The organism is Acinetobacter sp. YH12063 (genome assembly GCF_013419715.1).
GTDB classification, from domain to species: Bacteria; Pseudomonadota; Gammaproteobacteria; order Pseudomonadales; family Moraxellaceae; genus Acinetobacter; species Acinetobacter amyesii.
The window spans coordinates 57,672-115,342 of record NZ_VOZO01000011.1 but is presented as its reverse complement, the minus strand read 5'-3'; the positions used below and the strand labels follow the sequence as shown (position 1 = coordinate 115,342).

Here is a 57,671-nt window from a genome sequence, read left to right as displayed (position 1 = left end):
TTCACAGAGGTACGACGTTCTTCGTCCATGATACCGATTTTCAAAGTCTTCGCAGGCAAACCAAGCGCTTGTTCAGCACGCTCAAATAATTCAACTGCAAATGCAACTTCTTCTGGACCGTGCATTTTTGGCTTAACGATGTACATAGAACCTTTACGAGAGTTCTTGTTTTCGTTTTCGCCTTTAATGTCTGCAAACGTCAATAACGGTGTGATCAATGCATCCATAATACCTTCGTAGATTTCAGCACCATCTACAAGGATCGCAGGGTTTGTCATCAAATGACCCACGTTACGAAGTAACATCAATGAACGACCGTGAAGTGTAGTTTCACCACCGATCAAGTTTTTGTGCGTACGGTCTTTATTTAATGTACGAGTAACGGTTTTACCATTTTTCTCGATAGATTCAGAAAGCGTACCTTTCATTAAGCCTAACCAGTTACGGTAGCCTTCAACTTTCTCTTCAGCATCAACTGCTGCAATTGAGTCTTCCAAGTCTTGAATGGTCGTTACCGCAGCTTCAAGAACTAAGTCTTTCACGCCAGCAGCATCTGTTGAACCAATTGGGCTCGTCGCATCAACTTCAATGATTACATGTAAACCATTGTTTAAAAGTACGATTTCAGTTGGTGCAGCTTCGTCACCATTAAAACCAACAAACTGAGCTTCTTTCGCTAAAGTTGCAGTTGAGCCATCTTTTAGGCTTACAACTAACTTTTTGCCTTCTACCGCATATTTAGTTGCATCTGCATGCGAACCATTAGCTAGCGGGAAAGTCTCATTTAAGAAGTTTTTAGCAAATTCGATAACTTTTGCGCCACGAGCTGGGTTATAGCCCTTACCTTTTTCCGCGCCGTCTTCTTCAGAGATCACGTCAAAACCGTAAAGAGCATCGTAGAGTGAACCCCAACGTGCGTTCGCAGCGTTTAAGCAGTAACGTGCATTACGCACAGGCACTACTAATTGCGCACCAGCCAATAATGCGATTTCTTCGTCTACATTTTCTGTGCTGATTTGGAAATCTTCTACTTCTGGTAATAAGTAGCCAATTTCAGTAAGGAAAGCTTTGTAAGCTTCGAGTTCAAATTTGTTGTTGCGGTGCCATTCATCAATTTTCGCTTGAATGTCGTCACGCTTAGCCAATAGTGCTTTGTTCTTTGGGCTAAGATCGACAACGACTTGTTCAAAGTTTTTCCAGTAAGTTTCACTGTCTAAACCTGAACCCGGTAGTGCTTCATTTTCGATGAAATCGTAAAGTTCTTTAGCAATCGCTAACTTGCCTTTTTGAATACGTGCAGTCATTGTCTTTCCTGATATTGCTATTTTTTATAACAAGAGATTCTAGTATACCCATTTATACTTTGCTGAATAGTACTATCACATTCCTAAATAATGATCATTTTCTATGTAATGAAATACCCTCATCATTCAACATAATAAAGATCAGAAATACGACGTCATCATCAGCCTGAATACCTTTTTACAGTGTATAAAGTTTTTGAAATGTCGAAATTAGACTTAAGTGCAGAATTTTGTTCTAAAACTGAACAAATAGACCTAAGCGTCAAACAAACTCACTCGATTAAGCCATGAAATGCTGCCAATGTCGATGCTACAACTTCAACCAATCAGTTTAAATTTAACGCTTTTATCGATGAATTATTAAACAGCCATACTTCTTATTTAATGATGCTTTTATCTTCCGACCTCGCTTTTAAAGTCGATTGTTCGATCTATACTTTTTCTTATCTATGCATGTAATCTAAAACTAAAAATCAAAAAAAGAACGCCATCAAGACGTTCTTTTTTCATTCCAACAGAAACGCTTAATTTTCTGCTGTAGATTCTGGTGCATTGATTTGACGGTGAGAGGTATGTAGATAATCATCAGATTGCATTTCCAATAAGCGCGAACGTGTACGCTCAATTTCAAATGCCAATTTTTCACCTTGATATAATTCAATAATCGTATCTTCTGAAGTAAGCAACAACTTCACACCACGGTCATAAAACTCATCAACTAGATAGATAAAACGACGAGTCCCTTCAGACAAATAATCCGTCATGTGCGGCACATTACTCACCAAGACCGTATTATAAATATTGGCAATTTCAATAAAGTCCGCTGGGCTACGTGGTTTTAGGCAAAGTTCAGAATATTCACACCACAGTACATCTTCCGTATGACCAATGGTTTCCACAATACGCTGATTAATAATAATTGGCTCTTGTGAAACCGTTTGGGTTTGCGTTAATGCTGTAAAACGCTGTGCCATCCACAACTTATGTTCATGTGTTAAAGGCGACTTAAACAACTGCGCTTGTTTCAATACACGTAAACGATAGTCTACGCCTGAGTCTACATTTAAAATCACACAGTTCTTTTTCACCATTTCGATGGTTGGGATAAAACGGTCACGATGGATCCCGTTTTTATATAAACCATCTGGTGCGATGTTAGATGTTGCAACAAGGGTGATCCCACGCGTAAATAATTTTTGGAATAGATCACTCAAAATCATTGCATCCGTGACATTGGATACAAAGAATTCATCAAAGCAAATCACGACTGCTTCTTTATAAATTTGGTCGGCAACAAGGTCGAGTGGATTACGCTGACCTGAAAGCTTATTTAATTCACGGTGTACGTACTGCATAAAGTGATGGAAATGCATACGTGTTTTGCGTCGAAATGGCACAGAATCATAAAACTGATCCATCAGCCACGTTTTACCACGTCCTACACCGCCCCACATATACACCCCTTTCGGTGCAGTTTGACGACGGAAACGACGAAACGCTTTTTTAGAAGCCTTAAAACGTTGGATTAATTCTTGCCAAACTCGATCCAACTCATGCACCGCTTGCGCCTGTTCCTGATCTGGTAAAAACTGACCAGATGCTAAGGCTTGAGCATAACGCTCAGCCGGTGAAATCGGAGTAAATGCGGTGTTGTGTGGTGACTGAAAATCTGACATATCATTAAATACTTTTTTGGGCTAAATGAATTATAACGAAGAATAAACTCGAAGATATAACACTTTGGCAGTAAAGCGCATTGGCTATTTATTATATTGTCTCGGACTATGCCCAAACCAACGTTTAAACGCATGATTAAACGCCGCAGGTTCTGAATAGCCCAGCAATTCTGCAATCATTTCAATTGAATATTCATTATATTCAATCATACGGAGTGCTTTATCTTTAATAATATCTTCACGAATTTGCTTATAACTGGTATTTAACTGTTGCAGTTGATGACGCAAAGTTCTTTCAGGCAAGTTCAACGCTTGAGCAGTTGCTGCCATACTTGGCATCGCACCACTTTGTAATTCCAAATAATCTTGCACACGTTGAACCAATGATGGCGCATCTTCATCGGCGCTTAAACGTTCTAACTCCGCAATACATTTCGACTCATATAATCGAAAAGTAATAATATCTGCGGAAGGGATCCGAATATCTAAAACATCTTCATCGAACCAAAATGCCGCAAATGGCGCACCAAATCGAACTTGAGAGCCATAATAATCAGTAAACATTTTTAATTTTTCAGGATCTTTGGGTTCAGCAAATGGCAAATCAATTTGAACTTGCGGTGTAGATAGCCCCATCATTTTGTACAGATCACGGATGAATTTATACGTTCCAGAAATTTCCGACTGCGCCAATAATGCACCCAGTGGTGCATACACATCTTGCGGTTGATAACATAAGGCCACTTTATGCTGACTGATTTGCAAACTCAAACGCCCAGTTAGATGCGTCAACTGTTGAAAGCGAATTCCCTGATTTAAAGCTTGGCGTAAAGTATCACTGGTGACCAATAACATCAGCAACGGGCCATAACCCGCCAACGTATAATGCTGACCAATAAATAAACCTTGCTCAGGTTCTACATCTTTACCAATGACTTTCAGTACATCCCACTCCAAACTCGGATGAATCACCGAAGTAGGATCGAGTGCATCGACACGCAGCCCGATAGTTTGCAAACGTTGATCGACATCTACGCCTGCTTTACGCATTCCTTGTACTAAATACATCAGGCTTAGAATAGATCGTTTCATAAATCGTAAAATGACATTAAATTTCTTCTTTTTTACTACAAATTTGCAATTATGAACATTGCCGTTTCGATCAATTTTTCTGTCACCTCAATCATATTGTTCTGATCATGAACTCAAGTATGCTTAGCCTGTAATCTCGCTTGGAATTAAAAAAATGATGCAGGAAGCGCAAACAAAAACAATGCAAACCTCTAAAGCCAATTCGGAAATTCATACGCAAATCGCTATCATCGGCGGTGGTTTTGGTGGTATTGCTATGGCAATACGGCTTTTCCAACAAGGCAATCAAGATTTCCTGATTCTCGAAAAAGCCAATGATTTTGGTGGAACTTGGCGTGAGAACCGCTACCCTGGCGCTGCGTGTGATGTGCAATCACATATGTATTCGCTTTCTTTTGCACCCAAAACAGATTGGTCAAAACGTTATGCCGAAGCACCTGAAATATTTGACTATATCCAACAGGTCACCCGTGAATATAATTTAAAACAATTCTGTCGCTTTAACAGTGAAGTACTTTCAAGCCAATACAATGAATCAACCTGCGACTGGCATTTAGAACTCAAAGATGGCGTTAAAATTACCGCTCAATACGTGATTTTTGCATCTGGCCCGCTACATGTCCCGCAAATTCCACACATTCCGGGCATTGAAAAATTTAAAGGCAAAGTGTTTCATTCTTCTCAATGGGATCATCAATATCCATTAGAAGGTAAAAAAGTCGCATCTATTGGTACAGGCGGCAGTGCCATCCAATACATTCCTGAAATCGCACCACAAACAAAACAACTGTATGTTTTTCAACGTACCGCGGCTTGGGTCATTCCACGAGATGAACGCAATTATCATGGTTTAGAAAAATCATTATTTAAAAAATATGATTGGTTTCGAAAAATTCACCGCGCTCGCCTGTATTGGACCAACGAATCACGTGTCGTGCCAATTGTTAAACCAACTACCATGAAATATGCGCAAAAACTGGCAGAACTGTATATTAAGTATCAAGTGAAAGATGCTGAACTTGCCAAGAAACTAACGCCAAACTACATCATGGGTTGTAAACGCATTTTAATTTCTAATAAATACTTTCCAACCTTTAATCGACCTAATGTGGAATTGGTCAGTGATGCAATACAAGAAATCACTGAAAATGCCATTATTACCAAAGATGGAAAATCCCGTGAAATCGATTGTCTGATCTATGGTACAGGCTTTATTACCGATCCAAGAATTTATTTAAAATCATTTGAATGTATTGGTGAAAATGCTCAAGAACTCAAACAAGTTTGGCAAGCTGGCGCAGAAAGTTTTTATGGCATTTGCACCAAAGGCTTTCCAAATCTATTCCAATTATTAGGCCCCAATACTGTGCTTGCCCATAATTCAGTGGTATTTATGATTGAGGCACAAGTCGATTACATCTTACAAATGATGCAATTGGTTTCAAAATCTAATGTTCAAGCCATCGCTGTTAAAGATCAGGTGCAAGATCAATTTAACACTCATGTACAAGACATGCTTGATGGCACGGTATGGCAATCAGGCTGCGTAAGCTGGTATCAACAAAATGGCGGTAAAAATTTTGCACTGTGGCCAACTTATACATGGAAATATTGGCTGGCTACTCGAAAAATAAATCCAGCCGATTTTCGACTCCTCAGTAAAACAAAATCTAGTCATGCAGCTTAAGTAATAACAGTTCATAATAGGCAGGTATTCATTATCTGCCTATTTTTGTATGCAATCTTTCTGGTTGATTTTCCAGCTCTTGGCCTGTTTAGGGCTTGGTTTTATACTTGCACGTCGCCTACCCACTTGGCTTGAAAAAATCGCCTTTAAACTCCTGCCTTACTTTACTTATATTTTGTTATTTGCGATTGCGATCGAATTTTCTGAAACATTACACACCATTTCAGCACCTCTGCAAATCCTCTCTTCATCAGTACTTATTGCACTATTGACCTCAGTGGGTGCTTTTATTTGCTGCTATATTTTATTTAAGCTTTTAGGCTATAAACCCAGTCATGGCAAAGTGTCCATGCAGTTAGTAACAAGCTCACTCATCAATATTAGCTATGCTTTTATTGCATTGGGTTTAGGTTATGCTTTTGCTGAAATGGTAGCACATTTTAGTCTTCAGCCACATATTAGTACTTGGGATCTACTTTTAGTCTTCATGTTTCTGATTGGGCTTGATCTCGCCTACTCACCGCTCGATCGTTCTTGGTTAAATTGGAAAATTCTACTTGTTCCACTCGGTTGTATCGTCGGTTCACTTTTGGGCGCTTTTGCTGCTGCCTATCTATTGCCACAAATCAGCTTGAAAGATTTGATTATGCTGTCACAAGGCTATGGTTTCTATTCGATGACAGGTATCGTCGTAACTGAATTAAAAAATGCGCATCTAGGTAGTATTGCGTTGATGAATGATTTATTCAGAGAAATCTTTGCGATTGTGTTTATGTATATTATTGGCTGGCGTTACCCACGCTCTGCAATTTCATCTGCGGGCGCAACAGCCATGGACGTCACACTACCGATGGTCAAACAAGCTTGTGGTAATGATTTTATTCCACATGCTATGGTCAGCGGCTTTATCCTTTCTGTACTTGCACCTATATTGGTGAGTATATTGGCGGCTATCTAACCCCCTCACCTAAATCCTCTCCCAAAGGGAGAGGACTTTCTCTCTCCCTTTGGGAGAGAGTTAGAGAGAGGGTAAATATTAAAGTGTCGCCAAAATATCTTTTAAAGTTTGACGCATATTGTCCGATTTAGTAATTGGACGGCCAATCACCAAATGTGTAGAACCATCAAGCATAGCTTGTTTAGGTGTCACAATTCGTTTTTGATCATCAGCAGCAGAACCTGCAGGACGGATACCCGGTGTCACTAAAGCAAACTCTGCACCCAAAGTTTCACGCAGCATTTTCGCTTCTTGAGCTGAACACACCACACCATCTAAGCCACTTTCTTTCGTTAAAGTCGCAAGACGTTTCACGTGTTCAAATGGTTCAACATCCAAACCTAAATCAGCAAGATCTTCACGGCCCATCGAGGTTAATACCGTTACTGCAATCAGCTGAGTGTTATAGTTACCCGTCTTTAAACGCTCAACACAGGTTTCCATCATTTTACGACCACCTGAAGCATGAACATTCACCATCCACACACCCATATCCGCAGCTGCACAAACTGCTTGCGCTGTAGTGTTTGGAATATCGTGGAATTTTAGATCTAGAAATACTTCAAAACCTTTATCATGCAATGCCTTAACGACACTTGGACCCTCATGGGTAAATAACTCTTTACCAACCTTAACTCGACATAATGCAGGATCTAACTGCTCTGCAATTGTAAGTGCGTCATATTGGCTTTTAGCATCTAGTGCAACGATGATACTCAAGAGACTTACCCTTCATTTTGACAAAATTAGTGCATTATAGATGGATTCAACTTGATCAGAAAGTCATAAAACTCATGTTATTTGAAATGATTAATTTGAATTGAGTTATCTCATTATTTTATTTGAGATAAGCGTTTTATTTTTTCAGCCCATAAAAAAACACCCCGATGATCCACCGGAGTGTTAAATATAAAATTTAAATCTACTCATAAAAGTAGTTAATTTACTTCTAAAACCCAATTATAACGGGTTAGAAGGACGCTCATTCGCATCAATATCTAAAACTGTCTTTTCATGACGCGTATGTGCAGCCGCTTCAGCAGCAGCCAGTTGAGCAGTTTGAATTTGCTCTTTGCGTAGGCGGTCAATATCTTTACGTAGACGTTTAATTTCCCAGTTATTTTGAAATACTCGAAATACTTGCACTGCCAATAAAAGACCTAACACCAAACCTAAAGACAAGGTTAATAGCAATAAAAGCCCTAAACGCATTGCAGGCACTTGTGTAAATAACAAATCGACTGAAAGTTCAGTTCCGTTTTGCAGAACCAAAGCCAATGAGTATCCAAATAGAACCAGTAAAATTACGACCAATACGTAACGCATAAACACCCCTAACAATGTTTTGAATTAGTTTGCAGATTCGTTTACCGCATCACGTAAAGCTTTACCAGGTTTAAAGTGCGGTACAGCTTTTGCTGCAACTTCTACTGATTTACCTGTTTTTGGGTTACGACCCACACGTGGTTCACGGTGATGTAATGCAAAACTACCAAAACCACGGATTTCAATTCGGTTGTCTGTAGATAACGCTTCGATCATTTGATCGATCATTATCTTAACGGCCTCTTCCACTAAGGGTTCAGCTAAGTGTGGGTTTTTAAGAGAAATACGCTCTATTAAGTCAGACTTATTAAGTGCTTCAGTAGTCATCTGCGACCTCTTTAATTATCAAGCTACCTAGGATCAGTTTCCTGATAATAACCTGTTTAAATACAAAACGGTAGCGTAATAATCACTTACTACGCTACCGTTACAGTAATTGTGTAAAATATATTAATTAATTTACATTAATAATACAATTCAAACACTTACTTAGTGGTTCATTTGAGCTTTGATCAAATCACCAATAGTCTTAGGACCATTGTCTGAAGATGCTGTAGCTGTCTTGTTCAAGTTAGCTACTGCTTCTTTTTCTTCAGCTTCGTCTTTCGCTTTGATAGACAAGTTGATAGAACGTGATTTGCGGTCTACATTGATGATTTTAGCTTCAACTTCTTGACCAACTTCAAGGAACTTAGTTGCATCTTCAACGCGGTCGCGGTTGATTTCAGATGCTTTAAGAGTCGCTTCAACTTCGTCAGCTAACTTAACAGTAGCGCCTTTAGCGTCAACTGCAGTTACAGTACCTTTAACAAGCGCACCGCGTTCGTTAGCAGCTAAGAAATCGTTGAACGGATCGCTGTTCATTTGTTTGATGCCAAGGCTGATACGGTTGCCTTCAGCGTCTACTGAAAGGATAACCGCTTCAACTGTGTCACCTTTCTTGTAACGACGGATAGCTTCTTCGCCTTGTTCGTTCCAAGAAATGTCAGACAAGTGAACTAGACCATCGATACCGCCTGGTAAACCGATGAAGATACCGAAGTCAGTGATTGACTTGATCGTACCTGAAACTTTTTCACCTTTGTCGTGTTCTTTAGCAAACTCTTCCCATGGGTTAGCACGAGTTTGTTTGATACCAAGAGAAATACGACGACGCTCTTCATCAACTTCAAGAACCATAACGTCAACTTCGTCACCGATCTGAACAACTTTAGATGGGTGGATGTTTTTGTTAGTGTGGTCCATTTCTGAAACGTGTACTAAACCTTCAACGCCTTCAGCGATTTCAGCGAAGCAACCATAGTCAGTTAAGTTAGTTACACGAGCTTTAACGATAGAACCTTTAGGGTAACGGTTCATGATCGCTAACCATGGATCTTCGCCTAATTGTTTAAGGCCTAAAGATACGCGGTTACGTTCGCGGTCGAATTTAAGTACTTTAACAGTAACTTCTTGACCAACTTCAACAACTTCTGAAGGGTGCTTGATACGTTTCCAAGCCATGTCAGTGATGTGAAGAAGACCATCAATACCGCCAAGGTCAACGAACGCGCCGTAGTCAGTAAGATTTTTAATAGTACCAGTAACTGTTTGACCTTCTTCAAGCTGAGCAAGAAGAGCTTCACGGTCAGCTGAAGATTCAGCTTCCATAACAGCACGACGAGATACAACAACGTTGTTACGTTTAGCATCTAGTTTGATTACTTTAAATTCTAACTCTTTACCTTCTAAGTGAGTAGTATCACGAATAGGACGAGTATCAACTAAAGAACCTGGAAGGAACGCACGAACTGGACCGATGTCAACAGTGAAACCGCCTTTAACCTTACCAGAGATAACACCAGTAACGATTTCGCCGTCTTCAAAGATTTTTTCAAGTTTAGTCCAAGTTTCAGCACGTTTAGCTTTTTCACGTGATAAAACTGTTTGACCCATACCGTTGTCAAGAGCTTCAACAACTACGTCAACAGTGTCGCCAACTTGAACTTCAAGTTCACGTTGTTCATTTAAGAATTCAGCGCGGTCAACAATACCTTCTGATTTAAGGCCAGTGTCAACTGTTACCCAGTCAGAGTCGATATTTACTACAACGCCTTGGATGACAGCACCCTTTTCAACGTTGAGGTTTAATTCGCTTTCTTCAAAGAGGGCTGCAAAAGATTCGGTCATGATATACCTAGTAAAGTCAGCGGTCTTGGATCAGACAAGGCCGGTTTAATTAAGCGTCTACATAGTCCGTATAAGACTGATCAAGCTATGCTTCTGCTGAAAATTCTTTAGTTTGCTAATTGCTGATCGATGTAATTCGTCATCAGCGTGAATACTTCATCAATACTCAAAGTTGAACTATCAATGAAATAAGCATCTGGCGCAGGCTTGAGTGGAGCGACTGTGCGTTCCATATCTCGCTTATCACGCGCTTCGATATTTGCTAAAATGTCGTTTATTTTAACATCCACGCCCATAGCCTGCAACTGATTTACACGGCGCTCTGCACGGGACTGAGCAGAAGCCGTTAAATAAATCTTGGCTTGAGCATTGGGAAAAATCGTAGTTGCCATGTCACGGCCATCTGCAACCAAACCAGGTGCTTGGGCAAAGGCATGCTGACGTTCTAAAAGCGCAGTTCTAAGTGCAGGAATTGCAGCAACTTTTGAGGCAAACTCTCCGACTCTCTCAGTACGGATAACTTTTGAGACATCTTCACCATCTAAAAGCACCGAAACACCTGCTTCATTTGTCACAAATTGTATGTCTAAATTTGTTGCAATTTTTACGCATTCATCGAGCTTTGAGTCTAATGCATCAATTAAGTCTTGCTTATGCAATGACAATCCCAACAGACGATATAACGCACCTGAGTCGAGTAAGTGGAACTGATAATGTGCCGCAATTTTTGCTGCCAATGTTCCTTTACCTGAGCCACTTGGGCCATCAATTGTAATGATTTGAACTGTCATTGCTCTTCCATTTTTGTTTATACGGTTTTTGCAAGTTTTGAAAAACCAATTTTAATCGCTGACTTCAGTTGCGCAAGGATTAATTGACTAACGAATGGCGCACGCGCCTGTAATTCAATCGTATAAGTGACTAAAGTACGCGCAGCATCGATCGCTTCGAATTGAATCACACCCAAATGATGTTTCACCAATGGGTTTTTAATAATCTTATATTCAATGCGTTGGTTTGGCTCAAGTAAGGTAATTTGCTCTTGTAACGGCTTCACTGGCCCAAAGCCCATTCGGCGCACTGAACCCACACCATCAGGACGCTCAGGATCTGCTGAATCTTTGACACGCACCACTTGAATCGGTGCAAAAGCCACGTTATAGGTCGAATGTTTTGAAAGTAAGTCAAAAACCTGCTCGACTGGTGCATTAAATTCTTTTTTTACTTGGATCGATTTCATGGTGTACCCTATTTTATTTGACAATATTAATTGTCAGTAGAGTTTACTTGATTTTTTAAATGAAGTTCAGTCAAAGTGGCTTTTTCCTGTAACTTCATCAGTCGTTTTTGTTCACGACGCATTTTAAAAAAATCACTTAATTGTTGGGAGCATTGCGCTTGCAGGCAACCATGCTCAAACTCAAAGATATGGTTATAGTAGCCTGAATTTAACAATTGACGCGAACTCACTAAAGAACCTGCTTTAGGCTCAGTCGTCGCAAATACCACTCGTTTTATTCTTGAATGTACCAAAGCGCCCACACACATTGTGCATGGTTCCAAAGTTACATATAAGGTTGCATCGTCAGGTAAACGGTAATTATCGATATTTAAACAAGCTTGACGCAAAGCTTGTACTTCCGCATGGGCAGTGGGATCTTTCAGAGAAATCGGCGCATTAAACCCTGCACCTATGACTTGATTTTGACTCACAATGACTGCGCCTACAGGAATTTCTTGCAATTCGGCAGCTTGTGCAGCCTGCTCAAAAGCAAGCTGCATCCAATGTTCATCACTATATAAGTTTGGTTCAGACATCAATTAATTAAATTACACCATACTGTCTTAACAGCGCATTCCAACTGTCAATATTGGTTACAGGAGGCTCATCAGCCAGAATTCCTTTGAGGGAAAGATCTGTACCTTTTTTCCATTCTGGAGATAAGTCTTTATCGACTAGACGGGCGCGCACACCTTCCACAAAGTCTGCATGACGAATTTTCCAATCCGAAATTTGGGTTTCCAGTTCAAACACTTCATTCCAAGAATGCACTTGCTTGCCCCACTGCCACAATAACCATGTTAATGCTGCTGTTGCAGGTGAACCTTTTTGTAGATTTTCACTGGCTTGACGTAACCAATCACTACGCGCATCACTTAAACCTATAATTGATTCATAGTCATGTTCAAAATTATGCCCACGGCACACACTTTGAATCACATCTAACGAGTTTTGTAATGGCCCCGGCCCCACAGGACGATGCATACTATTTAAAGTGTCATCAATGGCACGAAAATCGCCTGCTGGATAATGATCCCAATCAATATTGATGACAGTTTCAAGTACGTTATCACGCTGTGCATCACAAATATGCGTTGCCCAGCCGATACCATAAGCACCGGCTGCAGTCATAATCGAGCCTGTAAGTCCCGTAAATAAACCAATGGCGCCACGATCAGCCAAGAAACGTGTCGCACCGACATCTGGATACAAACCGATATTAATTTCAGGCATTGCTAAACGTGAATAAGGTGTCACCAAACGGAAAGGTGCAGCCATAAACAGACCTAAACCACCACCCATGACATAACCTTCACCCCAAACCAAAATCGGCTTTGCATAATTATGCAGCAGCAAATCTAGGGCATATTCTTGTTCAAAAAATTTATTCGCCGTTTCAACTTCATCATTGACCACCAATTGTCGCAATTTGCGTACATCGCCACCTGCACAAAATGCTTTCGGCGTAGTGGAATCTAACCAAATCGCTTTTACAGCATCATCGTGTTGAAAGTCCTGAAAGACTTCAAGCAACGCTGTACAGATTGATTCATCTAATGCATGAAGCGATTTTGGGCGATTCAAGCGAACAATGCGCCAGCCCTTTTTCGCTTCTTCAACAATCAGATCTGGGTGATAATTTTTTGAAACGGGAGAATAAGTCATGCGTCCAGCTGCCAGTCTATTGGCTCAATGCCATTTTGTTTAAGATAATTATTACTTTTTGAAAACACCTTACAACCAAAAAAACCACCGCGGTTTGCAGCCAAAGGTGATGGATGCGCGGCTTTTAGCACCAAGTGCTTATTTTGGTCAATGCGTTGTCCCTTACGCTGTGCATATGCCCCCCATAAAATAAAGACAATATGCTCACGTTGCTCATTTAAAACATCAATCACATGGTCTGTAAAATCTTCCCAGCCACGTTTTTGATGTGAAGTTGGTTGCCCAGCCTCAACAGTCAGTACCGCATTTAAAAGCAAAACACCTTGTTCTGCCCAGCGTGTTAAGTCCCCATGTTTTGACACAGGCACCCCAAGGTCGGTATTTAACTCATGGAAAATATTACGTAAAGAAGGTGGTAATGCAACCCCCTTTTGTACTGAAAAACTCAAGCCATGTGCCTGATTTGGCCCATGATACGGGTCTTGACCTAAAATCACCACCTTTACATTCGCCATAGGCGTCGTGTTTAGGGCATTAAAGATCAGCGGATTCGGTGGATAAATCACTTTATCCTGTTTGATTTGTTGTAGCAGAAAGTCTTTTAACTCATCCATGCGGGGGCTAAGCAAAAACTCACTTAGGGCATATTTCCAGCTAGGCTCAAGCTGCACTTTAGCGAGTTTTGCTTGTTGCTCTTCTGTTAAAGACATCACTGTTAACCAATCCTAATAAAACCAAATATTTACTTAAATTCTAACTTGTAAATCAACTGCAGGGTTTAAAAATTTTTGACCCTGTTTTAATTTTTCATACATTTGAGTATCGTTCCATTCCGACTGAACCTGTTCGGAGAAGACGATTTGATCTAACTGCAACAACCCCATTTGTGCGTTGTCGATATCTTCTAAGAAGCTTTGCGCATAGCCTGTGTCTGTCTCATGCACGATCACAGAATACACCTCAACATCACCCTCACCATTTTGAGTTTCTGTTGATTTTAGAACTTGTTGTGCTAAATAAAAGAAGATTCGTGAAAACTGTTCTGCTGAGGGCGATACGGGTAGTTCAACCCAACGTGCACTGAACTGTTTGCAGGCACGAATGTACTCAGCATCATCGTGTTGCCAAAAACAAATTGCGTGATCAAAACTGTCAAATAAGTCTTTAATTACCCCTTTGAGCAAACCGAAATCGTAAACCATTTGCCCATGGTCAAGTTTCGACGCTTTGAGTAATAGTTCGACTTTATAACTGTGTCCATGAATGGAACGTTTGCAACGGTCTGACGTGCAATTACGCACGATATGCGCGTTTTCAAACTTAAATAACTTACGAATTAACATGTGTCGTAATGCAATCAAATAATCTATGGGTTCTTAGAGATTATAATGCAAAAGTCTAACAAGAGGCATTAATTTTGCTATTCAGCACAATTGGGAAAAGGCATCATGAAAATTTAGCGACCTTTAAGACCTAAAATGGTGCCATACTGCGAAAAGCCACATATACATCTTTATCTTTTCGCACTAACTCACTGGTAAATTGACGCTTTCTTTCATTTAAAATAATTTCAATTTGCGCTTTAAAATAGTTCGACTGCACACCCAATTGTGAATTTAAAACTTCCCTATTTTCTGTGCTCACCTGTGCAAATGGCTCCATTGCCCATAAATCATTGATATTTTCGAAATGTTCAAATTTGGCAGCTTTTTGTTGCAAAGCTTGCTCAACTGCATTGACATCTAAACGATCATCCATAGTCGCTAACAAAAATGCAGGAGCGGTATTAATGTTTACCGTTGTTTCATGCGAGGGCAAGCTACTCACATAGGGCGCAATCAGTTTATATTGAGCACCTTCAAAACCACGGACTGATTTCAGTTCTTCCACACTATGAAATTTTGCATTTGGCGGTAGTGCAGCATTATTTAAACCACGATAGTACGCCAGCTCTGCTCCCATCGGGCCAGAGGTCTCATCATCTTCATCTTGCCAATCAATCACGGCTTGACTTAATTCTGCGGGTAAACCAACACGCTGCAATATTTTTTCAAACCATAACTTTGCTTTGTCATTTACCACACCCTCTTCTGAAACCAAGCTATTGAGGTTAAATTTTCCAGATTCGTCTTGGAGCACACCTGCAACAGTTCCACCTTCCACTGGAAAGGCTGGCATAGGCTGAGCCCAATTTTCTTGGAGGTGATCCACCTGCCCTGCATTTTCGGCATCATTTACCAAAAGTTCAGCAAAAAATGCTTCGGCACTTTTCGCATATAACAACGACTGATTTTGGCGCATCACGTAGGCGGTGTTTTCAGAAGTATTGGCTTGTTGTTTTGCGATGGCTGCTGCAACAATAGTAGCCAAAGCTACCATCATCAGGATAGTTAACAAGGCGATGCCGCGTTGCTGTTTCATAAGCAACTCCAAACTTCAAATAACCCTACCTGACCGTTAACCATTTTTATTTTTATCCAATAAAAAATCAGTATTTAACAAACTGAATAACCATTCGTAGTTTGTCCCATCAACTGTGAGCTGCATCCTGATACCCCGCGGTAACAGTTGTATGGTTTTTTCATTATTCAAATCAGCGGCAGCATCTGGCCAATTCTCTAACTCATTTGGATTGAGTACCGTGATTTTAAATTGTTCAACATTATCCAGTAATACACTCGAATCTGGTTGATCATGCCCCGTTTGGTTGAGATTTTTAAATTTTAGCCGATACAATTTTTTTTCATCAGTTTTGTATTGATATTCCACTCGCTCATCAGGTGCAATGCCCTGATTTAATGGGTCAGTGACACCAGTCTTACTGAAATTAAATCGGCCATTTTGCAACACCAACGCTGGTTGAATATCTCCATTAATATTGGCAGTTAAAGGCACAGCTTGTACCGTGTCTCTGAGTATTTGCTGATGGGCATCTTGCAACTGACTCAGCCTTGCCTCATGGGTTGCGTTTCGTTCCTTCACTTTCGAGACATAATCAAAAACCTTCCAGCCCAAAGCAGACAGCACTGCGAAAATAGCAATCGCAACCAAAAGCTCAACTAAGGTAAATCCTGCTTGACTCTTCATTCCTTGCTGCACAAGCACAGGCATATCTTGAGATGTACTATTTTTTCTAGTTATTATTTTCATCCAACGGAGCCTTATAGTTAAAGAACACCAAACTGCTAATCCCTGCTTCTACATCCCCAGTTTCAGCATTCATCAAACTCACTTGGATATCAATCCGTTGTACATTTGGACTAATGGTGGCTTGAGCTTTTTTGTCAATTTGCCATTGTTCGCCTTGTTCAGTGACTTGTTTTGATGCAGTACCCGTCATCCATTCACGATTGATTTCCATCTTAGCGATTTCATTCAGCGCAACGAATTGTGCTTTATTTCTTAAAATTGCGTGTGCTGTCGACTGTGTATATTGCATCGCAACATTAGACAAAGCCATTGCCGCAGTCGCAAAAATCGCCAATGCCACCATGACTTCAAGTAGCGTAAATCCTTTAGCCCGCATTGACTTTCCCTAAATGATCGAGTTCGATTTCATTACCAATGGGACGTTCTTCAAAATAAAACTGTATACGCACAGGCTTTACCTCACCATTACCCAACCAAATCAACTTGGGTGCATTGGTATTTAACAAATCATCATTATTAGCATTTTCATACTGTTGATCTAAAGGCTGAATCGTAAAAGAGACATTTTCAGGTAATACTCGGGTTTCAAAATCTTTATAGTTTTGCCATTTATTGTTCTGATTTAAAATACTATTTTCTACACGTTTTTGTTCTGGTAAATATTCTTGTACCGCATAGCTTTGCGTGTTGACATCTGTTCCAGCTTTTTGCTGTAAGGCCAATATCAAAGCTTGATCATTTGCATCACGTAATATTCGTTTCAGATCCATTACAAACACTTCACGTGCCTGCATGGCTTTGCGTTGATCTGTTCCACCGATATTTAAAAGCACCAATGAGGCCATAATGCCCATAATCACAATCACCACCATCAATTCTACGAGGGTGAATCCACGAACCGATGATGGTGATGCACTTTTCATAAGCAGCCTTTAAGCGAATTGAGCAACCGCATGCACTTGTTTTGGTAAGGCCAAGGCTTGATCAATATAAGCAACCCGCAAGGTGTCTCTTGAACCCAAATAACGCTGATAAAAACTAGAGTTCAAAATTGCTGCAGCACCATGTGTAAGTGACCAAATCGAAGCAAGATAATCACGTACTGGCATGCTACTTTGAATCGACTCCAAATAACGCTCAGTCATACGAATGATCAATCGTAGGCGTTGTTTGCGCACTTGATATAGTTCACTAAACAAGTGCTGAATACCCACACCCGTTGTCGATAAACGCTCTTCAATTTGGTGAAACAACACTGTACGTTCTGGGTGATGTAAATGATGCAACATAAAGAAAGCAAGGTGTTCAGGAAAAGCTTTATCGGTGTCTTTAATCATTTCCAATAACATGCGTTCATTACGAATAATGAGTAACATATATAGTTCATCTTTACTTTGGAAGTGTTTATATAACGTCCCTTTTGCCAAGTCGAGTTCTGCCGCTAGCGCATCTAGTGTCATCCCTGCTTCGCCATTTTCCAATAGCAGCTGCTCTGCCACTTGAAAAATTAATGCTTCTCTTGCTCTAAACTGAGCTTGACGATCCATCTTCACCCTATACTCTCTTACTCTTATATCAATTCAAATTATTTACTTAAGATTGAGGAGATTTTCAAAGTTTTGCATTGTAATGAAAGCCATCTCTTCAATTGACTTATCATATACATCACTTAAGGCTTTGGCTACATAGGGAACGTATTTTGGTTCATTAGACTTTCCTCTATAAGGCATCGGTGCAAGGTATGGGCTATCTGTTTCAATCAGCACGCGATCCAATGGCACTTGCTTGGCCACATCACGCAAATCTTGCGCATTTTTAAAAGAAACAATGCCTGAAAATGACACGTAATAACCACAATCTAAGACAGCTTTTGCCGTTTCCCAATCTTCAGTAAAACAATGCAAAATACCGTGAGTGGATTTCTCTGCACGGATAATATCCACCGTATCATGCTTTGCAGAACGGGTATGAACAACCACTGGTTTTTTTACAGCTTGTGATGCGTGAATATGGCGGGCAAAGCATTCTTTTTGCTCTGCAATAAAGTCTGTACTATGAAAATAGTCCAGCCCTGTTTCACCAATCGCCCAAACCTTTTCAGGTTGTGCTAATTCAATGAGATATTCTTCTGTTGCCCGAGCCATCGTTGCAGGATCTTCACATGGGTGAACCCCAACGGAATAACCCACATCAGCATGACGTGATGCAATTTTTGAAAGTTCGATATGGTCATCTAGATCAACCGAGATACTCATAAATTTTGAGACCCCGGCTTGACGAGCCTGATCCAATGCAAGATCTAAATTACCCTCATAAGGGCTTAAGTCAAGCATGGTTAAATGGCAATGGGTATCTACAAACACAATATGTACCTACAAGTCTTCACTGTTGTAACTACATAGTGTAACTTCTACGCCCCTCAGATTTAAGCCCTGCAAGTAAACGTTCTGCTTCTGTTTTGAAATAAACGCCTTTTTCGCCGCTTAATTGAATTCCAAAGCCTTGTGGTTTAATGCCATTTTGCTTTTGCGAAATCCAAATCACTTTCCCTGTCAAAGGAATTTTTATACTTTGTTCAGGCAAAGTCGCCAATAAGAAAACCTCATCACCCATTTTCACAGCTTGCTTTGATGGTACAAATAAACCGCCACCAACGACATAAGGCATGTAGCTCGCAAAAAGTGTTTCCACATCTGGAATATTAGCGTGAACGATCCCGCCCATACGTGGTTGCATGATGTTTCCCCTTAATTAAACATTCATCAGTTTGATGCAAAGCTCATCTACGACCAGATTCCCCTGTACGTTCTGCTCGATGAACCGCTTAGACTGCTGTAATTCTGTATAAATCCCAAAGAGTGTTTCGAGTGAATATTGCTCTGCCAACACCCCAAAATCCAAATCTATATTTTTTATGGATTGATTTAGCTTGACACAAATTATATCGGACAACAAGTATTCAAACATTTGACTAAAATCACTAAAACTCAGTGCTTTATTCCACTTGGTCGCAATTGCCATCGGCATGTTTTTTTGTGTCACAAGTTTTTGCCAATCTTGTAGAAACTCTTGGCGCATATTTAGCCATTCGCTACTTGCCAATGAAATCGCTTGTAATGGCATTTGACTGGCTAAGTTCATGAGAACTTTGCGCTGGGTTTCACCACTATCAGGCAAATGCTGCTGTAAATATTGCTGTGATTGTTCGGGTTCAATACGATCCAATGCATAGTGCTGCATTCGACTACGAATGGTTGCCGGCAATTTCAAATAATGCTCTGCCAACAACATAATCACAATGCGTTCGCCAGGCTCTTCCAGTGTTTTCAGCAACGCATTCGATGACGCAATGTTTAATGCTTCAGCGGGCTCAATCAACACAACTCGCCAACCATCTACGGTTTGCTGTACAAAGGGCAATAAATCACGAATTTTTTCGATTTTAATTTTGGCATTTTGCTTTTTATTGTCTTCATCTGTGCTGATGTGGACAAAATTTGGATGTGTATCTGACTTTAACCACTGGCAACTCCCACACTCACCACATGGCTCAGTTCGCTCATCACGTTTTTGACACAGCACCCAAGCAAGAAATTGTTTTGCAAATGCCTCTTTACCACAGCCTTTTTTGCCATACAAAAGCACGCCATGTCCCAGTTGTGGAAAACGGCTGGTTAATGTATTCCATGTATTTTGCTGCCAAGGGTACACTTGCGCCACAATGTCATTTTGCATAAATCGTTAAACCTTATTCGAAGTTTGAAACATCCATTTGGTTCAAACGATCAAGGTCAGCTTGAGTATCTACGCCCGGTGGTAGGTTCGCTTCTGCCACAGCAATGGCAATACGGTGACCATTTTCCAAAACGCGTAATTGTTCAAGGCTTTCTAATTTTTCTAGTACACCCATATCCCAAGTGACATATTCTTGAAGGAGTTTTACGCGGTATGCATAAAGTCCTAAATGACGAAAAGCTTGATCATGCAAGGTTTTTTCAGCTTGCTTTGCACCGTCTCGGTCATAAGGAATAGTCGCACGACTGAAATAAAGCGCTTGATTGTGCTTTGACATCACCACTTTGACAATGCTGTCACGTTGAAATTCTTCTAGACTATGAATCGGCTCGCAGAGTGTCGACATCGAACATGTCGGCTGATCTACAAGTAATTGTGCAACTTGTTTTACCAATTGAGCGGGAAGCAAAGGTTCATCACCTTGCACATTGACAATAATGTCATCACTTGCCCAACCTTTGATACGCGCAACTTCACTTAAACGATCTGTCCCAGATGGATGCTCTGCAGAGGTCAATACCACATCAACCCCTTCCGCACGACACACTGCGGCAATACGTTCATCATCTGTAGCAACACAAAGATCATCGAATCCTGCAACTTTTTTGGCTTGATCGACCACACGTAAAATCATCGGACGGCCATGAATTTCAAGCAATGGCTTACCTGGTAAACGTGAACTTGAAAAACGTGCAGGAATAACAATATGTTTCATAAATTAAATGCCTTCGGGAAGTTTCAGACCCAGTTGTTTCAACTGTGCATGCAAAGTTTCATAACACGCAGGTGACAACACTGCATCTACAGGAACAACCCATATTTCTCTTTTAAAATCTGGATTATTTTTGAGGATCGCTAAAATTTTAACTGCATCTTTTTCAGTAGTAATGATGGGATTGGCATCTTCAAACTGCAAATCACTCAGTTCATATTCATAATGATCTGGGAATTCATGACATTGAAATTGATGAATCCCCATGTTTTCTAGGGTTTTATAAAATCGTTGCGGAAAACCGATACCCACTACGGCATAAAAATCTTTATTTGCATCAAATGTCGTCACAAGATCTTTATTGAGCAAATAAGGCTGCGCCGCTTCTAGGTGCATATTCAGTGGAGAACTTGGATCTGCTGAATGCTCAATGACCGTTCCACTGGCAAGGCGCTTTTTCGGTTCACGCAAATAACCTTCGGGTAATAATTTTTCATTGCCTAAACCACGGTTATTATCCAGTACGATCCACTCCAACTGGCGTTGAAGCGCCCAATGCTGCAAACCATCATCACAGATAATCAAATCCAATTCATGCTTAGATAGCAGCAACTCAATACTTTGTTGGCGATTTGGACCGACCGCCATCGGCACACCTGTAGACTGAACGATTAAGCTCGGTTCATCACCCACGATTTCAGCCGTCGAATCTAAATCCACATAGGCCGGAAATGGTCCTTGACCACCATAGCCACGACTGATCACACCAACACGCAGCTTTAAGCTATTTAAATAACTAACCAAGTGAATGAGCAAAGGGGTTTTACCACTTCCACCGACTGTGATGTTACCAATGACCATGACTGGAATGGGCGCTTTATAGCTTTGCTTTATACCTGATTGATAGAGTTTTTTATTGAGTAAAAAGCCGCCACGATAAAGCCATGACAAAGGTCTAAACACAACGAGCCACTTTGCCTGTTCATTCCAAGCATCCTGAATCAATTGTGTAAAAGACATGACTTAATTTTCCTCAAAATTACGCTGATGAAGTTGGTAATATGCACCACGTTGTGCCATCAATTCCGTATGCGAACCTTGTTCAATAATACGCCCTTTATCCATCACCACAATACAGTCTGCATTTTCAATGGTCGATAAACGATGCGCAATCACGATCGTAGTACGATCTTGCATCGCAGCGTCAAATGCTTGCTGAATGAAAAATTCAGATTCGTTATCTAGCGCACTGGTCGCTTCATCTAAAATTAAGATCGGTGCATTTTTCAAAATGGCACGCGCAATCGCAATCCGTTGACGTTGACCACCAGACAGGTTTAAACCCTGCGCACCCAATGGCGTGTCATAACCTTTTGGTAAATCCATAATAAAATCATGTGCAAATGCAGCTTTAGCAGCAGCAATGACTTGTTCATCTGTTGCATGTTCGAGCTGACCATAAGCAATATTTTCACGCACAGTACGGTTAAACAAAACCACTTGCTGATTGACCATCGAAATCTGAGTACGCAAGCTATTAAGTTCTATGTCGTGAATATCATGCTGATCAAGCAACAATTGTCCTGATGACACCTCTTGGTAACGTACCAACAGATTAACCAGTGAGGTTTTACCTGCACCCGAACGTCCAACCAATGCAACGGTTTGTCCTGCATTGACTTTTAAATTGAAGTCATGAATCGCATGGTGACCATCGGCATAGATCAAGTTGACATTTTTAAATTCGATTTCGCCTTTTAAAGCAGGCTTCAGCGTGCCGTTATTCACCTCTTCTGGCATATCGAGCAATTCAAAAACTGAATAAGCTGCAGCCATGCCTCGTTGCAGTTTTTCATTGACATCCGTTAAGGTTTTAATCGGCTTACTCAACATACCTGCGGCAGTGATATAGGCAACAAACTCACCTGCTGATGTATCTTGTAAAATCTCAGGGCGTAGCGCGATATACATCACGATACTGAGCGCGATCGACATAATCAACTGAACAATTGGGCTATTGAGTTGTTGCACCACAACCATTTTTAAGCCGCGGCGTAAGTTCTCCATTGAGCTTTCATAAAAACGTTTTTGTTCATAATCTTGCCCTGCAAAGCCCTTAACCACTAGGTTGCCTTGCACTGTCTCTTGCACCACATGGTTAACATCACCCATGGTACTTTGCACTTGCATGGATAATTTACGCATGCGCTTGGATGCTTTACGGATAATCAGACCAATAATTGGGCCAAAAATCAAAATACATAGAGTTAAACGCCAGTTGGTATAGAGCAAATAACCCAATAATGCGATGGTAATCAGACCCTGTTGTACAATCGTTTTCAGTGACTCAGATGATGCTGCCGTCAACTGTTCAACGTTATACATAATTTTTGCAGTGATATGACCGCTCGAATTATCTAAATAATATTGCGAAGGCAAACGCATGAGTTTTGCGAACACTTGCTGACGAATATTAAAGATTAAGTTTCGAGAAATCACTGCGGTAAAATATCCCCCCATGAACAAACCGAGTCCACGGAAGAACATCAATAAAACCACCAAGAGTGGAAATAAGGTTGTAAAGCTTTGATCTTTGTTTTGAATGGCTTCAATAATGCGTTCCAATAATTTTGCGACAGAAACTTCTGTCGCAGCATTAATACCGAAACCAAGCAAAACCAGCAGGCCGATTCCCCAAAAAGGTTTTAAATAACTTAATAGGCGTAAATAGACCTTAAAATCGTGCTTCACTAATAACCTCGAGTTGGAACTTTAGTACTGATGTTGACATTCACAAATCCAAGTTGACCTGCAACATCCATCACCCGAATCACATCTTGATGTGTTGCTTTTGCATCTGCGGCAATCACAAACATTAAATCACGACGATCATTGGCTGTCTGTTTAATTGCAGTATTCAAATCAGAAACTTCTTTACTGGCCAATGACTGACCATTGACAGAATAATGTCCCGATGAATCCACCACAACTTCAATCTTTTGATCATAGTTTTTAGGTGGAACACCCTGTGCATCTGGCAAAGTCAGGTTCATTCGACTCATCTGGTTAAAGGTGGTCGAGAGCAACAAGAACACCAAAATGAACATCAAACAGTCAATCATCGGTGTGAGGTTGATATGAATATCTTCAACCTGACGACGTTTAAATTTCATGCGCAGTCTCCACTCAGCTGGCTTTCTGAATGTCCTGACTTTCTACTTCAGGTGTTTTTTTATAAAACAAAGCGGCATGAAATAACGTCGACTGCTGTTCTAACTCAGCCACATATTCCTGAACCAAACGTTGGAAATAGCGATGTGCAAATAATGCAGGTACAGCAATTAACATACCGGCAGCAGTGGTAATCAAGGCTTTAGAAATACCCGGCATCATCAACACTGGATCACTATTGGTGCCTATATCAATCATTAAGAATGCTTCAATAATACCGATCACCGTACCCAACAAACCTAGTAAAGGTGCAACAGCGCTTAAAGTGCCCAAAAAGTTGATATTTTTTTCTAAATAACCAATTTCTTGTGACGCTGTGACTTCCATTTGCGCACGTGCATATTGCTCGTTTTGATCTTTACTAGCGTAACCTGCGCCCAATACACGACCCAATGTACTTTGTTGTAAAGTTGGACTTTGCTTTAGCTGCTGCACCACATCTTTCACCGATGTGTTTACATTCATCATCAAGTCTTTTGGTAACACCATTGATTTCTTTAAACGAATAAAGCGCTCAATGGTAATGGCTACCGTAAAGATCGAACAAATGACGAGCGGGATCATTAACCACCCGCCCGCTTTGACTAATTCCCACATTTGATTTTCCCCAATAAATCGAATTTAAAAATTATTCAGCTAGACAAATATTTAAAATGCCATCTAGCTCTTCAAGAGTATGGTAGCTAATCACCAGCTTGCCTTTCCCTTGTTTATTATGATCAATTTTCACGTCTGCACTGAAACGATCAGAGAGACGTTGTGTCAGTTGTTGAATGTCTGATGAAACACTTGGTTTAGCTTTTTGTTGTTTTGGTGCATTCAAATCACGAACAAATTGTTCGGTTTGACGTACAGACATACTTTTTTCAATCACCATTTCAGCAACTTTAAGCTGATCTTTGGCTTTTAACGTCAAGATCGCACGTGCATGCCCCATATCGAGCAAACCTTGCTGCATAAAGTCTTTGACTTGATCCGCTAAAGACAAGAGGCGTAGCAAGTTACTAATCGTGGTACGTGCTTTACCGACCGTGTCAGCAATCTCTTGATGACTTAAACCAAATTCGTCATGGAAGCGTTGCAAAGCCATTGCTTGATCGATTGGGTTCAAATCTTGACGTTGAATGTTTTCAATCAATGCCAAAGCAATGGCAACTTGGTCACTTAACTCACGAACAATGGCTGGAACTTCGGTTAAACCTGCAAGCTGAGCCGCACGCCAACGACGCTCACCTGCAATAATTTCGTAGGGATGCTTTTCATCTTCGACAGGACGAATCACGATTGGTTGCATGACACCATGCTTTTCAATCGATGCAGCAAGTTCTTGTAAATCTTGTTCTTTAATGAAACGACGCGGTTGATACTCACCACGTTTCAATAAATGCACATCAATTTGTTTTAACTGTCCATGATCTAAAGCTTTTGCTTCGAGCTGTAGTTTTTCTTTTTGAATTGAGCCGAGTAAGGCATCCAGACCACGACCTTTAGCCAGTCCGCGTTTTTTTACGGTCATGCTTTAGTTCCTTTTTTTACTTTGGTTTTTTTTAACATCTCAGCTGCCAAGTTCAAATAAGCAACTGCACCCTTCGAGCTTTTTTCAAAATAAATCACTGGCAAACCGTGCGCAGGCGCTTCAGCCAAACGAATATTACGCGGAATAACCGTGTCATAAAGTTTCTGACCGAAGTATTGTTCAAGCTCAGCAGACACATCACGTGTTAAGGCATTACGCGCATCGTACATAGTACGCAGCACACCCACGATCTCTAGATCTGGGTTCAATGCTTGCTGAATACGGTCAATGGTTTGGGTTAAATCAGCCAAACCTTCCAAGGCATAATATTCACACTGCATTGGAATCAGCACAGCACGTACCGCTGCAAGTGCATTGACAGTGATCAAACTTAAACTTGGTGCACAATCGACAATAATATAGTCGAAGTCTTTTTCGACGCTTGCCAATGCTTCACGTAAAATAAACTCACGACCGTCTTGATCTGCAATTGCAAGCTCAACGCCAGCTAAGTCACGGTTTGCACCTAAAACCTTATAGCCCACTTCCGCTTTATAAATAGCGGTTTCAATCGGCACTTCACCAAGTAAGACATCCGTGACTGAATACAACAAATCATTTTTTTGAATGCCCGAACCCATCGTGGCATTGCCTTGTGAATCCATGTCCACAAGTAAAACTCGTTTTTTTAATATGGCTAGAGATGCAGCCAAGTTCACAGCCGTTGTGGTTTTACCTACGCCACCCTTTTGGTTTGCAATCGCAATAATTTGAGCCATGGTAACCCCAGTCCTTTGAAAATTTTAAATACGTTTAAGAAAAATTAAATGACGCTGCTCATCAAGTCGTGGAACTTTTAATGCAACGATATCAATCTTGAAATCACTTTTTAGTGTTTCAACTTCTTCTTCAGGAATTAAGCCTTTCATCGACGCGATAATACTTTGCGCATGCATATACGGTTTAGACGCATCCACAAAATCCGTTAACGATGCAAAAGCACGACTGGTGATCACATCAAACTGCCCCAGTTCATTAATGCTGTCTTCATTTTCGACACGTGTTTGTACCGCAATGACATTTTTTAGTTTTAAGTCAGCAATAAATTGTTTTAAGAATCGAATTTTTTTACCGTTGGCATCTAAAAGCACACATTCACGTTCAGGCTGACACAATGCAATGATCATGCCCGGCATGCCACCACCCGTACCGATATCCAATAAACGACCTGCAGGCAAATCATTTAGGATACTTAAGCTATCCAATAAATGCTTAACCAACATTTCTTTAGGATCACGAATAGCAGTCAAGTTATACGCTTTGTTCCACAGCACTAGGGCATCTTGGTATTTCAGCAATAGATTTAATGCTTCTTCACTCAAATCTAAGCCAAGCTTTTGACTACCTTGCTTTAAGTCTTGAAAAAAAGGATGCATAAAGAAGACATCTCAATAAAAATTAACTGAAGTATACCGATTTCTAAGCCGTGGAACAGTAGCTAACGCTTAGCGAATATGCACTTAATCGTACATGCCTTGGCGAATCTGTAGATCTAGATCACTTAAACGCGCAGGTGTGCCAACATCAACCCACGCAGTTTGCATTTTCTCTGCAGAAATTTTTCCATCCAACATGGCTTGTCTCAATAATGGTGCGAGCGGACGCTTACCCGCTTCCAATCCATCAAACATGTTTGGATGTATAACTGCGATCCCGCTATAGGTGAGTGCCTCGCCTGTATGTTCTTGCTCAAAGGTATAACTACGCCCTGCATCCAAGATAAAATCACCCTTTGGATGTTGCGTTGGGTTAGTCACATAGACCAAGTGTGCCAAGTCATCTTTTAGCTCAACATTGAGCAAGGCTGAAAAATCATAGGTCGTCCAAACGTCACCATTGACTAAAATAAACGGTTCTGTCCCAAGCAAAGGTAAAGCATTTATAATGCCACCGGCTGTTTCCAAACCTTCCGCTTCACGTGTCCAGCGAATATCTACACCAAACTGCGAACCATCACCCAAAGCACCAATCAGGATATCTGCAAGCCATGCAGAATTGATGATGATTTCAGTTACGCCAATTTTTTTTAGCTTTTCTATATGCCAAACAATCAGCGGCTTTCCACCCACTTCAAGCAAAGGCTTTGGCTTATACAATGTTAAAGGGCGCATCCGATTTCCGAGACCCGCCGCTAAAATCATAGCTTTCATTATGCAACAACCTCATAAGTGCCGTATTTGGCTTCAAATTTCGGCAATACTTTAGCCTGAATAAATTGCATAAAAGGTTGTAATTCTGCATACGGTTTACTTTCTTCAAGTAAATACCACATCACACGCGGCAAATCTTTGAGATAACCCGATTTACCATCACGCTCAAATAAGCGCACAAAAATACCTAAAATTTTGATATGACGTTGAATCGCCATGAGGTCTGCGTCTTGTTTGAATTGCTCAAAGCTACGACCTTCTTTTGCCGATGCAGGTAGCAAATCATAGAATGTTTTAAACCATGCATAAACGCGATCTGCATTCCACTGCACATAAGCATCACGTGTGATTGAGATCAAATCATAAGTATCCGCACCAATCACAGCATCTTGGAAATCAATCACGCCCTGATCTTGCTCACCGTCAAGTACCATCAAATTACGGCTATGAAAATCACGATGCACAATCACTTGAGGCTGAGCCAATGCAGCATTAGCTAAGATAGCAAAGGTACGTTTAATGAGTGCCGATTCTTCTGCAGTTGGCTGCACTTGCAGAGATGGCAACAACCAATCGGTTAACAGCTCCATTTCAGAAATCAGCTTTTCATAGGCATATGCAGGAAAATGAGCAGCACCATCAATTGACTGTAATTGAATCAACTGTTTAAAACTTTGAGCATAATGTGCGTCTACGGTTTGATCATTCAACAACGTAGACAATAAAACATCACCAAAATCTTCTAACAATAAGAAGCCTTGATCAAGGTCTTTGGCCACGATATGTGGTACACGCACGCCATGTGCATCAAAAAATTCATCAATCGACACAAAAGGACCACAATCTTCTTTTTCTGGTGGTGCATCCATGAGCATAAATGTTTTATTATTCAATTTGATTCGTGCATAACGACGGAAGCTTGCATCGCCTGCTAAGAAGTTAATTTCAAATTGATCTGAACCGAGTACAGATGAAATCCATGTTTGTATCAATTGTTCACGTTGTGTATTCATTTGCGATAAATTCTAATACAGGCTGAGTTTTTAAAGTGCTAAGTGTAGCTACTTATCAACTTTTTCTCTATGATGCGACAATAATTAATTGCGATTAAGCATACCTGGTTAATGAGACAAATGAAGCATCAGTTTAAATTTAATCCTTTAGCGACTGCGATCTTAACCCTTCTATGTGGTAGCTCGTTACCAAGCTATGCAGCACCTGTTTCAAACCCGTCCACGGATGACGATACAGAACAACTCAAACAAAGCATTTCAGAAGCTTATCCGGGGCAGCAGTTCTTCGAACAATATTATGTCGATAAGTCTGCACCTGAAACACAGATTCGCAACACCAATCAGTTAAGTTCAGCGTTTTGTACAGGCACATGGATTACCCCTGTTGCCCCAACAACAAAAGCGGTCGCACCCGAAGATGCAACTTCAACCATTACCGCAGACTATGGTCATTTTGACCCGAATGGCGACTCCATTCTTGAAGGTAATGTTCTGATCGACCAAGAAGGTCGTCAAATTCGTGCCGATCAAATCAAAATTGATAAAACCCAAACCTATGCCAATGCTTCTGGCCGCGTGCAAATGGCACAGTCTGGGCTGATCTCTCAAAGTGACTCAATTGATTACGATTTAAAAACCCAACAGGGTGATTTAAATAACAGTTTCTTTATTGCTGAACAGCAGCATGCGCATGGTCGTGCTGAAAAAATTTCGCGTACTTCAACCGAAACCCTTGAATTAGAAAATGCGGTTTATACCACCTGTCCACCCGATGAAAAACCAACGTGGAAAATTCAAGCAGACAAAATTAAGCTGAATCAAGAAACCGGTCGTGGCGAAACCAAGGGGACAACACTTTATGTAAAAGATGTTCCTGTAATGGCTGTACCCTACTTCAACTTCCCGATTGATGACCGTCGTACCACAGGTATTTTGACCCCAAGCTTTGGCTTTACCAATGACGGCGGTATTGAGCTTGCAGTACCGATTTATCTGAACCTTGCACCAAACTATGATGCTACGGTAACGCCGCGTTATATCGCAGACCGCGGTGCAATGATGGAAGGTGAATTCCGTTATTTAACTAAAAACTTTGGTTCAGGGATGGTTTGGGGTGGTTATTTACCATCCGACCAAAAGTATGATGATCAGGATCGTAAAGACTTACATTTCCTCCATAACTGGAAAATTAACGATCAATTCACGACAAATTTAGAATACAATTATGCATCTGATAAAGACTATTTCTCAGATCTCAATAATAATCCAAACTCAAAAACTGACCTGAACTTACGCCGTGCATGGGAACTCAATTATAAAAATGGTATCCCTGGCCTAAAAGCACAGCTTAAAGTGGAAGACTTCCAAACACTGGATAAAACTGTCAGTGATGAAGACCGTCCATATGCGCGCTTGCCACAATTCCTACTGAACTACAAGACTGGTAATCCGCTCGGCTTACAGTACGAATTTAACAATGATACGGCTTACTTCAAAAAGAACTTACGTAGTAATAATATTCCAAACAATACTGGCGATTCGCCAATGTATGAGCCAAGCGGCGCCCGTATTTATAACGACTTTAGTGTGCGTTATAACTATCGTACTCCTTGGTCATTTGTGATTCCTGAAGCAACGATTCGTAATGTCAACACGATTTACGATCAAGACACCGTTAATGCACAAAACATTAGTTCATCAAATGAAAGTAAGTCGGTCGTTGTACCGCAATTTACTTTAGATGCGGGTCTTGTGATGGAGCGCGAAGGTCGTTATCTACAAACCTTAACGCCACGCTTCTTCTATGCGTATTCTCCATACAAAAACCAAGACACTAACCCGAACTTTGACTCAACCACAGCGTCAATTAACTATGACCAGTTATTTAGCCCGCGTCGCTTCTATGGTAATGACCGTTTAGAAGACAACAACTTCGCATCTCTAGGCTTGAGCTATAGTTTATTTGATGATGTTGGTCTTGAGCGTTTAAAAGCTAGCGTTGGTCAAAGTTTCTATTTTGAAGACCGCCGCGTCACGCTAAACAACGTCTCTGATAAATTTGATACCGAACGCCATACTGGCCCTGTCGTGAGCATTTCTAGCCAACTATCTGACAGCATCAGTGTCAATGCCAATTCTGCATGGATGGCGAATGGTGATAATGCTCAGCGCGATATTCAAATGTATTACACAGGAAATAAAGGCAATTTATACAATGTCGGTTATTTCTATCGTAAAGACATTCCGAACCGCCAAGACAGCTATGACCAAGCAGTAGCATCGTTTATTCAACCTATACACAATAACTGGCGTATTATCGGTCATGCACAATATGACCTCGACAACAGTATTGCGCGTGAATATTTACTTGGTGTGAACTACGAGTCATGCTGCTGGGGTGTTTCAGTTTATGGTCGTTCGTACTATAACGATTTAGATGATGTAACATCTTCAGATGTTAAACCAAAACGTGCCATTATGGCGGAGTTCACCCTAAAAGGTTTAGGTGGCTTCAACAATAAATTAACCTCTTTGCTTGAAAACCGAGTGTTGGGTTTTAACAATATTAATCAATCTTGGACAGAACGTTAATGAAGACAAAACAGTTAAAACAAATTTTTAAAGCGTCAGCCTTGGCACTTTGCCTATTGACTTCTGTATCTGTATTTGCTGCTGCGCAACCTAAAGATGAAATTGTAGCTGTCGTTGACAATAGCGTGATTCTACGTAGTGATCTTGATCAAAGCATTGCCGAAATTACTCACCAACTTCAAGCAAAAAAACAAACCATCCCACCGACCGAATACTTGCAGCAACAAGCTTTAGAACAGCTGATTACGCGCCAAGCACAGCTTGAACAAGTGAAACGCTATAACGTCAAAGCGGATGAAAAATCACTCAATGAAGCCGTACTTAAAGTTGCGAAAGATGCCGGCTCTCCAAGCTTAGAAGCGTTTCAGCAAAAATTAGATGCTGTTGCACCAAATACCTATGCAGGTTTACGTGCACGTATCGCTGAAGACATCGCGTTACAACGCCTACGCCAACAGTTGGTCACTTCTCGTATTCAAATCAGTGACCAAGATGTGAAAAACTTCTTAAGTTCACCACAAGGTCAAGCTGCGCTAGGTAATCAAGTCCACGTCTTACATGTACGCGTTGCTAGCAGTGATAATGCCGTTAAAATCGCTGAAGACATTCGCAAAGAACTGGCAGCAAGTAACGATGTTAAAGCGATTACCAACAAATACAGCACCAAAGACATTAAAGTTGACGGTGCAGATATGGGCTTCCGCAACTTATCTGATATTCCAGATGAACTTGCTGCACGTGTAGCACCTTTGCAAGTCGGTCAAACCACTGAACTGATTTCAGTACGTGATGGCGTTCATGTTTTAAAATTGGTTGACCGTAAAGGTGGCGAACAAAAAGCCATTGTTCCACAATACCAAACTCGCCATATCTTGATTCAACCTTCTGAAGTGGTGAGTCCTGAAAACGCAAAACAAATGATAGACAGCTTGTATAACCGCCTGCAAAAAGGTGAAGATTTTGCTGTCTTGGCTTCAACATTCTCGAATGACACCGGTTCTGCTGCCAATGGTGGTAGTTTAGGTTGGGTTAGCCCAGGTGTTATGGTTCCAGAATTTGAAGCGATGATGAAATCAACAGCGAAAGGTGAAATCAGCAAACCTTTCCAATCTCAGTTTGGTTGGCACATCCTGCAAGTAACAGATACACGTCAACAAGACATGACACATGAAGTACAAGAACGTATGGCACGTCAGATTTTAGGTGAGCGTCAATTTGACACTGAACTGGACAGCTGGTTACGTGAAATACGCAACAATGCCTATGTTGAAATTAAAGACCCTGCTCTAGATCGTAAAAAGAAATAAGTGAATAAACAAAAAACCAGCTTCGGCTGGTTTTTTATGTCGATTCTTATCATTATTCAGCGTTGTAGTAATTATTAGTTGTAGTAATTATTAAAAAACCAGTATTTAAACCATCTACTCTTTTTATAGGCAAAAAAAACCTCCCATTTGGGAGGTTTTTTTAACTCAATTAACGATTGTTGTTTTCGTCGTCTTGAGCATCTTCAAATTTAGTTTCGCCATCAAAACCAGCATTTTGACCGCCGAAGCCACTTTGACCGCCGAAGCCACCTTGACCACCGAAGCCACCTTGACCACCGAAGCCACCTTGACCACCAAAGCCACTTTGACCACCGAAGCCACCTTGACCACCGAAGCCACCTTGACCACCGAAGCCACCTTGACCACCGAAGCCACCTTGTTGGCCGCCGAAGCCGCCTTGTTGACCACCGAAGCCAGCAGCGCCTTGAGCACCAGCAGGAGCACCAGCAGGACGTGGGTTACGTGCTGGAACAACAGTTGAAATAGCGTGTTTGTAAACCATTTGGCTTACAGTATTTTTTAATAAAACAACGTATTGGTCGAAAGATTCAATATGACCTTGCAATTTAATACCGTTTACAAGGAAGATCGACACTGGAATACGTTCTTTACGGAGAGAATTTAAGAACGGATCTTGTAAAGTTTGACCTTTAGACATGTTATAACTCCAAAAAATAATAAAAATCAGCGCAAAAGCTACCTTTACTTTTCAATTAAAAATTATCAAAAAGGTAGTCTGTAAATTTTGCTTTATCCGTAGCACTTTCGCAAGTCTTCTTGAGCCTGCTGCGCAGTTAAATATGTAGTAAATTTATGCGTTTCTTGCAAAGATCTTAACCAAGTATATTGACGTTTTGCAAGTTGTCGTGTTGCAAAAAGTGCCTTATCCTCCATTTCACGCTGTTTTTCGCTACTTTGATCACTATTTTTCAAAAAATCTAAAGCTTGACGATATCCAACTGAGCGCATAGAGGGTAAATTTTCATCTAAATCGTATTTTTCAATGAGAGCTTTCACTTCATTTAAAAATCCAATTTCCCACATTGTTTTTAGACGTTGAGCTATACGCTCATGTAATTCTAATCGGTCGGGCAATAATGCGTAATTATGAAAATTGTAACGGTATGGTACGTTTTTAGGTTGCTCAGCTTGTAACTGCGTAATGGGTTTACCTGTTAATTTAAAAACTTCGAGCGCACGGATAATTCGTTGCTTATCACTCGGTTTAAATTTTTCACCTGCCAATGGGTCTACATTGCACAGTTCTGCATATACAGCATCCCAACCTTGCGACTCAGCTTTGGCTTCAATTTCAGCACGTACAGCATAGTCTGCACTTGGTAAGTTTGAAGACAACCCTTCCAATAAAGCTTTGTAATACAACATCGTACCACCGACTAAAATCGGTGTTTTACCTCGGGCATGCATATCATCAATCAGCACACACGCATCTTCCACAAAGTTCGCTGCCGAATACACTTCTAGCGGACTGATAATATCAATCAAATGATGTGGATATTTCTCCAACTCAGCTTTACTAGGCTTGGCCGTACCAATATCCATATCCTGAAAAACCAAAGCAGAATCGACTGAAATTAATTCGAATCCACCTTGCTCGTATAACTCACATGCCAAGGCGGTTTTACCGCTTGCAGTTGGTCCCATTAAGTTGATGACCGGCAATTGATTTGACATGTAAAACTACTCTCCCCGAGCAAAAAGTTTATCTAGCTGTGACAATGGAAACGCACGCCACGTCGGACGTCCATGGTTACATTGGCTGGCAAATTCAGTTTGTTCCATCTGACGCAGTAATGCATTCATTTCAGATAGACTTAAAATACGGTGTGCGCGTACAGCGCCGTGACAGGCCATGCCTGCCAATATTTGATCACGCTTTTGTAGTAACCCTGCAACCTGATCAGTTGGGTCTAAATCATTTAATAAATCTGGAATCAGCGCATCAAAGTCTGCTTTATGCAAAATGGCAGGAACACCTCGGACAATAACTTGCTCATCGCCATATTGGTCTATTTCTAAACCTAGGCGTGCCAATTGTTCTTTGAGCTCATCGACGCGCATCGCTTGCATCCGACTGATACTGACGACTTTAGGAATCAGCAATTGCTGTGATGTCCAAAACTCAGGTTTATCCCAAGCCGTTTTCATTTGTTGTAAAACAATGCGCTCATGCGCCGCATGCATATCAACAATGATTAAACCTTCGGTGTTTTGGGCCAAAATATAAATACCATGCAATTGCGCAATGGCAATCCCCAAAGGATGCTCATCGACTTTCTGCTGAATATGTTCAGCCAAAGAAGTATCAGGATCATTTGTAGACTCAGTTTGACGTAAAGGCGCTAAATAACTTTGCAATGCATTATTGAGCTGTCTGGAACCCGCTAAATTTGACTGATATCCAGTGCTATTGTTCGACGCATTTGAATATTGCTGTGTATAAGCTTCCAGACCTGTTGGCGCATGATTTGAACCATATTGCACCGTTGCTGGCGAACTAAAGTCAGTAAGTCCACCAGCAGTCTCTGGACTGACAAAATTTGTGCCTTGTTCTACAACTGGCTGAGGTTGATGTAAAGAAAATTGTTCCTGATGACGCGGCTGCGGAATAATATTTTCGTGTGCCTGCCCATCAAGTTTCATTGCAGAGGACAATTCGGCGCTCGCGGTTTGAAATTGCGCTAATGTCGATTTGGCAAAATGGCGGACAAACTCATGTACTTCACGTTGATTTAGAAAACGTATTTCATGCTTCGTCGGATGCACATTCACATCGATATTTTCAGGATCGACTTCCATAAACAACAAATAAGCGGCATGTTGATGCCCATGCAAAATACCGTCATAAGCCATGCGAAGTGCATGTGAAACGGTCTTGTCTTTTACGATACGTCCATTCACATAGACATATTGCATATCGGCTTGCGCACGTGCATCTGAAGGATGACCCAACCAACCACTGAGACGCATATTGACGCTATCAGCATCTATCCAGTACGCATTTTCAGTAAATTGACGGCCTAGTAACTGCTGCACCCGCTGAAAACGCAACGCACCACTATCTGCAATAGGCAAGTTCAGCTTAATGCTATTGTTATGCTCAAGGACAAAACGTATATCAAAATGGGTCAGTGCCAAACGACGGACAATTTCCTCAATGTGTCCAAACTCAGTCCCCGGTTTTTTGAGAAACTTACGCCGTGCAGGCACATTAAAAAATAAATCTTGCACACGAATGGTGGTGCCTTGCGTCGCTGCCACAGGCTGAATTTCTTGCGAATCAAATGCAGTGCCATTTACTTCGACCTGATAGCCTACACCGTCATCATTTTGGCTACTGGTCAATGTCAAACGAGACACCGCAGCGATCGAAGCCAAGGCTTCCCCACGAAAACCTAGACTTACAATGGCATGCAAATCTTCAGCAGTTTGGATTTTACTTGTGGCATGGCGCATGACCGCCAAAGGTAGATCTTCAGGGTGGATGCCCCGACCATTGTCTATTATTTCAATCAGTGTACTGCCGCCTTGTTCAATACGAACAATCAGCTCAGTCGCCCCTGCATCAATGGAATTTTCCAGTAATTCTTTGACCACAGAAGCAGGACGTTCAATCACTTCCCCTGCGGCAATTTGGTTGGCTAAGGCAGGATCAAGCGTTCGAATGCGGCGGGCACTGATTTCATTCAGCATGGTTAAATTTTTGCTCCAAAGCGTTTTGCAAAGTTTCTGAAGAAGAGCTTAAAGTCGCTGTACGGGTGCTTTCATCCGCAGACTTTTCAATATTAATAATTAAATCAGCCGCAGGGATTTCGTCGCCCCCTTTAGATGGCCATTCAAATAAAAATAGGGCGTTCGGCGTTTCTAAATAATCACGGATACCCATAAGTTCAAGCTCATAGGGGTCGTTGAGACGATATAAATCAAAATGAAAAATATCTTGTCCTTGAATATTGTAAGGTTCAACTAATGTATAGGTTGGACTTTTTACCGCACCTTGATGACCCAAGTGTTGTAAAAAATAACGTGTTAACGTGGTCTTTCCTGCACCCAAGTCACCAATTAAATACGCTACACCCGTCGTAAAATGCGTCGCCAGTACGGTAGCTAAGTTTTGGGTATCGACTTCACTATTAAGTTCCAGACTGAATGAATACTGCATATTACTCACAACATGTACATAAGAATTAAATATGATAGCATCGCACTGGCTAAAATGGATATGTTCACACTACAGATTGAGCATTTTTCATGATGTGTTCTCTGCTTTATTTGCTCAGTTTTTAGATCTTTCTTCATGCACAGTTTTGAATTTACTCCCCCAATGATCAATGGTGTTAGTGCCAGCAAAGTCTTCCTTGACGGTCAACACACACAAGCCTCAACGGTCTACGCATATTTATGTGAGCAATTTCCTCATATCCAAGCAGTGGAGTGGCAACAACGATTTAAAGATGGATTGGTCTATGCCGCAAATGGTGACGTTTTAACGATAGACAGTCCTTTTGAAGCCAATCGTCATGTTTATTATTATCGATTCTTAGCGCATGAAATCCATGTTCCCTTTGAACATCAAATATTGTTTGAAAATGATCATTTCATTGTGGTCGATAAACCGCATTTTCTCACCATGAGTCCGACCGGTCAGTATGTACAAGAAACCTTGTTGGTTCGACTCAAAAAACAAACGCAGCTTGAACAGCTAACGCCGATTCATCGTTTAGACCGTGAAACTGCCGGCGTGGTGCTCTTCTCCAAATGTGTCGAAAGCCGTGGGCTATATCAACAGATGTTTGCCAAGCGGCAAGTTCAAAAAACCTATCATGCCATTGCAACTTATCGAGATGAATTAAATTTCCCTATCACAACTCGCTATCGTATGGAAAAAGGTCAGCCTTTTTATACAATGCAACTGGTAGATGGTGAGCCAAATAGTGAAACATACATTAAGCTCCTCCAGCAGCATGGAAACCATGCAAAGTATGAATTAAAGCCCCATACCGGCAAGCAACACCAACTTCGTGTACATTTAAATGCTTTGGGCATTCCAATTCAAAATGATCCCTTTTATCCAGTAGTACAACATAAGGCAGAGGACGATTTCAGCCAACCTTTACAACTACTTGCGAAACAGCTTGAGTTTATCGATCCTGTGACAGACCAGGCTTTTCAATTCAGTTCTGCCTATGAATTGACACTGTAAATCGATTGTCATTACATTAAATTGATAAAATACTGCCAAACTTTCTTGAATTTATAACAGTTTTGATTAGAATAAATGCGAAAAGTTAAGTATTTAAAAGCTTTCTAAGAATATGAGAAAAACTGAAGTCTACCAAATCCGTCTCGATTCACAGGAAAAGAAACAGGCCTTTGCCGTGTTTAAACAATTAGGCATTACACCTGCACAGGCTGTACGACTATTCTTTAAACAAGTTGTTTTAACCAAATCGATCCCCTTCTCTATTGAAAACCAAAATATCAATATTGAACAATTGATTAAGTTACGTAAATTAAAACAACAAGAAGCCCAAGCTATTTCAACCATTGAAATTAGCCCTGCTGAATTAGAAATTTTAAATAATGATCCATTATTAGATGATGATCATCTCGACTTGTTTGAAGAGCTCAATGCAATTTTGGGTGAAGGTGACAAAACTTAACACTGTCGCATTTATAAACAATTTATAAATCAACCAATTTCGAAAATTCGATATGCTTCATGCAAGACTGATAAAAATAGCATGGAGTATAGAAAAAAATGATCGTTCGACGCGCAACAGAAGCAGACCTTCATCCACTTGCTGTTTTATTTGATGAATATCGCCAATTTTATGGCACCTCTTCTAATCTTGATATTTCATATAAATTTCTAAGACAACGTTTTGAAAATAATGAAAGCGTAATTTTTATTTGCTTAAAAGATGATGTGATTACTGGGTTTATCTTACTATATTTGGGCTTTTCATCTGTGGCTTGTTCAACCTACTATATTTTAGATGATGTCTATGTCAGCCCTATATATCGTCGTCAAGGTTCAGCCAAACAATTGATCGATACTGCGGTTCTCTTTGCTCAACATGAAGGCGCGCTTCGAATCAGCCTCGAAACTCAAAAAAATAACTATCACTCACATCAGCTCTATGAATCGATGGGCTTCATTAAAGACGATGAATTTCAAACTTATCATTACTTTATTCGCTAATGCATTGCTCAGCATTAAAATACATCATCAACGCATATTAGAAACGAATCTTTCGATCAGTAGATAGCAGACATATTAAAGGGCTTTAATACCGCACATTCATCCTTCAAATGATGACGTATCAAAGCCCTGTACCTATTACTGTGAATTTAGATTTTCACGAAATTTCGATTGTTCAATTTGCGCTGCATTCAAATAGATCCATTCACCCCCAGCAATATCTTCAAGCTTTAATTGTCCTATTTGAGCACGATGTAATGTTTCAACTTTATTGCCGACAGCCGCCAACATCCGCTTCACTTGATGATATACCCCTTGATGGACAGTCATTTGCAATTGATGTGAAGCCAATAGCTGTACATCGGTTGCAGCGAAGATGCCTTTTTCGTTTCGAAGCTCCACGCCTTGTTCTAATTGTTGTATTTGCTCAGGTGTCACAGGATCTGCGGTATGCATCGAATACACTTTGGCAACATGCTTTTTAGGGTGTGTAAGCGCTTGTAGATATTGACCATCATCCGTGAGCAGCAACAGTCCAGTGGTGTCTTGATCCAGTCGCCCGACGCATTGCAGACCACGATTTAACAGCACATCATCAAATAATTCAAAAACACTAAAATGATGGGTTGCCTGATGCGAACATTCATAACCTTGAGGTTTATTTAACGCGATATAAACATGCTCACGATAGGTATAGTCCTGTCCATGCACACTGTAAGTTAAATCATTCAAGTCCAGCTTTTGCTTTGGATTATCTACAATCTCACCGTGTATTTCGACCGCACCATTTTTTATCAACTGTTGGCAATATTTACGCGAACCAAAACCTTGTGATTGCAGCATTTTTTCCAAAAACATAGAACAACCTAATAAACACCATATATTGCTATTTTATACTGAACAGTGACTCAACTTGCAGGAAAAATAGCGGAAATGATCTTGAACGCCAGTTTTTAATGTTTCTGCGCTACACTATTGATTATTTATTGAAGTTTCTCACGAATATCCTATGTCTCAGTTGGATTTAAATCTGATCGTGTTATTGGTGTTATTGGCTTGTGGCATCTTTAGCCACAATACAGCGATCACCATAGCAGCAGGTGTCTTGATTATTTTCCGCATCACGCCTTTGAGTGAATTTTTCCCCTATCTGCAACAATATGGCTTAAACATTGGCATTATTATTTTAACCATTGGCGTACTCACACCGATCGCTAGCGGGAAAATACCCGGCGATTCAATTTTAAAATCCTTTTTAAGTTGGAAATCCCTCGTCGCAATCGCCATTGGCGTCTTTGTCGCATGGTTAGGCGGTCGCGGTGTCAAACTGATGTCCAATCAGCCAGATGTGGTTGCTGGACTGTTGATTGGGACAGTCGCAGGTGTTGCGATGCTGCGCGGTGTACCTGTCGGCCCACTCATTGCAGCAGGCATCTTGTCTTTACTGATTGGGATTAAGCAATAAGGCCGTTGCTGACATAGCGGTTTAACAAAATGTTAATTTGAGCCATGCTGCATTTGAAATAAACGTCGACTAAGCATGATTCCAACGAATGACAACGCTGACATCAAGATACCCGCCCAAAACCACGCTCCAGTCTGTGAAACTACGGTGGCAATCACCGGAGGCAGAACAAATTGTGAAATGGCAGAACATTGTAAAATCATGCCGATCGTCGTACTAATTGCCGCAGGATAAGGTGCAAAATGCAGTGCTTGCGCAAAGACCGTTGCAGCAACTAAGCCACCAAATAGCGAAAAACTGAACACTGTTAAATATTGCAATAAAAACGGTAACGCGTCTTTAAAGAGATAAAATCCTAAGGAGCAAATGATCAAGACGGCAAAACCCAGTTGGACTAAAGTTTTAGCTTGAAAACCACGCTGTAATAGCAGTCCACACCCCCATGTACCCACAGCATTGGCAACGGCAACGCTGGCTGTTAAAGCACCTGCCAGTTCTGCTGAAATTTGGTTTTGTGCATAAATCATCGGTAAGAATCCCACCAATGCAAACCACTGCCCTGCATATGTCCCAAAAATGAGCGCCAAAAGCCATGCTGCTGGATGTTTAAGAGTATCCCGAATGAGACCAATAACAGGTGTTGTATTAAGCGCCGCTTTAGGCTGAGGAATAAACATGGCGATACAGAGCAGTAATGCAGCAGTGATCATAGCAAAACTGAGCCAAACTATGCTCCATCCATATTGAGCAATTAGAAATGGCGCGACCAATAAGGCAATCCCCATACCTCCGCCCATATAAGCACTCCACAGCCCCATCTTCGCGCTGATGTGTTGTAGCGGTACTAGCTGACGGATAAATGCAGGCCCTGTGAGAGTCACCAATAAGAAGCCAAATCCTTCTATGACACGTAGAAGCAACAAGACATCAAAGCTTTGTGCAAAGCCCCCCCATGCACTTGCTATCGTCAATAAACTTAAGCCCAATAAAATACACAGCTTAAATCCAATTTTTTGGATATAACTACCAATCAACAATGCAAAGCACATTCCTGCACCCTGTACCAATGAGAGCAATAAACCAGACTGAATAAAGCTAATGCCGAGTTGCTGTTGTAATACAGGTATCGCGGGCGGTAGTTTCCCGATGTGCATTGCAGCAATAAAACCTGCCGCAATAATGAATAAATCTTTTGACATCCCTTTCATTGAATTGTCATGCTCTTTTCGCCATGCAATAGCGCACAGCTTAACAATTCAAAATATTATTTTGAGTCAAAAAACAAATGACCTTAGATGATTTTTCAATTATTTAATCATCTTGCACCGTCACATGCTAAGCGCACTTTGATTTAAATTAAACAATAATATTCCGTGATGTCATCTGCAATTGTTTGAGACAGGACAAGTTTTCATCAAAACGTTTTGCGATACTTTAGATAATATGACAGTAGTGAAGGAATTCACCTGCATAACAATTAGTGAATTATTTAAGCAGTGAGATATTCAGGCAGTGAGTTATTCAATATTAACTTGTTTCCGTTCACGCTTATTGGCGTACATTTTCAAATCAGCCATTTCGACCAATTGATCGATGGATTCGGCATCCTCTGGAAATAAAGCCATGCCAATACTGGCACCAATTTTCAAGCTCATTTGCTCGAATGCAAATGGCAGTCCGCAACTTTCTGCGATTCGATTCATCGCCGTTTGCGCACGCTCTAAGTTGGCAATATTGGTTAAAATCACAGCAAATTCATCACCGCCCAAGCGTGCAACCAAGTCATCTTGACGCGTTTCACGCAAAATGCGCTGCGCGATTTCTTTCAGTGCAGCATCCCCAATGCGATGTCCAAACTGATCATTAATCGGCTTCAGACCATCCATATCAATCATCAAGATACCCAACACTTTTTTCTGCGCACGTGCTTTTTCTATCCCTTGGCGTAAAAAGTCGACAAACAAAGCCCGATTAGCTAAACCTGTTAAGCTATCTTGAGTCGCCAATTTATATAACTCTGTCGCACCGAAACGTGTTGCATGGTACATCGCCGCAGCGATCAACTCAGACATCAAACTCAATATATGTAAATCGGCTTCCTGAAAGGCATCGACTTGGTCAGAGTAAATCTTTAAAACACCGACACCTTCATCACAATGAATCAATGGCACTACTGCCATCGAACGCAATCCAACACGTTGACATGCCACGCGATCTACCCGTGCATCTGTTTCCGAATCTTGGCAATACAGTGTTTGTTTTTGCGCTATACATAGACCCGATAAACTATTTTCAATATGAAGTCTTAAACCCAGTAAATGACTCGCCCCACCAGACACTGCACGATAGACCATATCACCATCTTCAGCCAACTCTACAACTGCACCTTTAGCATGTGTAATCTGCTGCGCCTGTTCTGCCACTACGGTCATCACTGCATTTAGATCTAAACCCAGTTTCGCAATAGCTGTCTGAGTTTGAATCACAGACATGAGTTGAGTTGGTGAGGGTTCTATAGTATTCGGCATGATTGAGCTCAAACAGGTTTCAGTGTGAGATACAGCTCAATTCTAAAAATTATTCATCCACTTGTATAGCAATCTTAAAGTGATTTCTGTGCATTCAAGCACTTTAGATACAACTCTTTCAAATACTGCTCTTCGAAAGAAAATGCACTCAAGGAAACAACAGAGCAAGCAGAATCATCGATACATATTTCAAAGGTCGGGGAAAGTCATAATGTATGGATGGCCCACGTATTTTACGACTCTCCCCTCTATATTATTTCAAGGCGTAAATTTCACTCTGCATCCATTCTCCGCCTTCCAATTGCACATCAACAGCCACACGTTGGTATTCAGCCCCTTCAAATTCATCTAAAGCAGCCCAATGAGCTGCTAAGTTTTCAGAGATAAAAACATAGCCTTCAATGGCTTGACCTGCCTTCGATAAACGAATGCCCGGACTGCCCATAGCCGCACCCCAGCCTTTATGTTCTAATTCACCCCAAACCACACCTTTCTTCCACACACCACCTATGCGCTCCATCACATTAGCATTGGGCTGACCTAGACGTAATGTCCCGTATACAAAAAGACTCTGAATCATAGATCCCCCTTAGTTGGAATAATATTGATTGCGTTTTTGTGAGAATTTCGCCAACTGTTTTAGGAAGCCTTCAAAGTAGCTTTTTTCAGCCTCTTCGGTACGATAACCGGCGTACAAAGTCCGTCTTAAACCTTCAGGTGAAACACAATCTAAGCGTCGAGAGGTCACCCAACCTTTTTGTTCATATTCATTTACCACCCAATCAGGTAATGCCGCGATACCACGACCACTTGCAACCAACTGAATCAGCATCTGGGTCAAATCTGTGGTACGGACGTGTTTAGGCTGAATATTGGCCGGTAAAAATAATTTCGCCATGATATCTAAACGATGTTTATCGACCGGATAGGTAATCAGCGTTTCTTCTGCTAATTCTTGAACAGTCACATTTGTTGCACGAACCAATGGATGCGTATTTGACAGTACCAAACGAGACTCATATTCAAAGATAGGGAAATATTCCACACCTTTTAAATTGATTGGGTCTGCCGTAATCAGAAGATCAAACTCACCTGTTTGTAATAGTTCATGCGGATTGGCTTCAAAGCCAGAGGCAAAGTCCAAATCTACATCTGGGTATTGCTGACGGTAGACATTCAATAACGGCATCAGCCAATCAAAACAACTATGACATTCAGAAGAAAAAATAATTCGGCCGGTTTGACCATGCACAATACGTGTAATGTCCGATTGCGCAATTTGAACTTGCGGCAAAATATCATCAGCAAGGCGTAGTAAACGTTGCCCAACATTCGAAAAGGTCACAGGACGTGTGCGTCGGTTCACCACCTCTACCCCATACCAATGATCTAGCTCTTTCAACTGGTGTGAAAGTGCAGAAGGCGTTAAACATAGATCATTAGATGCAGCGACCAAAGAACCATGTTCTCTGAGTGCCAATAATGTTTTGAGATGGCGTAATTCCAACATAATGAGTTCCACAAACGACATACTGAATGAGCTGAAAATCAGTATTTTTAAATTATATTCATCATATCATGATATTTATGAATCATATTCATCATAAATTTTATTTAACTATTTTTTATCCACATGAATATACTTCATCAAGTTTTACTGAATCATCTTTAAGCTAATTTTTTTTCACATTACAAATCAGGTAATTTTTTTCCACAATGCGGGCAATATGCATACTGCTCACGCTCCTGCTTTAATGATTCCTCTTTTTGCTCACGTACCAATTGCCAAATAATATCCTGTGTTTGCTCACGGGTTAAACCCACTGTTTTTCGAATTTCTTCTATTTTTTCAGGCTCAAGTACAAAATCAATTTCACGATTTTGAATCAACTCACGAAAACTGAGTTCTAATTGTTGTTTGCGTTGCTCCAATTCATGTGCCAAACCATTGGCTAAAATACCTGCTGGCAATGCTGCCAAGCCAACGCCCAATATCGTAATCATTGCACCTAATATCCGCCCAACAGGGGTAATCGGTGTTACATCGCCATAACCGACCGTCGTTAAAGTAACAACTGCCCACCACATGGACGCAGGAATAGAGCTAAAGACTTCTGGCTGGGCTTTACTCTCAACTAAATACACCCCAGCTGCAGCCATAATAATCATAATGAATAAAATAAAAACAACAGCTTGAAATGAACCTTTTTCACGTTCAATGACACGTAACAAAATTTGCAATGACACAAAATATCGAGTTAATTTCAATAAACGCAGTAATCGTAAAATACGTAAAAAACGCAAATCAAAATGGACAAAGAAATTTAGATATGCAGGTAAAATTGCCAATAAATCAATAATTGCGCCACCACTTTTTACCCAATTCAAACGATTACGCCAAGCGGAGTAAAATGGGTCTTTATCTGCAATCGACCAAAGCCTCAATACGTATTCAACACTAAATACAATGATTGAAAAATTTTCAAAAAAATCAAAGTAAACTTGATAAGACAAATAAATATCATTGACCGATTCGAGTAAAACCGCAGCAGCATTACCTAAAATCAGCAATATCAAAGCATAGTTGAGAAAATGACTAAATTTAGTTTCATAATCATCATTATGTAAATTGTTATAGACAAATTTACGCAGTGAATACCATGCACTAAAAGTCATAATTCAAATCGTTAGCAAATTAACTTGCTACAGTGTAAACCATCGCTTAGGAAAAATACGAATCCTTTAGACAGTCTACTGTTAAATCTATTGAACGATATTAACCACACTTTATTCATCAGTATTTTTCGTATGCACCATATATCCATTATTCCACAAATAATAAAGCCAAACGAACTTGGTCATAACCCATGCGTGGACTGGTCAACTCCACAATTGGACGCAGCTTAACCGTGCCGTCATCATTATAATGTGCTGGGTCTTGTCGCTTCGCCAAGCGTTTATAGATTTTACGCACCTGCTCAACCACATCTTCTCCCGGATGTGCCACCGAGATATCTAAACCTTGCTCTTTTTGCAGACGAGCCAAATGGTTAATAATGGTGGCTGGTGTTAAGCCACGCTCCACTGCAATATCTTGAATTTCATAACCTTCTTCAAACAATTCACGAGTTTGATCTAAAGTCGCTGTGGCAAAACTTTGTTTCGCACCAGTTTTGGCAATTTTCTTTTCATTGCGCTCGATTTCCACTTCATTCAGTGTTCCGCCACAATGGCGAATAAAGGCTTTGTGTTGTACTGTTAAATCAGCCTCTGCAAAATTAGTTTCCGCTTCATCAGAGAGTTCCTGAAAACGTCGATCGGCTTTAATCGCCAAACTGTCGAGTTCTAAGGCTTGTTCATTAAAACCAAGTAAACGCAAACCATCTAATGTTTTTAAACGCGACAATGCCACATAACCCTGACCTTTCTCAAAAGTATGGGTCAAGTTAATTTCAGCCGCTGCAAGGGTCATCCCTTGAGATTTGTGAATGGTGATCGCCCAGGCCAAACGCAGTGGAATTTGTTGGAAACTGGCAATGGTTTTACCATCATCATTATCGACAGACCATGTTTCAGGTTCTACCACCAAGGTCATGCCATCAGTGAGTTTTACTTTAGGCAAGATGCCATATTCATCATCTTCTTCAAAACCTATCACTTCACCGAGGCTGCCATTGATATAGCCCACGTCAAAGTTGTTTTTTACAAACATCACTTTGGCATTTTTCTTTAAGGTCAAAGTTTCCGGCGCACGCACTGAAGATTTTAAGGTTTCGATCAGTTTATCATTACCATCACATTGGGCATCAAACTGGCGAGATTCTTGCTCAATTTCATTTAGATGTTTATAGTTAATACTATCTACATCCATATTATGGGTATACAAGCGCGTAAAGGTTTCACCTATATTTTGTGAACTTGTCTGCCTTAAAGCATGCAAATGATCGCCCGTAATTTGCTGAGCACGAATCGCATTTAGAATATCATTGAGATAGTCATTACCCTGACGATGTTGTTCGGTCAAATAACACACGCGAAACTTCGCTTCTACCCATGCCTCAGACATAAAGCAAAACTTGTCACGGTTTAATTCACCTTTGCGTCCCACAGGGGGTAACTGGAAGAAGTCACCTGCAACAATGACTTGAATCCCCCCAAAAGCATCTTCACTGTCTTTAAAAAATTTTAAAACTTTATTCACCAAGTTTAATTGCTTGGCATGCAACATCGAAATTTCATCGATGATTAAAACTTGGGCATTTTCCAAATGCTCTTTTAAATATTTACGTTCTTTTAAGCGCTTTAACTCATCTTCGGAAATCGCATCTTTAATCCCAATCCCTGCCCATGTATGAATTGTCATGCCATTCATATGGGTTGCAGCAATCCCTGTAGAAGCCGTAATTGCCACCGGCACTTTGCGCGCTTTTAGATAATTGATGTACTGATTTAAAGTATAAGTTTTCCCTGCACCAGCCGAACCTGTTAAAAACACATTTTCGCCTGCTTTGAGCAGCTTGAGTGCAGTTTCTTGTTTCATAAGACCTATACCGTAAAAGAACGGCTATAGCCTAACGATTTTTGACTCAAAAGTTAAGCGCACAACACAGTTTACTAAATCCGTATTTCGCCAATCTTACTTTAAGCTATTGAACCTATTTAAAAATTCTTTGGCGATATTTACTTTTTCTATTTCTGCTTGGGTATTATTTGAATACTCAAGTTGATCAAAAACCAAAATGTGGTTTTGCACATGACAGCCCAAAGTCATCGATACATGCAAAATGGGATGGTACATATGAAAAGCTACATATAGTCTTGCAATGATACTGGCGCTATAACTTGATGCCAAACAATGTTTAAAGTGAATAGATTCATCAATAATTCGATCGATGGTTTTTAATTCTTCAAAGACCCAATCTTGAAAATATATTTTGTCTTCTGTTGTAAATGGCTGCCAGACTGTTGTCTCAAATTTACGCTTTAATTGAGTTAACATTTCTTGCTTTTGTTGCTTGGCATGCCAATGCACCGCCTGATGAAAGACTCCATTCCAGGTAATATTTTTTGGGACTGTATGACCTGTAGAATAAGTCGCACTAACATAGTCACGCACATATGCATCAAATACAGATACTCTTAAATTGGCATGCTTTAAATAAAATAAATTTCGAAAATCCTGCAGTTGAATTTTATGTTGTCGTAAAACACTTAAAAATTGGCGATTTTCTTGGGTTTCTGGACGAATAAAATCCATCAAAGCCTGCGGTAAATGCTGCGTACAACGTAATAAATGCTGCAGATAGGCCTGCATAATACGGCTCAAAGGTAGATAGACTTTTTTTATGGCCTGATCCTCCGCGCCTAATACCTGTCGCATTAAGATCAACCACTCATCTAAATACAAAATCGATGGGCTGATCACTACACGATGGTCATCATGCTGCTGATATTTTCGCTGTAAAACAAACTGCAGATTTTTTTCATGATTAAACCAATCATGTTCATGCGCAATCGTATGGCAATTTTGAATAAATAAGCGCGCTGCAACAAATTGAAAATGTTGTAGGGTTGCAAGAATCAATGCAGGATGAATATGCTGCGTATCGACAAAACTTAATGCCGTCACAGCCACTCGTACATTACTGTGTTGAAAATTACGACTCAGCCAATCCAATACTTCGGCTGACTGCTTGAACATCCATCGCACTGCACGGTTGTTGTCGAGTAAAGGGAGTTTTCCACATTTTTTTTGCCAAATTGCTGTGACTTGCACAAAATTGCTATGGCTTAATATGTCCTGCTCTGCCCAAACATCCCGATGCATCAAACGAATAAAACCCAACAAATTGGGACGCTCATATGCATGGTCGAGCAACAAAATAATATCTTCTATATGTTCATTTAATTCTTGTAAATTGAACCGATCTTCATAACTCAAACTCATGATCCGGTAAATCGTTGGATCTAAAAATTGTGCTGTAGCAAAACAAATCTCGTCCAAACTATCCATCAAGAGCTGTATCGGCAATATTTCAGCTTCTGTAAGTGAATGAAGCGCAAACATCTGCTCAATCTTTTGCATCAACCAATGTGGTAGACAGATTTGGCATTCGATATACGTTTGTAATAGCGGTGTCTGATAAATCTGCTGCTCTTGCATCAGCTGATCAAAAATTTGCGCTTCAACTGCTGTCATCTGTGCTAAAAACTGCTGAACACGCGCTGGCCCATTTAGATGTTGAAAAATCGACTGTAAGATCAATTGTCTAAATTGCTGTGCTTTTTCTCTGAGCAAGAGTGAATGTTGCGGCTTTAGGTCGCCAGTAAAAAAATACAATTCATGAAATAAGAAATCTTCTACTACTTCAATACATGGCACTGTCGTATGCAATTCAGCAATTTTGATGGGTCTAAATGGACTTCTAGGAAACTGATAGCCAATCGATTCACGACTTTGTAGCTGTAAGGTCCACAGTCCATTACACAGTTGAATGCGGTGCTGCTCTTGTTCAATTTTAAAGATATTTTGTGAATTGAGTGCTGTAGCAAGATCCATTTGCTCTTGATACAACTGCTTTAAACTTGGAGATATTCGAATAAGTTGCCGAGCAATATGCTCAAGCTGCGGGGTCAAGCTTTTCTTTTCCATCTTCCGCCCTAACGATCGTTGATTATTTTTCAACCTTCACTATAGTCAAAGTTTAATGCTCCGACTACTGCCATTAATCAGCCGAATAGCTGTACAAAAGGTCAATACAAAGGCGTTCAATAAAAAAATCTAAAAGCTATTGTTGTGACAAAATTCACCATAATTTTGAGCTGTGACGAATAAAAATGAATGAAGTTGAAGAGTAGTCACTATTATTGATCTGTAGAATATTGTTCTGAACGGATTTTCTTAAGCTGTTCTATCGCATTGTAAATATCTTGTTGTAGTGCCTCTCGATAGAGCTTTAAATCCTCCACACTCTGAATATGACTCAAACTTTGACGGGGTAAAAATTGAAAATAGAATGGAATGCGCTTGGGGATAATACGCTTGGGTAAAGACGGAATCACATCACCATGACGTAATAATTTATCGATTTTTTGTATTTTTAATAGTTGTTTAAACCAACGATGTTCAACAATCACACTGGCATCAAAACCCAGTTCAAAGACTTCATCTCCACCTAAAGCGGCAAAAGGCACGATATCATAATTAAATTCTTGCGCCAGTTTTAAAAAGCCATAACGTTGCTTCCAAATCAGTTGATAGGCTTCGCCTTTTCGCTTCAAAACCTCTCGACCACCACCGGGAAAAACTAAAATGGAATAACCTTGTTGCATCACTGTTCTGACATAGTCCTGAATGCCTTGGACTGCACCGAACTTTTTGACCATGCCACGCCAACCGGGCAAATAAAAATGGCTATGATCAGCGATACTGACCACAGCCACTTTATGTTCATTGTAGAGATAATCAATAATCAACGGTGAATCGAGTACACCGTAAATTGTATGATTCCCTACATACATTGCAGGTTTTGATGCATCAATATATTCAGCGCCAAAAAAGGTCGGCGTGAAATACATGCGGGATAAAGCGCTTAAACGCTTTATCCATTTTGCATCATGTTCAACCTGCATATGTGCTGACCTTAGGCAGCATCATGTTTTTGAACAAGTACAGAACCTACTGAGTAGCCTGCACCAAATGAGCAAAGCACACCATATTCGCCATGGTTTACTTCATTCGCAGTACGGTGCAATGCAATAATGACACCTGCTGATGAAGTATTGGCAAATTCATCAAGAATGATTGGAACAAGGTCTGGCTGAGCATGTTCTTTACCCACAACCAGTTTCAGAATCAATTCATTCATGCTGGCATTTGCTTGGTGTAACCAGAAGCGTTTTACATCTGTTGCCGCAATTTTATTGTCATCCAATTGCTTAGTGATCATTTTCGCCACTAATGGACACACTTCTTTAAATACTTTACGACCGTCTTGACGGAAACGGTTGTTGTCGATGTCAGCATCGACTTCACTCATATTTAAGTAACCGAAGTTGTTACGAATGTTGTTTGAGAACTGAGTAAACAGGTCAATATCCAACACTTCAAAACCAGCTTTGGTTTCAGTTTCTTCAATGATCGAAGCCGTTGCAACGTCACCAAAGATGAAGTGACAGTCACGCATACGGAAATCTGTATGACCAGATGTGATCTCAACGTTCACCAATAACACGCGACGAGCGCCTGATTTGATCGCGTCATAGGCTTGCTTGATACCAAAAGTTGCAGCTGAACATGCAACGTTCATGTCATAGGCATAACCCTGAATACCCAACGCAGTTTGAATTTCAATTGAAACGGCTGGATATGCACGTTGAATGTTAGAGCATGACAAGATCACAACATCGATGTCTTCAGCAGTCACGCCTGCATTTTCCATCGCTTGCTTTGCAGCAGCTACGCCCCATTCCGCTTGTAGCGAAATTTCATCATTTGGACGTTCATGTAGCACTGGGCGTAAACGTTTTGGATCTAAAATACCGCTTTTTTCAGCAACATAACGTGCTTTCACGCCAGATGCTTTTTCGATAAATTCTGCACTTGAACCACGGCGCGCTTCTAGCTCACCGGCTTCAATTTTTTCAGCATTATCACTGTTGTACTGTTCCACATAAGCATTTAAAGCTTCAACTAACTCTTCGTTAGTAATTACGTCTTCTGGATGATAAAGACCTGTACCCGTAATGCGGATGCCCATGTAAAACTCCTTTTAGAAATTACCTATATCTTAACTGATTCCGAGCTTATCCCATACTTTTTGCAAGCGGGATGGAGAAATTGGCATCTTGGTCTTCATTGGTTGAGAGAAAATAGAGATGCGTAACTCCTCAACCATGAAATACAATTCTTTAAGGCGAGTGTCATTTTTAAACTTAAATAATTTTTCCATCCATGGGTCAACTTGATCAATGGCAGAATTGTCCCTTTGTAGGTTATTTGGCAAGCGGTCTAAACGCAAGACTAATGCCTTCAAATATCTTGGAAATTCGAGCCACACATCGGAAGTTTTGCCATAAACGAAATCTGAAAGTTGCATCAAATCGAGTTGATCTTCAATGTCATCAATGTTCTTTCCAAACACAGAATCATCTAAAACCAACAATTTCCGACGTATATCCTGCCATTGAATATAGGTTTCAGTTAAAACGGCTAATGCTTGTTGCCCATGGGTTAAGAAAGATTTCTTTACATTTAAAATCAGGTTTTGGTACTCCTGCACATTGACAGGTAGCTCATTTATTGCAAGCTGAAGTGTGGCATAAACTAACATTTGCTCTAGTTTTGCTTTGTCACCTAGCGGTGAATAAGCCAATGCCAAGGGTTTAGATATCTGTTTTTTCAACTGACGAACTAAGTCACCCAACTGCATATGAACCAAACGAATGATCCCTTCGCGATGTTGTTTGACTGCTTCAAATTGGTCATTGAAAGTCTGAATCACCACACCCGATTCATCTTTGGCATCCAACTCCGCAAAGCTTTTGACTGGAACAAGCGCTTGGTATTGTTTCACCACCACACCCGTGACTTTTTGTGATGCTTCGAACACAAAATTATCAGGGAAGGTTTTAAACTCACCTTTTAACTGTTTGACTGGGCTATGAGTTTCCGTACGACAGCGTGCTTTGAGTTCATCTAGATCACGACCTTGCTCAATCACACGGCCTTTTTCATCAATGACTTTGATTAAAGGCAGCAGATATTGCTCAACGCGTTCCCAAGAAAAGTCCTTATCTGTGATTTGCTCACCACGCAGTTGGAACGCCAAGAAACTAAAAATATGCTCGCGCAAATGCACGGCATCGACACGATCCATCAATTTACGCGCTGTATCAGGTATTGGCACCAAGTGACGGCGTTTATCCTTAGGCAGTGCTTTAAGTAAAGCTTCAATCAGGTCTTGTCGCCAACCAGGTATACCCCATGACCAAATATTTTCATCCACTTGCGGCAAAGCTTGAACTGGAATTTTGACCGTTGCACCATCTTCATCATGACTTGGGTCAAAACGATAACTTGCAGCCAAACGCAGTTCACCATTTCGTAGGTAGTCTGGAAATTGCTGGGTCGTTGGACGGTCATTCATCCAAAGCGCATCATCATCGATAAATAAATGCCGTGGATTTTTCGGTTCTACAGTTGCACGCCAGTCTTCAAAACTACGACGACTTGCCACCTCTTCAGGCACTTTTGCAGCATAAAATTGGTAGATGGTTTCTTCATCCACCACCAAATCACGACGACGCAGTTTATCTTCAACACGCTCAACTTCTTCGAGTTTTAATAAATTGTGTTTTAAGAACGGCGGCGTAATACCCAAATGTCCCGTCGTCAACGCATCGCGTAGGAAAATTTCATGCGCCGCCGGATGATCCACTTTTTCATAATTAATCTGACGACGTGGCTCAATAATCAAACCAAATAAAGAAATTTGATCATAAGCATTCACCACACCAGCTTTTTTCGACCAATGCGGCTCAAAATAATGATGCTTCAATAAATCGCCTGCAGCCAATAAAATCCATTCAGGTTCAATTTTCGCCAATGTACGAAGATATACCTGAGAGGTTTCCACCATCTCAAAAGCCATGACCCAAGGTGTATTGGTTTTATGCAAGGTTGATGCAGGGAAAATGCGTGCCTTTTGCTGACGCACTGCCATGAATACATTGCGTTCATCGGTTTTGTTGGCAATAAATGAAAGTAAACCCGTTAATAACGCACGGTGCAGATTTTCATAATTGGCCTTCTTTTCATTAAAGGACAGTTTTAAGCCCTGAGCCAAATCCACCAATTGCTCATGGGTTTTTTTCCACTCACGGAGGCGTAACCAACTAAGGAAATGGTTGCGTGCAAAGGTTCGACGCTTATTCTCACTCATGTCACGGTTAGCAACCAAAGCTTCCCATAATTTGATATAGAACAAGAAATCCGAGTCAGCTTCACGGAACAAAGCATGTTTCTGATCGGCCTGCATTTGTTTATCCGCAGGACGTTCACGTGGATCTTGTACCGCTAAAGCAGCGACAATAATTAAGACTTCATTTAATACGCCAAAATGCGCTCCACCCAAAATCATCCGTGCAAGACGTGGGTCGATCGGCATTTTCGCCATTTGCTGACCAATTTTGGTTAAACCACCACCCTTCGTCGGAGGAAGTCCCCCTTTTGTAAAGGGGGATTTAGGGGGATTACTTTCAATAGAACCTCCCCCAACCCCTCTTTGCGAAAGAGGGGCTTTCCCTTTCTCAACCATCGCCCCAAGCTCAATCAAAAGCTTACGACCATCATTCACCAAACGATGATCTGGCGGCTCAATAAAATCGAAGTCTTCTAATTCACCAAAGCCCAAACTTTGCATTTGCAAAATAACCGAGGCCAAGTTGGTTCGTTTAATCTCCGGTTCGGTAAATTCAGGACGACTCATAAAGTCTTCTTCTGAATACAGTCGAATACACACACCCGGTGCAATACGACCACAACGACCTTTACGCTGATTTGCTGCAGCCTGTGATACAGCCTCAATTGGTAGACGCTGTACACGTGAGCGATAGTTATAACGGGATATCCGTGCAAAGCCACTATCAATTACATAGCGAATATTTGGCACAGTTAAGGCAGTTTCTGCCACGTTGGTGGCAATAATAATCCGTCGCCCACCGCCTGATGGATTAAAGATCTTTTGCTGTTCTGACAAAGCTAATCGAGCATAGAGAGGCAAAACTTCGGTATGTTTTGGCCCAAACTTTTGCAGTGTTTCTTGTAACTCACGTATTTCTTGTTCAGTGCTGGCAAAAATCAAAATGTCGGCATGTTCAGGATGACCTTTTTCCTGTGCATCTTGAAAACATTCTTCTACTGCCGAAACAACGGCACGCGGTAGATTTTCTTCAAAATCATCAAACTCATCGTCATCACTGCCAACAATACTCAGCTCTGAAATCGGACGATAACGGAGTTCTACCGGAAAGCTTCGACCTTCGACTTCAAAAATAGGTGCCCCATTAAAGTAATTCGAGAATCGATTTACGTCTAAAGTTGCTGAAGTAATAATGACTTTGAGATCTTTACGACGAGGCAAGAGCTGTTTGAGATAGCCCATGATGAAGTCGATATTCAGCGAACGTTCATGCGCTTCATCGATAATAATCGTGTCGTATTTATTTAAGAATCGGTCATTGGCCAGTTCAGCCAATAAAATACCGTCGGTCATTAAACGAACGATGGAATCTTGTGAACCTTGTTCATTGAAACGAACCTTAAAGGAGATCGACTCCCCTAGCTTTTCGCCCACTTCTTCTGCAATACGTTGCGAAACGCTACGGGCAGCCAGTCGACGGGGTTGAGTATGACCAATCAAACCCGTTAAACCACGACCTGCAAGCATGGCAATTTGCGGTAACTGCGTGGTTTTACCCGAACCGGTTTCACCTGCCACAATAATCACTTGATGCTTTTGAATCGCTTCAATTAGTTTGTCCGCATACTGCGTAACAGGTAAGTCTTGATTTAATTTAATATTGGGAATGCGGGCAATCCGTTCGCGCACTTTCGCATTCGACTTTTCAAACAAATCTTGAAATTTTTCAGGATTGGCTTCTTTGCCTTTTTTCAGCCGACTTAAGCGATGGCGATCACGAACCATGACCAATTGATCGACATTTAACTGACTTGGCACAGATGCATTATCCTAATAATTAAAATAGAACCGAATATTTTACGCTGTATGTAAAAATAGTGAAAGATGAATCTATTTTTTGCGTGCCTGAAACCAATAGGTAAAGCCGAACAGAATAAAATGATAAAAAACTAAAATTGCGGCCAATAACCAATAATTGCCACATGCTTCAATACTGCCATGTAATGGCTGATAAAATCACACTGTATAGAATATACTCAATGGCACAATTAATAACATCAATAAAGTGAAAGTGATGATCAAGAAATGATGAACAGATTTTGCTAAGCACAAAAAAATTGAAAATAAAATGCAAATCAACGCAATAAAAATAAATAAAAGAGGTTCATCCGATGAAGAACCATTCATTTCAGCATAATAATTAATTTGATTCGGGCTAGCACCTTGAAATGAAAGCACATTCTTGATTCATCCAGTACAGAATAATAAAGCCACATACTGACTAGAATAGGCAACTCAAGCCAATCCATTTGAAAGCTTTATACATTAGTTTCAGTGCCATAGAAAATGTAAACGAAACTAAAAACAATAAATATGCTCTGCCCGATCCCCCATGCGAACAACCAACCATTATGACAATAAACAATACTGTCATAGATAATTTTTGAAATTGAAGCAGTTTCTATCATTAAAATGATGATGAATTGAAAAATCGCATATAGCCATAATATAACCACATACCAAGCACGTCTAAATGATAACAACAGTATGAAAAAAAAGAAGATTCCAACGATTCCCATGGTACTCAATAGCGTAGGATCATCTGATGAAGTTCCAAATAGTTCATTAAAGTAGGTCGCTTTTTGAGGTTGCAAGTATTCATAGATACATAAATTTGTACCTGTGTCTTCAACTTTAAGAATACATAGTGATGCAAATGCAAGACTAAGAATGGCAATGATACGAAAAAATTGACTGAGCACCTGATCAAATCTGGAATCATTTTTTGTTCATGCCATCTTATATGAACAAATTCTATAATTTGAAATATTTTTTATAACTTTTTTAGAGATCACCCTTGAAATCTTATGCAACAAGCATCATGTTGGTTACAGACTTTAAAAAGATGATTTTGTCATTTTACTTTCAACTTTATATGGCATTGATATGGCTTATATCGAATGAAATAATGATAAATAATCGTTATTGCTGAAATAGTTCTGGAGTGTACTAATTCGGATTTTCCGATATTAGTTATGTAAAAATACTATTTCAGCAATAAGCAAAATTTCTGTACCCTATTGGAAATCAAAAACAAACCTCAATCATGGAGACAATGATGAGCTTAATTAATACTGAAGTTAAACCGTTTAAAGCACAAGCATTCCAAAATGGTCAATTCATCGAAGTAACTGAAGCTGATCTTAAAGGTAAATGGTCTGTTGTATTCTTCTACCCAGCTGACTTCACTTTCGTTTGCCCAACTGAACTTGGTGACCTTGCTGACAACTATGCAGAATTCCAAAAACTAGGTGTTGAAATCTACTCAGTTTCTACTGACACTCATTTCACTCACAAAGCTTGGCACGATTCTTCAGAAGAAATCAAAAAAATCCAATACGTAATGGTTGGTGATGCGAACTGGACTCTTGCTAAAAACTTTGATGTATTAATCGAAGCTGACGGTCTTGCTGATCGTGGTACTTTCGTTATCGATCCAGAAGGTAAAATCCAAATCGTTGAAATCAACGCTGGTGGTATCGGTCGTGATGCTCAAGAACTTCTTCGTAAAGTTAAAGCAGCTCAATACGTACACGCTCACCCAGGCGAAGTTTGCCCAGCTAAATGGAAAGAAGGCGATGCAACTCTTGCTCCTTCAATCGACCTAGTTGGTAAAATCTAATCTGTATTAGATTGAACTGATTCAAAAACCACGCTTTTAGCGTGGTTTTTTTATGCCTATTATCTGCGAGTATATACCTCTATACACCCTACGCAGTTCACAC

Annotated in this window: 55 protein-coding genes (1 of these 55 only partly in view); 9 read left to right on the top strand and 46 right to left on the bottom strand. The window is 40.6% G+C overall.

Features of this window, described 5'->3' with window-relative positions; translation table 11 throughout:
- The 3 genes from FTU12_RS12815 to FTU12_RS12805 all read right to left on the bottom strand — a co-directional run.
- Positions 1-1,304: the 5' portion of a malate synthase G gene (locus FTU12_RS12815; protein WP_180010311.1), read on the bottom strand. It extends 859 nt beyond the left edge of the window; the window shows 1,304 of its 2,163 coding nt (coding positions 1-1,304); its start codon is at positions 1,302-1,304; the stop codon falls past the left edge of the window.
- Positions 1,305-1,828: 524 nt separating this feature from the next.
- Entirely contained in the window at positions 1,829-2,980 is a 1,152-nt protein-coding gene (gene zapE, locus FTU12_RS12810; protein WP_111885050.1) for a cell division protein ZapE, read from the bottom strand.
- Between the two features lie 84 nt (positions 2,981-3,064).
- On the bottom strand, positions 3,065-4,072 hold the full coding sequence (locus FTU12_RS12805; protein ID WP_111885051.1) for an AraC family transcriptional regulator: 1,008 nt from the start codon (positions 4,070-4,072) through the stop codon (positions 3,065-3,067).
- Positions 4,073-4,253: 181 nt separating this feature from the next.
- Here FTU12_RS12805 and FTU12_RS12800 point away from each other — a divergent pair, with 181 nt between their 5' ends.
- Positions 4,254-5,759: an NAD(P)/FAD-dependent oxidoreductase gene (locus tag FTU12_RS12800; protein ID WP_180114530.1), complete on the top strand. Its 1,506-nt coding sequence runs from the start codon at positions 4,254-4,256 to the stop codon at positions 5,757-5,759.
- Positions 5,760-5,808: 49 nt separating this feature from the next.
- On the top strand, positions 5,809-6,717 hold the full coding sequence (locus FTU12_RS12795; RefSeq protein WP_180114522.1) for a lysine exporter LysO family protein: 909 nt from the start codon (positions 5,809-5,811) through the stop codon (positions 6,715-6,717).
- Between the two features lie 78 nt (positions 6,718-6,795).
- On the opposite strand, the gene pyrF is transcribed toward FTU12_RS12795, so the two are convergent.
- The 28 genes from pyrF to FTU12_RS12655 all read right to left on the bottom strand — a co-directional run bounded on the left by pyrF (position 6,796) and on the right by FTU12_RS12655 (position 28,825).
- Positions 6,796-7,476, bottom strand: a complete 681-nt coding sequence (gene pyrF, locus FTU12_RS12790) for an orotidine-5'-phosphate decarboxylase (protein WP_180040242.1) — start codon at positions 7,474-7,476, stop codon at positions 6,796-6,798.
- A gap of 240 nt (positions 7,477-7,716) precedes the next feature.
- Entirely contained in the window at positions 7,717-8,082 is a 366-nt protein-coding gene (locus tag FTU12_RS12785; RefSeq protein ID WP_078188931.1) for a lipopolysaccharide assembly protein LapA domain-containing protein, read from the bottom strand.
- 24 nt (positions 8,083-8,106) lie between these two features.
- Positions 8,107-8,409 carry an integration host factor subunit beta gene (locus FTU12_RS12780; protein ID WP_067767464.1) on the bottom strand — a complete coding sequence of 101 codons (303 nt, stop codon included), beginning with the start codon at positions 8,407-8,409 and terminating at the stop codon, positions 8,107-8,109.
- Positions 8,410-8,571: 162 nt separating this feature from the next.
- Positions 8,572-10,251, bottom strand: coding sequence for a 30S ribosomal protein S1 (gene rpsA, locus FTU12_RS12775; RefSeq protein WP_168378903.1), 1,680 nt, complete (start codon positions 10,249-10,251; stop codon positions 8,572-8,574).
- A 107-nt stretch (positions 10,252-10,358) separates the two neighbouring features.
- Complete coding sequence (gene cmk, locus FTU12_RS12770; RefSeq protein ID WP_168378902.1) at positions 10,359-11,042, bottom strand: (d)CMP kinase; 684 nt, start codon at positions 11,040-11,042, stop codon at positions 10,359-10,361.
- A gap of 17 nt (positions 11,043-11,059) precedes the next feature.
- Positions 11,060-11,491, bottom strand: coding sequence for an SRPBCC family protein (locus tag FTU12_RS12765; protein WP_078188937.1), 432 nt, complete (start codon positions 11,489-11,491; stop codon positions 11,060-11,062).
- Positions 11,492-11,517: 26 nt separating this feature from the next.
- Complete coding sequence (gene tadA / locus FTU12_RS12760; protein WP_180007334.1) at positions 11,518-12,069, bottom strand: tRNA adenosine(34) deaminase TadA; 552 nt, start codon at positions 12,067-12,069, stop codon at positions 11,518-11,520.
- A gap of 7 nt (positions 12,070-12,076) precedes the next feature.
- The gene (locus tag FTU12_RS12755; RefSeq protein WP_078188941.1) at positions 12,077-13,198 is read right to left on the bottom strand and encodes an enoyl-CoA hydratase/isomerase family protein; all 1,122 of its coding nucleotides are present in this window, start codon (positions 13,196-13,198) and stop codon (positions 12,077-12,079) included.
- Complete coding sequence (gene ung, locus FTU12_RS12750; protein ID WP_078193660.1) at positions 13,195-13,908, bottom strand: uracil-DNA glycosylase; 714 nt, start codon at positions 13,906-13,908, stop codon at positions 13,195-13,197. The genes FTU12_RS12755 and ung overlap by 4 nt, the downstream gene beginning before the upstream one ends.
- 36 nt (positions 13,909-13,944) lie before the next feature.
- Entirely contained in the window at positions 13,945-14,541 is a 597-nt protein-coding gene (locus tag FTU12_RS12745; RefSeq protein ID WP_078193661.1) for a 6-carboxytetrahydropterin synthase, read from the bottom strand.
- Between the two features lie 130 nt (positions 14,542-14,671).
- Entirely contained in the window at positions 14,672-15,619 is a 948-nt protein-coding gene (gene gspK, locus FTU12_RS12740; RefSeq protein WP_180114521.1) for a type II secretion system minor pseudopilin GspK, read from the bottom strand.
- A gap of 36 nt (positions 15,620-15,655) precedes the next feature.
- Positions 15,656-16,285 (bottom strand): type II secretion system minor pseudopilin GspJ, encoded by a 630-nt coding sequence (gene gspJ, locus FTU12_RS12735; RefSeq protein WP_180114520.1) that lies wholly within the window; start codon positions 16,283-16,285, stop codon positions 15,656-15,658.
- Positions 16,286-16,331: 46 nt separating this feature from the next.
- A complete protein-coding gene (gene gspI / locus FTU12_RS12730; RefSeq protein WP_078188947.1) occupies positions 16,332-16,724 on the bottom strand; it encodes a type II secretion system minor pseudopilin GspI in 393 nt (130 codons plus the stop codon).
- Positions 16,714-17,271 carry a type II secretion system protein gene (locus FTU12_RS12725; protein ID WP_180114519.1) on the bottom strand — a complete coding sequence of 186 codons (558 nt, stop codon included), beginning with the start codon at positions 17,269-17,271 and terminating at the stop codon, positions 16,714-16,716. Before FTU12_RS12725 ends, gspI begins: the two co-directional genes overlap by 11 nt.
- Positions 17,272-17,280: 9 nt before the next feature.
- On the bottom strand, positions 17,281-17,895 hold the full coding sequence (locus FTU12_RS12720; protein WP_168378896.1) for a TetR/AcrR family transcriptional regulator: 615 nt from the start codon (positions 17,893-17,895) through the stop codon (positions 17,281-17,283).
- A gap of 42 nt (positions 17,896-17,937) precedes the next feature.
- Positions 17,938-18,711: a TatD family hydrolase gene (locus tag FTU12_RS12715; RefSeq protein ID WP_168378895.1), complete on the bottom strand. Its 774-nt coding sequence runs from the start codon at positions 18,709-18,711 to the stop codon at positions 17,938-17,940.
- A gap of 31 nt (positions 18,712-18,742) precedes the next feature.
- Positions 18,743-19,084, bottom strand: coding sequence for a PilZ domain-containing protein (locus tag FTU12_RS12710; protein WP_111885061.1), 342 nt, complete (start codon positions 19,082-19,084; stop codon positions 18,743-18,745).
- Between the two features lie 15 nt (positions 19,085-19,099).
- Positions 19,100-20,083 carry a DNA polymerase III subunit delta' gene (locus FTU12_RS12705; protein ID WP_078193725.1) on the bottom strand — a complete coding sequence of 328 codons (984 nt, stop codon included), beginning with the start codon at positions 20,081-20,083 and terminating at the stop codon, positions 19,100-19,102.
- 13 nt (positions 20,084-20,096) lie between these two features.
- Positions 20,097-20,858, bottom strand: coding sequence for a 3-deoxy-manno-octulosonate cytidylyltransferase (kdsB, locus tag FTU12_RS12700; protein ID WP_180026942.1), 762 nt, complete (start codon positions 20,856-20,858; stop codon positions 20,097-20,099).
- Positions 20,859-20,861: 3 nt separating this feature from the next.
- The gene (gene lpxK, locus FTU12_RS12695) at positions 20,862-21,875 is read right to left on the bottom strand and encodes a tetraacyldisaccharide 4'-kinase (RefSeq protein ID WP_180007339.1); all 1,014 of its coding nucleotides are present in this window, start codon (positions 21,873-21,875) and stop codon (positions 20,862-20,864) included.
- 3 nt (positions 21,876-21,878) lie between these two features.
- A complete protein-coding gene (gene msbA, locus FTU12_RS12690) occupies positions 21,879-23,606 on the bottom strand; it encodes a lipid A export permease/ATP-binding protein MsbA (RefSeq protein ID WP_180114518.1) in 1,728 nt (575 codons plus the stop codon).
- Positions 23,606-24,028, bottom strand: a complete 423-nt coding sequence (locus FTU12_RS12685; RefSeq protein ID WP_180010301.1) for a biopolymer transporter ExbD — start codon at positions 24,026-24,028, stop codon at positions 23,606-23,608. The genes msbA and FTU12_RS12685 overlap by 1 nt, the downstream gene beginning before the upstream one ends.
- Positions 24,029-24,041: 13 nt before the next feature.
- Complete coding sequence (locus FTU12_RS12680) at positions 24,042-24,683, bottom strand: MotA/TolQ/ExbB proton channel family protein (protein WP_078188956.1); 642 nt, start codon at positions 24,681-24,683, stop codon at positions 24,042-24,044.
- Between the two features lie 31 nt (positions 24,684-24,714).
- Positions 24,715-25,602 carry a ParB/RepB/Spo0J family partition protein gene (locus FTU12_RS12675; protein WP_180114517.1) on the bottom strand — a complete coding sequence of 296 codons (888 nt, stop codon included), beginning with the start codon at positions 25,600-25,602 and terminating at the stop codon, positions 24,715-24,717.
- Positions 25,599-26,381 (bottom strand): ParA family protein, encoded by a 783-nt coding sequence (locus FTU12_RS12670; RefSeq protein WP_078188958.1) that lies wholly within the window; start codon positions 26,379-26,381, stop codon positions 25,599-25,601. Before FTU12_RS12670 ends, FTU12_RS12675 begins: the two co-directional genes overlap by 4 nt.
- A gap of 24 nt (positions 26,382-26,405) precedes the next feature.
- Positions 26,406-27,038, bottom strand: a complete 633-nt coding sequence (gene rsmG / locus FTU12_RS12665; protein WP_180003083.1) for a 16S rRNA (guanine(527)-N(7))-methyltransferase RsmG — start codon at positions 27,036-27,038, stop codon at positions 26,406-26,408.
- Between the two features lie 84 nt (positions 27,039-27,122).
- Positions 27,123-27,812: an N-acetylmuramate alpha-1-phosphate uridylyltransferase MurU gene (murU, locus tag FTU12_RS12660; protein ID WP_180114516.1), complete on the bottom strand. Its 690-nt coding sequence runs from the start codon at positions 27,810-27,812 to the stop codon at positions 27,123-27,125.
- Complete coding sequence (locus FTU12_RS12655; RefSeq protein WP_180026938.1) at positions 27,812-28,825, bottom strand: aminoglycoside phosphotransferase family protein; 1,014 nt, start codon at positions 28,823-28,825, stop codon at positions 27,812-27,814. The genes murU and FTU12_RS12655 overlap by 1 nt, the downstream gene beginning before the upstream one ends.
- Positions 28,826-28,945: 120 nt before the next feature.
- Here FTU12_RS12655 and FTU12_RS12650 point away from each other — a divergent pair, with 120 nt between their 5' ends.
- Positions 28,946-31,417, top strand: coding sequence for an LPS-assembly protein LptD (locus FTU12_RS12650; protein WP_180114515.1), 2,472 nt, complete (start codon positions 28,946-28,948; stop codon positions 31,415-31,417).
- A complete protein-coding gene (locus FTU12_RS12645; RefSeq protein ID WP_180108749.1) occupies positions 31,417-32,724 on the top strand; it encodes a peptidylprolyl isomerase in 1,308 nt (435 codons plus the stop codon). The genes FTU12_RS12650 and FTU12_RS12645 overlap by 1 nt, the downstream gene beginning before the upstream one ends.
- A 169-nt stretch (positions 32,725-32,893) precedes the next feature.
- Here FTU12_RS12645 and hfq read toward each other — a convergent pair whose 3' ends face one another.
- The 4 genes from hfq to tsaE form a co-directional block, all read right to left on the bottom strand.
- Positions 32,894-33,403, bottom strand: a complete 510-nt coding sequence (gene hfq, locus FTU12_RS12640; RefSeq protein ID WP_180040220.1) for an RNA chaperone Hfq — start codon at positions 33,401-33,403, stop codon at positions 32,894-32,896.
- A 92-nt stretch (positions 33,404-33,495) separates the two neighbouring features.
- A complete protein-coding gene (miaA, locus tag FTU12_RS12635; RefSeq protein ID WP_180010297.1) occupies positions 33,496-34,440 on the bottom strand; it encodes a tRNA (adenosine(37)-N6)-dimethylallyltransferase MiaA in 945 nt (314 codons plus the stop codon).
- Positions 34,441-34,446: 6 nt separating this feature from the next.
- Entirely contained in the window at positions 34,447-36,459 is a 2,013-nt protein-coding gene (gene mutL / locus FTU12_RS12630; RefSeq protein ID WP_180114514.1) for a DNA mismatch repair endonuclease MutL, read from the bottom strand.
- The gene (tsaE, locus tag FTU12_RS12625; RefSeq protein ID WP_180022517.1) at positions 36,449-36,928 is read right to left on the bottom strand and encodes a tRNA (adenosine(37)-N6)-threonylcarbamoyltransferase complex ATPase subunit type 1 TsaE; all 480 of its coding nucleotides are present in this window, start codon (positions 36,926-36,928) and stop codon (positions 36,449-36,451) included. Before tsaE ends, mutL begins: the two co-directional genes overlap by 11 nt.
- A 135-nt stretch (positions 36,929-37,063) precedes the next feature.
- Between tsaE and FTU12_RS12620 the strand changes: the two genes are divergently transcribed.
- The 3 genes from FTU12_RS12620 to FTU12_RS12610 all read left to right on the top strand — a co-directional run bounded on the left by FTU12_RS12620 (position 37,064) and on the right by FTU12_RS12610 (position 38,971).
- On the top strand, positions 37,064-37,969 hold the full coding sequence (locus tag FTU12_RS12620) for a pseudouridine synthase (protein ID WP_180114513.1): 906 nt from the start codon (positions 37,064-37,066) through the stop codon (positions 37,967-37,969).
- Positions 37,970-38,081: 112 nt separating this feature from the next.
- Positions 38,082-38,429, top strand: a complete 348-nt coding sequence (locus tag FTU12_RS12615; protein ID WP_078193683.1) for a type II toxin-antitoxin system RelB/DinJ family antitoxin — start codon at positions 38,082-38,084, stop codon at positions 38,427-38,429.
- Positions 38,430-38,527: 98 nt separating this feature from the next.
- Positions 38,528-38,971 (top strand): GNAT family N-acetyltransferase, encoded by a 444-nt coding sequence (locus FTU12_RS12610; protein ID WP_180063143.1) that lies wholly within the window; start codon positions 38,528-38,530, stop codon positions 38,969-38,971.
- Between the two features lie 138 nt (positions 38,972-39,109).
- On the opposite strand, the gene FTU12_RS12605 is transcribed toward FTU12_RS12610, so the two are convergent.
- Entirely contained in the window at positions 39,110-39,829 is a 720-nt protein-coding gene (locus FTU12_RS12605; protein WP_180114512.1) for a pseudouridine synthase, read from the bottom strand.
- Between the two features lie 151 nt (positions 39,830-39,980).
- Between FTU12_RS12605 and FTU12_RS12600 the strand changes: the two genes are divergently transcribed.
- Positions 39,981-40,436, top strand: coding sequence for a DUF441 domain-containing protein (locus tag FTU12_RS12600; RefSeq protein WP_180010292.1), 456 nt, complete (start codon positions 39,981-39,983; stop codon positions 40,434-40,436).
- A 32-nt stretch (positions 40,437-40,468) separates the two neighbouring features.
- On the opposite strand, the gene FTU12_RS12595 is transcribed toward FTU12_RS12600, so the two are convergent.
- The 10 genes from FTU12_RS12595 to FTU12_RS12550 all read right to left on the bottom strand — a co-directional run bounded on the left by FTU12_RS12595 (position 40,469) and on the right by FTU12_RS12550 (position 55,671).
- On the bottom strand, positions 40,469-41,635 hold the full coding sequence (locus tag FTU12_RS12595; RefSeq protein ID WP_257227318.1) for a CynX/NimT family MFS transporter: 1,167 nt from the start codon (positions 41,633-41,635) through the stop codon (positions 40,469-40,471).
- Between the two features lie 318 nt (positions 41,636-41,953).
- The gene (locus FTU12_RS12590) at positions 41,954-42,964 is read right to left on the bottom strand and encodes a sensor domain-containing diguanylate cyclase (RefSeq protein WP_180065242.1); all 1,011 of its coding nucleotides are present in this window, start codon (positions 42,962-42,964) and stop codon (positions 41,954-41,956) included.
- A gap of 253 nt (positions 42,965-43,217) precedes the next feature.
- Positions 43,218-43,541, bottom strand: coding sequence for a gamma-glutamylcyclotransferase family protein (locus FTU12_RS12585; protein WP_180059098.1), 324 nt, complete (start codon positions 43,539-43,541; stop codon positions 43,218-43,220).
- A 12-nt stretch (positions 43,542-43,553) separates the two neighbouring features.
- The gene (locus FTU12_RS12580) at positions 43,554-44,474 is read right to left on the bottom strand and encodes a LysR family transcriptional regulator (RefSeq protein WP_078189020.1); all 921 of its coding nucleotides are present in this window, start codon (positions 44,472-44,474) and stop codon (positions 43,554-43,556) included.
- Between the two features lie 179 nt (positions 44,475-44,653).
- Positions 44,654-45,640, bottom strand: coding sequence for an ion transporter (locus FTU12_RS12575; protein ID WP_180114510.1), 987 nt, complete (start codon positions 45,638-45,640; stop codon positions 44,654-44,656).
- Positions 45,641-45,788: 148 nt separating this feature from the next.
- Positions 45,789-47,504, bottom strand: a complete 1,716-nt coding sequence (locus FTU12_RS12570) for an AAA family ATPase (RefSeq protein WP_180114509.1) — start codon at positions 47,502-47,504, stop codon at positions 45,789-45,791.
- Between the two features lie 96 nt (positions 47,505-47,600).
- A complete protein-coding gene (locus FTU12_RS12565) occupies positions 47,601-49,616 on the bottom strand; it encodes a hypothetical protein (RefSeq protein WP_180114508.1) in 2,016 nt (671 codons plus the stop codon).
- 212 nt (positions 49,617-49,828) lie between these two features.
- The gene (locus tag FTU12_RS12560) at positions 49,829-50,596 is read right to left on the bottom strand and encodes a 1-acyl-sn-glycerol-3-phosphate acyltransferase (protein WP_180108750.1); all 768 of its coding nucleotides are present in this window, start codon (positions 50,594-50,596) and stop codon (positions 49,829-49,831) included.
- A gap of 11 nt (positions 50,597-50,607) precedes the next feature.
- Positions 50,608-51,723, bottom strand: a complete 1,116-nt coding sequence (locus tag FTU12_RS12555) for a beta-ketoacyl-ACP synthase III (RefSeq protein ID WP_180026928.1) — start codon at positions 51,721-51,723, stop codon at positions 50,608-50,610.
- Positions 51,724-51,753: 30 nt separating this feature from the next.
- Positions 51,754-55,671 (bottom strand): DUF3418 domain-containing protein, encoded by a 3,918-nt coding sequence (locus tag FTU12_RS12550; RefSeq protein ID WP_218955951.1) that lies wholly within the window; start codon positions 55,669-55,671, stop codon positions 51,754-51,756.
- Positions 55,672-57,004: 1,333 nt separating this feature from the next.
- Between FTU12_RS12550 and ahpC the strand changes: the two genes are divergently transcribed.
- Positions 57,005-57,568, top strand: coding sequence for an alkyl hydroperoxide reductase subunit C (gene ahpC / locus FTU12_RS12545; RefSeq protein WP_078193727.1), 564 nt, complete (start codon positions 57,005-57,007; stop codon positions 57,566-57,568).
- Positions 57,569-57,671: the final 103 nt, after the last annotated feature.

What these genes read in the sequence shown, in the direction of transcription:
- zapE (WP_111885050.1), bottom strand. Translation starts at nt 2,980, where the DNA reads ATGTCAGATTTTCAGTCACCACACAACACCGCATTTACTCCGATTTCA.
- FTU12_RS12805 (WP_111885051.1), bottom strand. Translation starts at nt 4,072, where the DNA reads ATGAAACGATCTATTCTAAGCCTGATGTATTTAGTACAAGGAATGCGT.
- FTU12_RS12800 (WP_180114530.1), top strand. Translation starts at nt 4,254, where the DNA reads ATGCAAACCTCTAAAGCCAATTCGGAAATTCATACGCAAATCGCTATC.
- FTU12_RS12795 (WP_180114522.1), top strand. Translation starts at nt 5,809, where the DNA reads ATGCAATCTTTCTGGTTGATTTTCCAGCTCTTGGCCTGTTTAGGGCTT.
- FTU12_RS12785 (WP_078188931.1), bottom strand. Translation starts at nt 8,082, where the DNA reads ATGCGTTACGTATTGGTCGTAATTTTACTGGTTCTATTTGGATACTCA.
- FTU12_RS12780 (WP_067767464.1), bottom strand. Translation starts at nt 8,409, where the DNA reads ATGACTACTGAAGCACTTAATAAGTCTGACTTAATAGAGCGTATTTCT.
- rpsA (WP_168378903.1), bottom strand. Translation starts at nt 10,251, where the DNA reads ATGACCGAATCTTTTGCAGCCCTCTTTGAAGAAAGCGAATTAAACCTC.
- cmk (WP_168378902.1), bottom strand. Translation starts at nt 11,042, where the DNA reads ATGACAGTTCAAATCATTACAATTGATGGCCCAAGTGGCTCAGGTAAA.
- FTU12_RS12765 (WP_078188937.1), bottom strand. Translation starts at nt 11,491, where the DNA reads ATGAAATCGATCCAAGTAAAAAAAGAATTTAATGCACCAGTCGAGCAG.
- tadA (WP_180007334.1), bottom strand. Translation starts at nt 12,069, where the DNA reads ATGTCTGAACCAAACTTATATAGTGATGAACATTGGATGCAGCTTGCT.
- FTU12_RS12755 (WP_078188941.1), bottom strand. Translation starts at nt 13,198, where the DNA reads ATGACTTATTCTCCCGTTTCAAAAAATTATCACCCAGATCTGATTGTT.
- ung (WP_078193660.1), bottom strand. Translation starts at nt 13,908, where the DNA reads ATGTCTTTAACAGAAGAGCAACAAGCAAAACTCGCTAAAGTGCAGCTT.
- FTU12_RS12745 (WP_078193661.1), bottom strand. Translation starts at nt 14,541, where the DNA reads ATGTTAATTCGTAAGTTATTTAAGTTTGAAAACGCGCATATCGTGCGT.
- gspK (WP_180114521.1), bottom strand. Translation starts at nt 15,619, where the DNA reads ATGAAACAGCAACGCGGCATCGCCTTGTTAACTATCCTGATGATGGTA.
- gspJ (WP_180114520.1), bottom strand. Translation starts at nt 16,285, where the DNA reads ATGAAGAGTCAAGCAGGATTTACCTTAGTTGAGCTTTTGGTTGCGATT.
- gspI (WP_078188947.1), bottom strand. Translation starts at nt 16,724, where the DNA reads ATGCGGGCTAAAGGATTTACGCTACTTGAAGTCATGGTGGCATTGGCG.
- FTU12_RS12725 (WP_180114519.1), bottom strand. Translation starts at nt 17,271, where the DNA reads ATGAAAAGTGCATCACCATCATCGGTTCGTGGATTCACCCTCGTAGAA.
- FTU12_RS12720 (WP_168378896.1), bottom strand. Translation starts at nt 17,895, where the DNA reads ATGGATCGTCAAGCTCAGTTTAGAGCAAGAGAAGCATTAATTTTTCAA.
- FTU12_RS12710 (WP_111885061.1), bottom strand. Translation starts at nt 19,084, where the DNA reads ATGCAACCACGTATGGGCGGGATCGTTCACGCTAATATTCCAGATGTG.
- FTU12_RS12705 (WP_078193725.1), bottom strand. Translation starts at nt 20,083, where the DNA reads ATGCAAAATGACATTGTGGCGCAAGTGTACCCTTGGCAGCAAAATACA.
- kdsB (WP_180026942.1), bottom strand. Translation starts at nt 20,858, where the DNA reads ATGAAACATATTGTTATTCCTGCACGTTTTTCAAGTTCACGTTTACCA.
- lpxK (WP_180007339.1), bottom strand. Translation starts at nt 21,875, where the DNA reads ATGTCTTTTACACAATTGATTCAGGATGCTTGGAATGAACAGGCAAAG.
- FTU12_RS12685 (WP_180010301.1), bottom strand. Translation starts at nt 24,028, where the DNA reads ATGAAATTTAAACGTCGTCAGGTTGAAGATATTCATATCAACCTCACA.
- FTU12_RS12680 (WP_078188956.1), bottom strand. Translation starts at nt 24,683, where the DNA reads ATGTGGGAATTAGTCAAAGCGGGCGGGTGGTTAATGATCCCGCTCGTC.
- FTU12_RS12675 (WP_180114517.1), bottom strand. Translation starts at nt 25,602, where the DNA reads ATGACCGTAAAAAAACGCGGACTGGCTAAAGGTCGTGGTCTGGATGCC.
- FTU12_RS12670 (WP_078188958.1), bottom strand. Translation starts at nt 26,381, where the DNA reads ATGGCTCAAATTATTGCGATTGCAAACCAAAAGGGTGGCGTAGGTAAA.
- rsmG (WP_180003083.1), bottom strand. Translation starts at nt 27,038, where the DNA reads ATGCATCCTTTTTTTCAAGACTTAAAGCAAGGTAGTCAAAAGCTTGGC.
- murU (WP_180114516.1), bottom strand. Translation starts at nt 27,812, where the DNA reads ATGAAAGCTATGATTTTAGCGGCGGGTCTCGGAAATCGGATGCGCCCT.
- FTU12_RS12655 (WP_180026938.1), bottom strand. Translation starts at nt 28,825, where the DNA reads ATGAATACACAACGTGAACAATTGATACAAACATGGATTTCATCTGTA.
- FTU12_RS12650 (WP_180114515.1), top strand. Translation starts at nt 28,946, where the DNA reads ATGAAGCATCAGTTTAAATTTAATCCTTTAGCGACTGCGATCTTAACC.
- FTU12_RS12645 (WP_180108749.1), top strand. Translation starts at nt 31,417, where the DNA reads ATGAAGACAAAACAGTTAAAACAAATTTTTAAAGCGTCAGCCTTGGCA.
- hfq (WP_180040220.1), bottom strand. Translation starts at nt 33,403, where the DNA reads ATGTCTAAAGGTCAAACTTTACAAGATCCGTTCTTAAATTCTCTCCGT.
- miaA (WP_180010297.1), bottom strand. Translation starts at nt 34,440, where the DNA reads ATGTCAAATCAATTGCCGGTCATCAACTTAATGGGACCAACTGCAAGC.
- mutL (WP_180114514.1), bottom strand. Translation starts at nt 36,459, where the DNA reads ATGCTGAATGAAATCAGTGCCCGCCGCATTCGAACGCTTGATCCTGCC.
- tsaE (WP_180022517.1), bottom strand. Translation starts at nt 36,928, where the DNA reads ATGCAGTATTCATTCAGTCTGGAACTTAATAGTGAAGTCGATACCCAA.
- FTU12_RS12620 (WP_180114513.1), top strand. Translation starts at nt 37,064, where the DNA reads ATGCACAGTTTTGAATTTACTCCCCCAATGATCAATGGTGTTAGTGCC.
- FTU12_RS12615 (WP_078193683.1), top strand. Translation starts at nt 38,082, where the DNA reads ATGAGAAAAACTGAAGTCTACCAAATCCGTCTCGATTCACAGGAAAAG.
- FTU12_RS12610 (WP_180063143.1), top strand. Translation starts at nt 38,528, where the DNA reads ATGATCGTTCGACGCGCAACAGAAGCAGACCTTCATCCACTTGCTGTT.
- FTU12_RS12605 (WP_180114512.1), bottom strand. Translation starts at nt 39,829, where the DNA reads ATGTTTTTGGAAAAAATGCTGCAATCACAAGGTTTTGGTTCGCGTAAA.
- FTU12_RS12600 (WP_180010292.1), top strand. Translation starts at nt 39,981, where the DNA reads ATGTCTCAGTTGGATTTAAATCTGATCGTGTTATTGGTGTTATTGGCT.
- FTU12_RS12595 (WP_257227318.1), bottom strand. Translation starts at nt 41,635, where the DNA reads ATGTCAAAAGATTTATTCATTATTGCGGCAGGTTTTATTGCTGCAATG.
- FTU12_RS12590 (WP_180065242.1), bottom strand. Translation starts at nt 42,964, where the DNA reads ATGCCGAATACTATAGAACCCTCACCAACTCAACTCATGTCTGTGATT.
- FTU12_RS12580 (WP_078189020.1), bottom strand. Translation starts at nt 44,474, where the DNA reads ATGTTGGAATTACGCCATCTCAAAACATTATTGGCACTCAGAGAACAT.
- FTU12_RS12575 (WP_180114510.1), bottom strand. Translation starts at nt 45,640, where the DNA reads ATGACTTTTAGTGCATGGTATTCACTGCGTAAATTTGTCTATAACAAT.
- FTU12_RS12570 (WP_180114509.1), bottom strand. Translation starts at nt 47,504, where the DNA reads ATGAAACAAGAAACTGCACTCAAGCTGCTCAAAGCAGGCGAAAATGTG.
- FTU12_RS12565 (WP_180114508.1), bottom strand. Translation starts at nt 49,616, where the DNA reads ATGGAAAAGAAAAGCTTGACCCCGCAGCTTGAGCATATTGCTCGGCAA.
- FTU12_RS12560 (WP_180108750.1), bottom strand. Translation starts at nt 50,596, where the DNA reads ATGCAGGTTGAACATGATGCAAAATGGATAAAGCGTTTAAGCGCTTTA.
- FTU12_RS12555 (WP_180026928.1), bottom strand. Translation starts at nt 51,723, where the DNA reads ATGGGCATCCGCATTACGGGTACAGGTCTTTATCATCCAGAAGACGTA.
- FTU12_RS12550 (WP_218955951.1), bottom strand. Translation starts at nt 55,671, where the DNA reads ATGGTTCGTGATCGCCATCGCTTAAGTCGGCTGAAAAAAGGCAAAGAA.
- ahpC (WP_078193727.1), top strand. Translation starts at nt 57,005, where the DNA reads ATGAGCTTAATTAATACTGAAGTTAAACCGTTTAAAGCACAAGCATTC.